The organism is Neisseria sp. HMSC066H01 (genome assembly GCF_001837375.1).
GTDB lineage: Bacteria > Pseudomonadota > Gammaproteobacteria > Burkholderiales > Neisseriaceae > Neisseria.
This window is the reverse complement of the sequence record NZ_KV832195.1, coordinates 322,028-378,970: the sequence shown is the minus strand read 5'-3', so window position 1 is coordinate 378,970 and position 56,943 is coordinate 322,028. Positions and strand designations below refer to the sequence as shown.

The following is a 56,943-nucleotide window of genomic DNA, read 5'->3' as shown; positions in this document are numbered from 1 at the left end:
GCATGGGATTTGGTGTTGCACCTGCCGCTGCGTTATGAGGATGAGACGCACATCATGCCGATTAAGGATGCGCCGATCGGCGTGCCGTGTCAGGTCGAGGGCGAGGTCATCCATCAGGAAGTAACGTTCAAACCGCGCAAGCAGCTGATTGTCCAAATCGCCGACGGTTCCGGCAGCGTCCTTTTTCTGCGCTTCATCCACTTTTACGCCAGCAACCAGAAACAGATGGCGGTCGGCAAACGCATCCGCGCCGTGGGCGAAATCAAGCACGGGTTTCACGGCGACGAGATGATTCATCCCAAAATCCGCGATGCCGAGGGCAGCGGTTTGGCAGAAAGCCTCACGCCGATTTATCCGACCGTAAACGGTTTAAATCAACCCACTTTGCGCCGCATCATTCAGACGGCGTTGGACGTTACGCCGCTGCACGACACGCTGCCCGATGATTTATTGGATCGTCTGAAACTGCCGCACCTCGCCGAAAGCCTGCGCCTTTTGCATTCGCCGCCGCCGAGTTTCACCATCCACCAGCTTTCCGACGGCGCGCTGCCCGCATGGCAGCGGCTCAAATTCGACGAACTTTTGGCACAACAGCTTTCCATGCGGCTGGCGCGGCAGAAGCGTGTCAGCGGCACGGCGGCGGCATTGGGCGGCGACGGCACGCTGACCCAAGCCCTGAGCCACGCCCTGCCGTTTGCCCTGACCGATGCACAAGAAAGAGTCGTGTCCGAAATCCGCCGCGATATGGCGCAAACCCATCCTATGCACCGCCTGCTGCAAGGCGATGTCGGCAGCGGCAAAACCATCGTCGCCGCCTTGTCTGCGCTGACCGCCATCGAATCCGGCGCGCAGGCGGCCGTGATGGCGCCGACCGAAATCCTTGCCGAACAGCATTTCATCAAGTTCAAACAATGGCTCGAACCTTTAGGACTCGAAGTCGTCTGGCTCTCCGGCAGCCAGCGCAAAAAAGCCAAAGACGAAGCCAAAGCCAAACTCGCCGACGGTACCGTCAAAATCGCCGTCGGCACGCACGCCCTGTTTTCAGACGACGTCGAGTTCCAAAATTTGGGCTTGGTGATTGTGGACGAACAACACCGCTTCGGCGTCGCCCAACGCCTCGCCCTCAAAAACAAAGGGCGCGACGTCCACCAGCTGATGATGTCCGCCACCCCTATCCCGCGCACGCTCGCCATGAGTTTCTTCGCCGATTTGGACGTGTCCGTCATCGACGAATTGCCGCCCGGACGCACCCCGATTAAAACCCGCCTCGTCAACAACGTCCGCCGCGCCGAAGTCGAAGGCTTCGTCCTCAACATCTGCCGCAAAGGGCAGCAGGCATACTGGGTCTGCCCGCTGATTGAAGAAAGCGAAACCCTGCAACTGCAAACCGCCACCGAAACCCTAGCCCAGCTTCAGGCAGCCTTGCCCGAACTCAACATCGGCTTGGTACACGGGCGCATGAAAGCTGCCGAAAAAGCCGAAGTCATGGCAGAGTTTGCCGCAGGCCGTCTGAACGTCTTGGTCGCCACCACCGTCATCGAAGTCGGCGTAGATGTACCCAACGCCGCCCTGATGGTGATCGAACACGCCGAGCGCATGGGCTTGGCGCAGCTGCACCAATTACGCGGACGGGTAGGGCGCGGCGCGGCAGAAAGCGTGTGCGTCCTCCTGTTTGCCGAACCCTTGAGCGAACTTGCCAAAGCGCGGCTGAAAGTCATCTACGAACACACCGACGGCTTTGAAATCGCCCGCCAAGACCTCAACATCCGCGGCCCCGGCGAATTTCTCGGCGCGCGCCAAAGCGGCATCCCCATGCTGCGTTTCGCCAATCTTGAAGAAGACCTGCACCTCTTGGAACAAGCGCGCGAAATCGCGCCCATGTTAATCGAGCAAAACCCTGAAATCGTTGAAGCGCATTTGGCAAGATGGCTTTCCAGCAGGGAAGGTTATTTGGGCGTATAAAATTTGCATGAAAAGAAAAAGGCCGTCTGAAAACAGACGGCCTTTGGTTTGGCTGGATAGAGGTTTAGAAACCTTGTGCCAACATAGCATCGGCTACTTTGACAAAACCGGCAATGTTCGCACCGTTGACATAGTTTACTTTGTCGCCGACTTTGCCGTATTTCAGGCAGGATTCGTGGATGTTGTGCATGATGTCGAACAGGCGTTGGTCGACTTCTTCACGGGTCCAAGACAGGCGGATGGCGTTTTGGCTCATTTCCAAACCTGAAGTTGCTACGCCGCCGGCGTTGGAGGCTTTGCCCGGAGCGTAGAGGATGCCGGCTTTGATAAATTGTTCGACCGCGCCTAAAGTTGACGGCATGTTCGCACCTTCGGCAACCACATAGCAACCGTTTGCCAGCAGGATTTTGGCAGCGTCTGCGTCCAATTCGTTTTGGGTGGCGCAAGGCAGGGCGACTTCGGCCGCGATGTTCCACGGTTTTTGGTTTTCAAAGTATTGCAGACCTTGTTCTTTGGCGTAAGTGGCCACGCGTTCGCGGCGTACTTCTTTCAGCTCGATCAAAGCAGCCAGTTGTGCTTCGGTCATACCGCTGTCAGGGAAGAGGACAAAGCCGTTGGAGTCGGAAACGGTCAATACTTTTGCACCCAGTTGGATGGCTTTTTCGGCAGCGTATTGCGCCACGTTGCCGGAGCCGGAAATCAATACGCGTTTGCCTTCAATGCTGTCGTTGCGGGTTTCCAACATGGCTTGGGCAAAATACACGCAGCCGTAGCCGGTGGCTTCAGGGCGAATCAGGCTGCCGCCCCATTCGAGGCCTTTGCCGGTCAGGACGGAAGCAAATTCGTTGCGGATTTTTTTGTATTGGCCAAACAGATAGCCGATTTCGCGGCCGCCTACGCCGATGTCGCCGGCAGGAACGTCGGTATCGGCACCGATGTGGCGGTAGAGTTCGGTCATAAAGGCTTGGCAGAAGCGCATTACTTCGGCATCGGATTTGCCTTTAGGGTCAAAGTCGGAACCGCCTTTGCCGCCGCCCATAGGCAGGGTGGTCAGCGCGTTTTTGAACACTTGTTCAAAGGCGAGGAATTTCAACACGCCCAAATCGACGGTCGGGTGGAAACGCAAACCGCCTTTGTAAGGACCGATGGCGGAACTCATTTGAATGCGGTAGCCGCGGTTGACTTGAACTTGGCCTTTGTCGTCCATCCAAGTGACGCGGAACATAATCACGCGTTCAGGTTCAACAATACGCTCAAGCAGACTTTGTTGGGTGTATTTCGGGTTTTTCGCCAAAAACGGATCCAAACTCATGAACACTTCTTCAACGGCTTGGTGGAAGGGTTCTTGGTTGGGGTTGCGTTGTTTAAGATTGGTAAACAGGGTGTTCAGGTCAGTCATTTTTCAACTCCTATCGAGTGAGATGTTTCAATATTTATGTTTCGAAATATAACTGTAAAAAATTTACTTGCCAAGAAAAAATTTAGCCAGATTGTTGACATTATTTTTTTACCAATTTGTAAAATTAGAATTATATTTTTAGTTTGATTAAAAATTATGGTTTATATTTTACATATTAAAAATAATAAGCTATAAAATTTCAAGTAATTAAACTAGAAAATTTCAAAATTTTTTTGTAAAAATTTTATTTGGCTCAAATTTTCGTGTAAATAAATGCTAAATTGTCAACATTATTAACGAATATACGCTAAGCCTAGAGGAAGGGTTGGCCCATTGCAGACAGAGAGGCAGGCCGTCTGAAAATTCGGTACAATACGCATCAAATTCCCACAACACATACATTAAGGAAACCCATGAAAGCCTATCACGACCTTATGCGCCATGTCCTCGACAATGGTATCGACAAATCCGACCGTACCGGCACCGGCACGCGTTCCGTGTTCGGTTACCAAATGCGTTTTGATTTGAGTGAAGGCTTTCCGCTGTTGACCACCAAAAAACTGCATCTTCGCTCAATTATTCATGAGCTGCTTTGGTTTCTCAAAGGCGATACCAACATCAAATACCTGAAAGACAACAACGTTTCCATTTGGGACGAATGGGCGGATGAAAACGGCGATTTAGGCCCGGTTTACGGCTACCAATGGCGCAGCTGGCCCGCACCCGACGGCCGTCATATCGACCAAATTGCCAATGTGGTGGAACAAATCAAGAAAAATCCCGACTCGCGCCGCCTGATTGTGTCCGCATGGAATCCGGCTTTAGTCGACGAAATGGCTTTACCGCCTTGCCACGCGCTGTTTCAGTTTTACGTTGCCAACGGCAAACTGTCCTGCCAGCTTTACCAGCGCAGCGCCGATATCTTCCTTGGCGTACCGTTCAACATCGCCAGCTACGCATTGTTGACCATGATGATGGCGCAAGTGTGCGGCCTGGAAGCCGGTGAGTTTATCCATACGTTTGGCGATGCCCATTTGTACAGCAACCATATCGAGCAGGCTCAACTGCAATTAAGCCGCGATTTCCGAAGCCTGCCGACCATGAAAATCAACCCTGAAGTCAAAGACTTGTTTGCCTTCAAATTTGAAGACTTCGAGTTGGAAGGCTATGATCCGCATCCGCACATCAAAGCCGCCGTGTCGGTGTAATCCAAGCTAAAAAACAAAAGGCCGTCTGAAACTTCAGACGGCCTTTTTATTTGATTTGAATCGTCAGATTTTCTCTCAACGGATCAGCGTATTTCCGTTAAAATACGCCTTCTTTTCCGATTCGAAACATTGCCATGCGCCTGACCCACATCAAACTCTCCGGCTTTAAATCTTTTACCGACCCGACCACGATTCATGTGCCGGGGCAGCTTGTTGCGGTTATCGGGCCGAACGGTTGCGGCAAGTCGAATGTGATTGACGCGGTGCGCTGGGTGTTGGGCGAGGCTTCGGCGAAGCAGCTTCGTGGCGAGAGTATGCAGGACGTGATTTTTAACGGTGCGGCAACGCGCCGTCCTGCGCCGAGGGCTTCGGTGGAGCTGGTGTTTGACAATAGTGACCACAGTTTGCAGGGGGCGTGGGGGCAGTATGCCGAGGTGAGTATCAAGCGGCAGCTGACGCGTCAGGGCGAATCGACTTATTTCATCAACAATCAGATCGTGCGCCGCCGCGACATTACCGATTTGTTCTTGGGTACGGGCGTGGGCGCGCGCGGTTATGCCGTTATCGAGCAGGGGATGATTTCGCGCATCATCGAAGCGCGGCCGGAGGAGTTGCGCGCCTATATCGAGGAGGCGGCGGGCGTGTCCAAATATAAGGAACGCCGCAAGGAAACGGAAGGCCGTCTGAAAGACACACGCGAGCATTTGCAGCGTTTGGGCGATTTGCAGAACGAATTGGCGCGTCAGGTGGAAAAGCTGGAGAAACAGGCGGAAACCGCCGAACGCTACAAATCCCTGACTGCGCAGTTGAACCAACAACAGGATTTGCTTGATTACGCCCAATGGCAGCAATCGCTTGCCGCCGCAGATAAGGCAACCGCGCAGCATCAATCTTTGCAGGCGCAGCAGGACGAAACCGCCGCGCAGGTTCAGGCGTTAAACGACGAAGTACACGCCTTGCAGACTGCCGAACAGTCGCAGCAACAGGCGGTACATGAACTGAGCAACAAACGCGGCGTGTTGCGCGAGCAGATTGCCCGTTTGGAAGAACAAATCCGCCATCAGCAAAACCTGCATCAACGCATCGAACGCGACAAGCAGGCGGCGCAGGCGCAGATGCAGCGCATCCATCAGGAGCAGCAGCAAATCCGTGTGCAGCTTGAAGAAAACGAGTTGCAGGCGGAAGAAAAGCAAACCGAATTGGCGGAATGGGCGATGCAGGTTGCCGAACACGAAGAGCGTCTGCCCGAATTGGAAGAAGCCCAAGCCACGCTTAACGCCGCCTTCCAAACCCAGCAGGACGAGGCAAACCGCATCCGCCGCGAACTGGCGTTGAAGCAGCAGCAGCTTGCCCATGCCGAACAAACCGTTGCCAAGCACGAAGAGCGCAAAGGTCGTCTGAAACAGGAAAACCAAACCCTGAACCTGCCCGACGAAGCCGAAACCGCCGCCGCGCAGGAAGCCGCCGTCTTGTTGCAAAGCCAGCAAGAGCATTACGAAGAACAAATCATTGCCGCCGAAGAAGCCTTGCACGCCGCCCGCGAGGCGTTTCAGACGACCTCGAGCCGCTTCCAAAGCCTGAAGCAGCAACACATCACCTTGCAGGCGCAGCAGCAGGCGTTGTCGCAAATCCTGTCGCAACAGCAGGAAGCCGCCGACTTCTGGCAGGCAACAGACCACGCCGCCGCGCCGCAACTGTGGCAACACATCACCGCGCCCGCCGAGTGGCAGCACGCCTTGTCCGTCATCCTTGCCGAACGCCTGCACGCCCGTAGCGTACCGTCTGGCTTCGTGCCGCCCGCGCCGTTGCCGCAGGGGCAGGCGGCATGGCTTTCAGACGACCTCTCCGGCGGCATCAAAAAATCCCTGCCCGTACAGGCATTGCTGAACCAAATCCAAGCGCAGCCGCCGTTTCAGACGGCATTGCACCACTGGCTCGACGGCGTATTGTGCGCGCCCGATTTGGGCTACGCCCTCGCGCATCAAAACGATTTGGGCGCACACCAAATCTGGCTCACGCCCGAAGGCCATCAGGTCGATAAGGTCAGCGTCCTGCTCTATGCCAAACCCGCGCAGGAAAGCCTGATTGCCCAAAAAGCGCGCCTCGACGGCATTGCGTCCGAACTGGAAAACCTCGCCCCCGAACTCTCCGCCGCCGAAGCCGCGTTCAAACAGGCGGAAGCCGCCGTGCGCTCGTCTGAAGTGCAACATAAAAACCTGATGCAGCAGCAACAGCAGCACACGCGCCAATACAGCCAAGCGCAGCAACGCGCCGCCGAACTTCTGGCGCGCACCAACCAAGGGCAAATCCGCCGCGAACACATCGAGCGAGAACTGGCGCAGTTGGCGGAAGAGCAGACCGTGTTGCAACATACTTCAGACGGCCTCGCAGACGACATCGCTACTTTGCAGGAAGCTGCCGCCGAACTCGAACACCAACAGCAAACCACCGCACACAGCCGCCAAGAGCAGCAAGGCCGTCTGAAACAGGCGCAGCTTGCCCTGTTGGAAGCCAACCGCCAATACGGGCTGGCCGAAGTCGCCGTCCACAAACTCAACCAGCAAAAACAAAACTACCAGCAGCAAATCGCCCGGCTCGAACAGCAAACCCTGGACTGGCAGGAACGCCAGCAAGAGCTTGCCCTCGCCTATGAAACCGAGTTCCAAAACGACGAGCAGCACATCAAGCTCGACGAGCTGACCGAAGCCGTACACACGCTGGACGAAGAATACATCGCCGTGCAGGAAAAACTTGCGCAGATTCAGGAGCAGGGCAGGGAGCAATACGCCCGCGTACAAACCCTGCAAACCAAGCTGCCGCAGCTTCAGGCCGCCACCCAAACCGCCCTGTTGCAGCAGCAGGAAGCCCTGATCAACGCCAAACGCTACCATCAAAACCTGACCGAACGCGCCGCCGATTTGGACGCGCTCGAAGCGTTGGCGAAAGAATCGCCGAAAGTATTGAACAGCAGCATCAGCAGCCTCACCCAGCAAATCGAAGCCCTCGGCGCCGTCAACCTCGCCGCCCTGCAAGAACTCGAAGAAGCACGCGAACGCGACGGCTACTACCGCAGCCAGAGCGAAGACGTGCTGGCTGCCATCACCCTTTTGGAAGAAGCCATTGCCCAAATCGACGACAAAACCAAAGAGCGTTTCAAAGAAACCTTCGACGCCGTCAACGGCAAAGTCCAAACCTTCTTCCCGACCCTGTTCGGCGGCGGCGAAGCCACCCTCAAAATGATAGGCGACGACCTCCTGACCGCCGGCGTGTCCATCATGGCGCGCCCGCCCGGCAAGAAAAACAGCACCATCCACCTCCTCTCCGGCGGCGAAAAAGCCCTAACCGCCATGAGCCTCGTGTTCGCCCTGTTCAGCCTCAACCCCGCCCCCTTCTGCCTTCTGGACGAAGTCGACGCCCCGCTGGACGATGCCAACACCTCGCGTTTCTGCAACCTGGTCAAAGAAATGTCGGCGCAAACCCAGTTCCTCTACATCTCCCACAACCGCTTGACCATGGAAATGGCAGAGCAGCTGGTCGGCGTAACCATGCAGGAAAAAGGCGTATCACGCGTCGTCGCCGTGGACATTAAACAGGCGTTGGAAATGGCCGAACCGAATTGAGGTAAGAATAAAGGTTGCAGATTAAGAAATTCTGATGGTTGGTTATAAAATTAAGTGGATCTGAATGGGGGGACTTTAATCTTTCCTTGAAGCAATAAAAAGGTCGTCTGAAAACTATATCCAAAGTTTTCAGACGACCTTTTATTCGCTTTCACTTTAAAACTGTTTGGAAATGTCGATAAACAAGCGATGCTGGTTTTGACGGTAGTAGAAATGATTGCTGTGGACATGTGTCCAACTCCAGTTCAGGCGTGGAGTGAAGCCTTTCCAGGACAACTTTTTATGGCCTGCTGACAAATGGACGTAGGTTTCACGGTCATTTCGTTTGATATTGAAAATATCTTCTGCCTGATAACGACGGTACTGCACGGTAGTATTGAGAGAAGTGACAAGTTTGCCTGACTTACCCCATGCTTTTGTCCAGCCAGCACGCAGATTTTCGTATTTATAGGCATCAGAGCGGTCACGCGCACTGTTGTATCCTTTGCCTACGCCAAATACGAAATATTCACCACCTCGACGATAATAGAGGGCTGATATAGAGGCAATATGGTTTGCACCGTTTAAGAATTTTCTTTCCTTATGTTTACGGTAGCCGGATTGCCATGCACCAAATATTTGCCATTTGGGTGATAACACACGTGAATAGCGCAAAATACCGCCTGATGTATTGGAGTAGGGCTCTGTACCATACCAGCGCCTCTCATAAAATGGCGATAAGGAGATTTCCTGAGCATGATTACGCCAGCCGGCACCGGTTTCAGCGCGCGCAGTCAAATCATCATAATCGTGTGCATCCCAATAAAATTTACCGCCAGCAGAAAGGTTGTTTTTCCAGACCCAATGACCATTGAGCGGAGTATTCTTTTGTGCAGAAACATCGTAGGCAATACCGTTTGCTGTACGAGGCGCTTCAAACTCAAAACCTCCGTATACACGTTCGCGCGGTGTTCGGGCAATATTATTGTCGCGAACGTAGGAAATATTACCGTCAAAATTCCAAGATTTATCTTTCTTTAGAAATTTATCAAATTCATTCAAGTATTGCAGTGTTGGTTCAGGTAGGTCGGGAGTTTTGCGGACTTCCTGTAACTCTTTTGCTGCGTCACGCATTTTTCCGTCTTGTGAAAGGGTTAATGCTAATTGTAGGCGTACAGGAGAGTAGTCAGGATGATTGGCAAGGATATTCCGCAAATCCTGTTCTGCTGCTTTGTACTTTCCATCTGCACGGGAAAGAATAGCACCTGCATAGGAAGCCATGGTTTCGTCGTGTCCGGTCATGCGACGATAGAGTGGCAATAGGAAACGGATGTTGTCAATATTTTGGCGAGCAAGGGCGGTATCCATTGCATCGGTTAAGATTTCAGGTTGTTGGAGCAATTCTTCTGATGACATGGAAATTGATTGTTGCTCAACCTGATTGTCTTCTTGCAGAGTTTGTTTTTCAGCCTGGCGGATTTGATTATGGTTTAGATCGGGCTGAATTTCATCGTGTGGTGTGGGCGCAGCTGAGGCATAGTGTACCGCAGCGCATAAAATTAAAGCCAAAGTTGGATAGCGCATATTTTTTATTTCGTTTTGGGGCGTTTGAACATGGTAAAAATTCTTTCAGACGGCCTCTTGGTAAAACAAACCGTCCGGCGACGCCGGACGGTTGAAAACGGCAGATTATTGTTTTTTCGCGCCGAAAGAGCCTTGGTAAACACCACCATCATGCTCTGCACTAAAGACACCACCTAGTTCTGCAGCTTTAGGGCCAAAGAAATTCCCCTTCATACGGATACCGTCTTGCTCGCCGCTGAAGGATGAGCCGGAAATTTTACCGGAAACAGGAATATCATTTACATAACCAATCAGGCCTGAGATGGTTTTACGACCGAAATCAACATTAAATTTAGATGTGCTTGTTGTATAAGCTGCACCTTGAAGCAGAATAGCATCACCGACATAAGATGCTTTACCAGAAGTTGGCATAGCATCTGCACCACTAGTTGGCGTAATATTACCAATAGCAAAAGAATCATGATGAAGTGTTGGTTGATAAGTAGGGCTAATAATGCCGACAGTTTGTGCACCGAATTGAACATGGCTGTATTTACGTCCGCTCAAGACAGTTTGACGGGTAGACATTTTATCTTCGGTAGGAGCAGTTTCTCTATAGAAGATAAATGCTGCATTGGCTTTTGATAAATCAATTTTACGGCCGTCAATGGTAACACTAGCATTCATCTTGCCTTGAGGAGTAACGTATTTTGCAGTGTTATAGGATGCATTTGTTGAAGTCATTGCATTACCGCCAACAGCTGTGCTAGGTGTTGGTTGAGACGGAGTGGTCGGTTTAGCCGGAGTTGTAGGAGTGGTCGGTTTAGCCGGAGTTTCAGGAGTAGTCGGTTTAGCTGGAGTTTCAGGAGTAGTTGGTTGAGCTGGAGTCGTAGGAGTAGTCGGTTTAGTTGGAGTAGTCGGTTTAGTTGGAGTAATTGGATTAGTTGGGTTGATATCTGGACCGCTCTCACCATTGCTACTACATGCAGTTACTGCGAACAAAGCGGCACAAACCAAAGCTGTCGTTTTGATTTTTGTGTTCATAAGTTTGAATCCTTAAATATTTGAATATCGGTTAAATCTAGTTAATGACTTTTACGGTCGAAAAAAATTTTACAACAAATACATACACAAACAAACAGATAAGATAGAAAGTGTAGGGGGAAACTATTAGGAAGATAATGATATTTAAATATTTATTTTATGAAATTAAGATGTTATGCATTTTGATATTTTTAAATATTTTTTTGATGTTGTAGGAAAGATACAATATATAAAACAGAATGTTATCAAAAATTAAGAGGAATTGAGTCAGGGTAATATGTATAGTCTTACGTAATAGAGTGTCAAATGCTTTTATTTAATAAACTGTTTAGAGTGCGCTTCAAGTTTGTTTATATTTTTTAAGAGATACATTAAGTCTTTGAAAATATACTTTTAAATTTGGCAGGACTATATTTTCTAATATTCAAATTGGGTATATTTAATTGCATCAATAAATCTATTTTATTGACGATTAAATGGGGTATTTGAGTAGTTTGGATTCATTTTATACATGGTGCTTATTTCTATCTGGATGGATAGCGTCAGAGAAGCATGTTTTGAACATGGCAAATTGAAGTGTTTTTATTTGTAATGAAAAACTGCCATCGTGCATTAAATATGCAGGAGGCAGTTTTTTTAAAGTTGGCTTGCTATATTTGAAATTTTGATAAAAAAGCTTTGATATAAAAGGCTTTTAATCTGATATAAATATTATTATTCTTTCGACGTATTATCTTTGGCTCGTTGAGGCTGCCCCGAGCGTTGGTTGCTGCGGTTGACGGCATCGCGCCATGCTTTGCGTTCGGCTTCGATTTTGGCGGCTACTTCGTGAACCATGGTTTCTTGTTTTTTGACGGCCGGCTCTTTGGGTGTATTGTCGGAAAAGTGGAGTCCGTACCACAAGGCGGCGAAAATGCTGCAGACGAAGATCACGGCAATCAGGCCGACGATGGCTTGTTTGCCAGCGAGGGGTTTTTCGGGGGGAGGGACGAGGACATCGAAGCAGTCGGCGCAATCGAGGGCGAAGCAGACATTTTCAGCTTCTTTGCGGCCGCGCCGGCCTTCTGTGATGTTGAAGGAGATATGTTGCCCTTCGGCCGGAAGGCGGGTAAGGGTAGTGAAGGCGGCAAGGGCAAGAAAGATTTCTTGGCCTGTGTCTTCTATGGTAGCGGCGCCGAAGCCGCGCTTGCTGTTCCAGCGAGTAATCGTTCCGTAATAGCGCATAATGTATGTGGGGATATTATTATAGGTAACAGTTTTTCTTTTGACTGATTTTAAATCAAAAAGTTTAGTTATTGTCTTAATTTTACACTAGATTTGGCTTGTTGGAAGAAGGCGGGCCGTCTGAAGGATTTCAGACGGCCTGCATGGTTTATGCCTATTTATTAAGCACTTTTTGGAAGGTGTCGATCAGGTGTTGCGCTATGGCTCGGCTGCCGAATTGTTGCAGGCAATCTTGGCGCAAACGGACGGGATCGTAGTGTGCATGGTTTTCGTAGAGGGTGAGCAATGCTTTGGTTAGTTCTGGTATGTTTTCGATTGGCACCAGCAGGCCGTTGTCGGAAGTGACGATGGATTCGGGGCCGCCGCAGCGTGTGGCGATAACGGGCAAACCTTGCGACAGTGCTTCGATATAGACGACGCCGAAAGTCTCGGTACGGCTGGCGAGGACGAATGCGTTGCTGTGGCGCATGAGGTCTAGGGTTTGGTCGGTGGTCAATGCGCCGGTAAAGGTAACGGCGTGGTTGATGCACAAGTCGCTTGCCAGTTGTTTCAGACGGCCTTCTTCTGCGCCGCCGCCGCCGATTTTGAGTTTGAGTTGCGGATAGGTTTTGAGTGCTTCGGCAAAAGCAGGCAGGAGCAGGTCGTGGCCTTTGAGGTGGCGCAGGTGGGAGACGCTGCAGAAGGTGAAGTCTTGATGGTTTTTTTCGGGGAATTCGAAATCCTGTTCAAAATTGCCGCCCAGCATATTGGGCAGGTATTGCCAGTCTGTACCGGCGTAGGTTTTTTCGAGAATGCGGCAGAAATCACGGCTGACGGCGAACCGTGCCGCGCTGTGGCGCACGGCTTCGTGCATGGACGGCCATTGGTTTTTGCGGACAAGGCCGCGTGAGATGGCGCTGCTGTGTTCGGTAATCACATAGGGAATGCCGTATTTTTTGAAGATGGCGCAGGCCAAAATGGCGGCGTAGTTGACGCAATGGGCGTGAATTACGTCGGGTTTGCCGTTGTCGGCGATGTAGGCTTCAAAAGCTTTCATGCCTGCGTTGACCCAGCGGATGCGGTCGATGTCGACAACCGGGCAGCGCGGGAAGAAATACATGCTGTCGTAGGCGTAAGTGTTGAGTCCGCCTTGCTGATGGCGGCGCAGGCCGTAGAAGCGCGAGAAGATGGTTTTCGGCTGGCTTCTCAAGTAGCGGAACATGGGAACGACCATGCCGATTTTCATACCTTCGCGTTGCAGGGCTTGGGCTTGGAGGCGGAAAAAGATTCCGTCCACGTCGGTTTCGGAAGAGGGGTACCAAGAGGGGATGACGACAATATGCATGATGTGTTTTTTATAGAAGTAGATAACGGCGAGGCCGTCTGAAAAGAAAAGATATCTTTCAGACGGCCTTTTGTATATTTAGTTCAATCAGTTGCCGGCAACCGTCATTTTGGAAACCAAGACGGAGCCGATTTGGTTGGACGAACGGCGTAATGCGTCGTCTGCCACGCCGATAATGTCGCGGTACATATCCTTCAAACGTCCGGCAATGGTGATTTCCTGAACCGGATAGGCAATGACGCCGTTTTCCACCCAAAATCCGGCCGCGCCGCGCGAGTAGTCGCCAGTAATGGTGTTGACGCCTTGTCCCATCAATTCGGTAACCAGCAAACCTGTCCCCATTTCTTTCAACAGGTCGGCCTGCGTGGCGTGGGTGTGGTTCAGATACAGATTGTGCGCGCCGCCGGCGTTGCCCGTTGTCTTCATGCCGAGTTTTTTCGCGCTGTAACTGCTGAGGAAATAGCCTTCGACGACGCCGTCTTTCACCACAAAACGCGGCTGCGTAGCCACGCCTTCGGCATCGAAATAAGTGCTGCGGAACGAGCGCAGGATATGCGGTTCTTCACGAAGGCTGAGAAACTCGGGCAGCACCTGTTTGCCGATGCTGTCAATCAGGAAGCTGCTTTGGCGGTAGAGCGCGCCGCCGCTGAGTGCGCCGATAAGGTGGCCGATTAAGCCGACGGCAACAGTGGTGTCGAACAGTACGGGATAGCTGCCGGTCGGAACGCTGCGGCTGTTCAGACGGCGTAAAGTCCGTTCGGCCGCAGTTTTACCGATGAGTTCGGGCGCATCCATGTCTTCGTGACGGCAGGAAGAATCGTACCAATAGTCGCGCTGCATGCCGTGTTCGTCGCTGGCGACTACGCTGCAAGAAATGCTGTGGTGCGTGCTTTGCTGGTGTGCGGCAAAGCCGTGGGTGTTGCCGTAAACGTATTGGTAATGGCCGGTATGAACCGATGCGCCTTCCGAATTTTCAATGCGTTTGTCCGTTGACAGCGCGGCCTGTTCGCATTGCTTGGCCAAATCAATGGCGGATTCGGTACTCAAATCCCATTCGTGGTAGCGGTCGAGGTCGCCGATATGGGTTGCCATCAAGGCAGCGTCGGCAAGGCCGGCGCAATCGTCTTCGGCGGTATAGCGCGCAATATCGATGGCGGCCTTGACCGTATCTTGCAGGGCGCGTTCGGAGAAGTCGGCAGTGCTGGCGCGGCCTTTGCGTTGGCCGACATAGACCGTAATGTCTAAAGATTTGTCTTGTTGGAACTCGATTTGTTCGATTTCGCCCAGGCGCACGCTGACGCTTTGGCCGAGCGACTCGCTGAAATCGGCTTCGGCCGAGGTGGCGCCGGATTGTTTGGCCAAATCCAGCGTGTGTCCGCACAAGCGCAACAGCTCGTCCGGTGTGTGATTAAACAGCATAAAAAGGTTTCCTGACAGGGTTTTGCGGCATTTTAACCGTTTCAGACGGCCACTGCAAAAATCGCACGGAAAGGCCGTCTGAAAACTGATAAAATAGGCAGATTCAGAAAATCAGGTAAACACAATGTTTGAACAAGAAGACGAATGGGTCAGCAAAACCCAAATGAAAAAGCAGATGAACGATTTGCAGGCTTTGGGTATGGAATTGACCAAGCTCTCCAGCGATACGCTGAAAAAAATCGGCTTGGACGAAGACTTGTTTGAAGCCATCGCCACCTATAAAAAAATCACGTCCAACAGCGCGCTCAAACGCCAAGCCCAATTTATCGGCCGCCTGATGCGCGATACCGACCCCGCACCCATCGAAGCCTATTTGGCGAAACTGCGCGGTGACAATACGGCGCACAATGCCTTTTTGCAACGCGTCGAGCAGGCACGTACCCGACTGTTGGCAGACGATGGCGCGATTACCCAATTTATGGCCGATTTTCCGCAAGCCGACGCCGGTAAATTGCGCACTTTAATCCGCAACACCAAAAAAGAGCAGGAACAAAACAAACCGCCGAAAAACTTCCGCGCGCTGTTCCAAGAAATTAAAGCGGTGATGGAGGCCGGTCAATCCGATGCTTCAGAAGAAGGGCAGGATTGGGAGGAATAAACCTTAAGGCCGTCTGAAAACGGATTGCGGTTTTCAGACGGCCTGTATCGTAATACCGAAGGAGGATGACCATGAAATTTCGCCGCTTTGTACCCGCTTTGTTAATCAGTGTACTAACCCTGAATGGTTGTACTGCCTTTCTTTGGGGAGGGAATAACCCGTTCCATAAAACGACAACCGAAAAAACCGTTGCCAAAGACAATATTCAAGCATTTGGCGTGGTTGCCAAAGACAATACGCAATTGGAAACAGGTAGCTTGGTCATGATGGGCAAAAAATATTGGTTTGTCGTTAATCCTAAAGATTCGGCCAAGTTGAAGGCGGTCTTGGATGTTAAATTGGACAAACAGTTTCAAATGGTTCAGCAAAACCCAAGATATGCGTATAAGGCTTTGCCGGTCGAATTGAAATCCCCTGAAGCGCAAACTTTCCGCTCGAATTTCTGCCTGCGTTACGATACTCAAAAAGTTGCCGAGATTGCCAAGTTGAAACAGCTGGCGTTCAAGCCGGTCGAACTCGATGACGAAACTGTCTACACACGGTGTATTTCTACCGAAGGTCATTATTACGCAACGCCGAAAAATGTTGCTGAAGACCGCCGTTTTGATACTGCCGTCCCGGTCAGAATTTATTATACGGAAACCAAAAAAAGCACAGACGTTCAGAAGTTGACGGAGAATATCCTGCAAACACCATTTACATTGGCTTTGGACGCAGTCGGCGCAGTGATAGCAGTCCCCTATGTCGTAGTCAGTGAAATTATCGATGCTTCACGCAAATAATATCCAAGGCTGTCATCCCTGCAGGGGATAGAAAAAAGGCACATCCCATGCTTTTATAAGCGTGAATTAGAATCACCTTGAAATTAAATATTTTGAGATACATTATGAAATGTTGATAGAGATTTTTCTTATGACCAATATATGACCAATAATAGTAAAATTCGAATGACAAACAAAAATAGAAGTCTTTATAAAGGATTAATTATGCAATTAAGAAACTTAGCAGTATTACCAATTGTTATGTCACTTGTGTTTTTATCAGCTTGCGAAGTAAGTAACCATGAAAAACATTCTGAAATCCAACAATCAACCTCAAAAGGAAAAAGCAAAATGCAACCCCAAAGTCCTATGCTGAAAGAAATTTTTGCCAGTGAAAAGTACATCGAACCCGGTCAGTCCAAAGATGTAAGCCATATTGTTGCTAAATATCTCCCGATTGGTTCTTCTAAAAAGGAGGTAATTGAAAAATTGACCGAGATGAATCAACACTACAGCGATAAAGGACATATTATCTACGCAGGCTATGGCAAACAGATTCACCCGATGATTCCTAATCCAGAGGTAATGATTGAATTAAAATTTAACGCTTCTGGCTATCTGGAAAATATCGATAGTGAATTCTATTATGCTCAATAACAATAGGAGAATATAAATGGCAAACGAAAAAATTGAAGTCGGCTATCGGCATATCGGCACATTTGCGAATGTAGATTATCACCACAAATTTCTACTCTATACTGATAAAACGGGACAACAATATACTATCAGTGGATGGGTGGGTAAAGAAATTTCCCCACAACTTCCTTTGGGAAAAATCCATATTGAAACCGGCTTACCAAAGAATATTGGTTTACCATATAATGCCCAAAATCCGGATAATTTCAATAATAGGAAAACTGCTTGGTATAAAAGTTTAGATAAAGAACCTATTTCTCCACAAAAGCAATACCGCGAGCTAATCGCTGAAGCTCCTGATTTATCAGCCAAATGGGCTGAAATGGTACGCAATGCTCAAAGCAAGAACAATATCTATCCTTATGATTACTTAAGGCAAAATTCCAATACCCTTGCCGATACCTTATTGCGTGAAGCAGGCTTTCCTGAGCCTGAAAAAGATGGAATATTCCAACATCTTGCCCCAGGTTCGGGAAATAAGCTGAATAAGAGTCTTGTGCCGAAAGATCCTGAGGATCCGCATATCTCCGACATCAAAGATTTGAGTTATCTTGATGAAGAGAAACTCAGAGGAAATCCTCAGTACACCATGCAAATTCAAGAAGAAACATCTCACCATGTCGAAACAGCGGCAACAACCGACAATCCCAAGCCTCAATCCAAATACGAAGAAACTATGGCGATGCTGCAAGGATTATTGAATGATACCGACGGTTCGTATGCAAAAAAACTTTTGGCTGATAATCCTGACAAAGTGGCCAGTTTCAATGAAAGAGTCCAACAGACTTTAGAAGAAGAGTGGCAACAACAGCTTGTTGCTCAAGAAAACCAAAATATTCAACAAGAAAAACAACGAGGCTTCTCTCGTTCTGTCTGAAGCAAACATTACTCTGACTAATGTAGCTTGAGGGGTCGTCTGAAAAACGGTTTTCAGATGACTTCATCCTTTTACAATATCCCTTTCAAATATACAAAACTATCCTTGATTTCCACATCATGTCCGTCAAAATCCAAACACGTTCCATTAATCCGACTGTTTTCAACGACTTGCTCACTGCCGGTACCGATCCTTTGATTGCGCGGCTGTGTGCTGCGCGTGATGTGCAAAGTCCGGCCGAGTTGGATGACAAGCTTGCTGCGCTTTTGCCGTATCAAACGCTGACAAATTGCGAAGCCGCCGCCGGCCGTTTGGCAGATGCGGTTGAGCGTCAGGAAAAAATCCTGATTGTCGCCGACTACGATGCCGACGGAGCGACGGCGTGTGCCGTCGGTATGAGCGGTTTGGCGGCGATGGGGGCGAAAGTGGATTTTCTTGTGCCCAACCGCTTTGAACACGGCTACGGCTTAACGCCCGAGTTGGCCGAAATCGCGGCAGAGCAGGGTGTGGATTTATTGGTGACGGTAGATAACGGTATCGCCAGCATTGCAGGCGTGGCGCGTGCGCAGGAGTTGGGTTTGGATGTGATTGTGACCGACCACCATCTGCCTGCCGAGACCATACCCGACTGCATCATCGTCAATCCAAACCAAAAAGGCTGCGGTTTCCAAAGCAAAAGCTTGGCGGGCGTGGGCGTGATTTTTTATGTATTAATGGCTTTGCGTGCCGAACTGCGCCGCCGCAATTATTTTTCAGACGGCCTAAAAGAGCCGAATCTGGGCGACCTTTTGGATTTGGTCGCACTCGGTACCGTCGCCGATGTCGTCTCCCTCGACCACAACAACCGTATCCTTGTGTCGCAAGGTTTGAAACGGATGCGTTCGGGCAAAATGCGCCCGGGCATCCGCGCCTTGTTTGAAGTGGCGCGACGGGATTGGCGCAAGGCTCAGCCGTTTGATATGGGCTTTGCGTTGGGACCGCGCATCAATGCGGCCGGACGGCTGGACGATATGTCGGTCGGCATTGCCTGTTTGTTGGCGCGAGATGATGCCGAAGCGCAGGAACTGGCGGCCCAGTTAAACAACCTCAATATCGAACGTCGCGAAATCGAGCAGTCTATGCTGCAAGACGCGCTGAATGATTTTCCCGAAACCCTGCCTCCAGGGCAGACGACTTTGGTGGCGTATCGCGACGACTTCCATCAAGGCGTGGTCGGCATTGTTGCCAGCCGCCTCAAAGACCGTTTTTATCGTCCGACCATCGTGTTTGCGCCTGCCGACAATGGCGAAGTGCGCGGTTCGGGGCGTTCCATTCCCAATTTGCACCTGCGCGACGCTTTGGATTTGGTATCCAAACGCCACCCCGATTTGATTTTGAAATTCGGCGGACACGCGATGGCAGCGGGTTTGAGCATACTCGAACACAATATTCCCGCATTTCAGACGGCCTTTGAAGAAGCCGTGCGCGAGATGGTGTGCGAAGACGATTTGTCGCAAACCTATATTACCGACGGCAGCCTGCCTGCCCGCGATATTACGCTGGAACAGGCGCAGAACCTTGCCCGCCACGTTTGGGGGCAGGGCTTCGCGCCGCCGAGTTTTACCGACGAATTTCACGTTGTCCGCCAGCAGCCTCTAGGCGCGGAAGGCAAACATAAAAAAGTCTGGCTGCAAAAAGACGGCTACGAATTTGAAGCCATGTTCTGGCGTTGCAGTGAAGACATTCCCGAATACATCCGCACGGTGTACCGCCCCGTTGCCAACGAATGGCGGAATAATCTCGAATTGCAGCTTTATATCGACTACTGGGAAGCCGCGTAAACAAAGGCCGTCTGAATCATGAAGAAACAAAAAACTTGGCTCGGCTTTTCTTTGGCGCTGCTTGCCACCATGACTTGGGGTTCGCTGCCGGTAGCGGCGCAACAGGCCTTAAAAGCCGTTGATGCGCCCACGTTGGTGTGGATACGCTTTTTAGTGGCTTCGCTGGTGTTGTTTGCGTTGTTGGGACTGACCGGCCAGCTGCCGCGGCCGTCTGAATTTTCCAAGCAAACCTTATTTTTATTGGTACTGGGTATTATCGGTATTTCCGCCAACTTTGTGCTCGTTGCCATGGGTTTGCACTATATTTCGCCGACAACCACGCAGGTGTTGTGGCAACTCTCGCCCTTTACCATGATTTTGGTCGGCGTAGGCGTGTTTAAAGAAGCCTTTACGCGCTGGCAAAAAATCGGCTTGATGCTTTTGCTAACGGGTTTGGTCATGTTTTTCAACGACAAATTCGGCGAACTTCTCAGCTTGGGCAGCTACGCGGTCGGGGTAATCATGGCGGCTTCGGGTAGCATGATTTGGGTGTGCTACGGCGTGGCGCAAAAACTTTTGTCCAAACATTTCAATTCGCAACAAATCCTGCTCATGATTTATTTTTACAGCAGCTTTGTTTTCCTGCCGTTTGCCGAACCATCACAAATCGCCCATATCGGCAATCCGTTTTTATGGGGCTGCTTTATCTATTGCTGCTTGAACACGCTGATCGGCTACGGTTCATTCGGCGAAGCGCTCAACCATTGGGACGCTTCAAAAGTCAGTATTGTTACCACGCTGATACCCGTATTTACCATGATATTTTCCACCATCGGTCATTACCTTTCCCCTGATTATTTTGCCGCTTCGGATATGAATATCGTCAGCTATGTGGGTGCCATGGTGGTTGTGGCAGGAGCCTTGCTGGCTGTGGCCGGAGAGAAAGTGATGGGGCTTTTTTTGAGAAAGATATAAAGCATTTATTGCGAAACAGAATAAACAAGGCCGTCTGAAACAGGTTTCAGACGGCCTCTATATTTTCTAAATCAGATTACTGTGAATCACCGAATCAATAGAAGCCTTCGCGTTCTTCACGGGTGCTGATGTAGATATTTTTCACTTGAGTGTAGGCGGCGAGCATCATTTTGTGGGTTTCGCGGCCGATACCTGAAGTTTTGTAGCCGCCAAACGGCGCGCCGGCAGGCAGGCGGTTGTAGCAGTTTACCCAAACGCGGCCGGTTTCCAATGCGTTGGAAACACGCAGGCAGCGGTTGATGCCGGTACTCCACACTGCGCCGCCCAAGCCGTATTCGCTGTCGTTGGCCATTTTGATGACTTCTTCTTCGGTTTTGAATTTAATCACGGTGGCAACCGGGCCGAAGATTTCTTCTTGGGCAACGCGGGCTTCGTTGCTGCTGGCCTCAATCAAAGTAGGCTCGACAAATTCGCCTTTGCCCAATTCGCCTTCGATTTTTTTACCGCCGGTAATGATGCGGCAGCCTTCTTGTTCGCCGATTTTGACGTATTTCAAAATGGTCTCGAGTTGGCCGGCATTGACTTGCGAACCCATTTGGGTATCGTCTTCCCAAGGCAGGCCGACTTTGATTTTTTTGAATTCTTCAGCCAAAGCATTGACGAATTTGTCGTAAATGCCTTCTTGTACAAAAATGCGCGAACCGGCGCAGCACACTTGGCCTTGGTTGAACAAAATACCTTTTTGCGCGCCTTCGAGGGCTTTGTCGAAAGGCATATCGTCGAAGAAGATGTTGGCGGATTTACCGCCCAATTCCAAAGTGGACGGAATCAGCAATTCGGCGGCGGCGATGCCGACGCGGCGGCCGACTTCGGTTGAGCCGGTAAAGGCCAGTTTGTTGAAGCCTTTGTGGTGCAACATGTATTCGCCGGATTTGGAACCGCGGCCGGTAATCACGTTCAACACGCCTTTAGGCAGCAAGTGGTTGATTTTTTGAACGAAGGACAACAGGCTCAATGAAGTGCTGGAAGAAGGGTGGATGACGATGGTACAACCTGCGGCCAATGCCGGAGCGATTTTCCATGCGGCCATCAAGAATGGGAAGTTCCAAGGAATGATTTGGCCGACAACGCCGATCGGTTCGCGCAAAACGATGGATAGGTCTTCGGCGTCAAGCTGGGTTGCCGTGCCTTCTTCGCCGCGGATGACGCTGGCGAAATAGCGGAAATGGTCGGAAGCCAAAGGTACGTCGGCGGCGCGGGTTTCGCGGATGGGTTTGCCGTTGTCCAAGGTTTCTTGCAGGGCGAACAATTCGGCGTTTTCGTCAATTACATCGGCGATTTTGTTCAAAATGGCCGCGCGTTCGGCAGTCGTGGTTTTACGCCATGTTTTGAACGCTTCTTGCGCAGCGGCCACGGCAGCATCGACATCGGCGTCGGTTGCGTCTGTGAACTTGGCCAATTCATCGCCATTGGCAGGGTTGTAAGAGGATAAAAGTTTGCCTTCGCTACCTTTCGTCCATTCGCCGTTGATTAAAAGACCATATTCTTTATCAAACACATTTAAATCTTTTGCCATAATGCTCTCTCCTTAATGAATGGGAAGGCGTGTTTCTGCGCCATAAAAACAGCTTATGCTTTTTTCTTTTTAGGTTCAAGTACTAAAAATGAGAATGTTCTCAAAATTTACATTTTCAATGTTGTTTCATGTAGCAGGCCGTCTGAAAAATAAAGGATTTGATTGAAATGAAAGTGTATTTGTTAATATATTTAAAGATTTATACGACTTAAATGAATTTTGTTATGGTATAACATCATAAATCATTGTTTTAAAAAAGATTATGGGTTGACGGCTGAGGATATGGGGAGTATTCTCATTCATAGCTAAACAGTTTTTCGACACTCTAGGAGACGCTCCATGAAAATGCATGCTGTGGTAGTAAACAAAGATGTAGCAGGTGATGTAGAAGTTGTTGAACGCGAACTGCGTCCGCTGGAATACGGCGAGGCGTTGGTGGAAGTTGAGTATTGCGGCGTGTGCCACACCGACTTGCACGTTGCGGCAGGCGATTACGGCGACAAACCGGGTCGCGTGTTGGGACACGAAGGCATCGGTTTGGTTAAAGAGGTTGCCGACGGCGTGAAAAATCTGAAAGTCGGCGACCGTGTCAGCATCGCATGGCTATTCCAAAGCTGCGGTTCTTGCGAATACTGCAATACCGGCCGCGAAACCTTGTGCCGCTCTGTATTGAACGCAGGCTATACTGCCGACGGCGGCATGGCGACCCACTGTATCGTCGATGCGGACTACGCCGTTAAAGTACCCGACGGTCTTGACCCTGCGCAAGCTTCGAGCATTACTTGTGCCGGTGTGACCACTTATAAAGCGATTAAAGTTTCCGGTGTCCGTCCGGGTCAATGGATTGCGATTTACGGCGCAGGTGGTTTGGGTAACTTGGCAGTTCAATACGCGAAAAAAGTATTCGGCGCACACGTTGTCGCCATCGACATCAACGATGAAAAACTGGCATTCGCTAAAGAAAGCGGCGCTGATTTAGTCATCAACGCCGCCAAAGAAGACGCTGCCAAAGTGATCCAAGAAAAAACCGGCGGCGCACACGCAGCCGTTGTTACCGCCGTATCCGCCGCCGCGTTCAACTCCGCTGTGGACTGCGTCCGTGCAGGCGGCCGCGTCGTTGCCATTGGTCTGCCGCCCGAATCTATGGACCTGTCCATCCCGCGTCTGGTCTTGGACGGCATCGAAGTGGTCGGCTCTCTGGTCGGTACCCGTAAAGATTTGGAAGAAGCATTCCAATTCGGCGCAGAAGGCTTGGTTGTGCCTAAAGTCGAGTTGCGTGCTTTGGATGAAGCGCCTGCCATCTTCCAAGAAATGCGCGAAGGTAAAATTACCGGCCGCATGGTGATTGATATGAACAAAGAGTGCAGCTGCATTCATCACTAATCAAATGATTCTGTGATAAAAAGGCCGTCTGAAAAATTTCAGACGGCCTTTTTTATTGGATTGGATAACTTACAGCGTAAAGCCGCTTTCAAATACGCGGATTTCTCCGCTGACAGGATCGGTAAACTCTATTCTTTTGGCCAGAAGTTTTAAAGGTTTGTCGTAGTCTTCATCACCGGCCGCCAATGGGGTAGGGTAAAGCGCATCGTTCATCAGAGGCATATTCAAACTCATCATATGCACGCGGAGCTGGTGTTTCTTTCCGGTATGCGGCGTGAGGCGGTAGAGGCTGAATGCGCCGCGGTTTTCGATAAGTTCGATGGTCGTGTGGGCGTTGGGTTCGCCTTCCGTTTCCCGTGTGAGAAAGAATTTTTCGCCGCGTTCCATTCGTGACGAAATATCCAGCGGATAGTTCAAATCCGTCCGCGTCGGCGCCACCGCTTCATAGGTTTTTCGGACGGTTTTTTCTTGGAACATGGTCTGATAATCGCGACGCGTAGCAGGGTTGAGCGAAAGCAGAATAACACCTGCCGTATCTTTATCCAAGCGATGAATCGGCGTAATGTCTTCAACATTCAAATGCTGTAATTCCGGCCGCAAACGCAGGCGCGTGAGCAAGGTTTCCCGCAAAAACCTGCCGCTGGGGATGACGGGCAGAAAATGCGGTTTGTCCACCACAATCAGGTGCTCATCAATATGCAAAATCTTTTCTTCAAACGGAATACGCGGCTCGCTCTCACGGCTGGTTTCACGGTAATAAAACATCGTCTTGCCGGGTTCGAACAAAGTATTCTCATCAAACGGCACGCCATCCGAACCCACCACAAAACCGCTGTTCAGCCGCCGCCGCCAGTTTTCTTCGCCGACAAAGGGAAAATGAGCGCATAAAAAATGTAGCAGCGGCAAGCCGTAAAACTGCTTTTCATGCGGCAAAACCAAGTAGCTGGGTTTGACACCGTCTAAAAGAGGTAGGGGATTGGTACGTTTTTTCATGCGGCGGATTGTACTCGGTTTCGGGAAGTTTTTCAGATGGTTTTTCGGATTGAGGAAGTGCGGCAGGTTGTCATTTATGTCTGATGTTTATATGGTTTATCGAACATAAGAGCCTGTACAATGTGGAAAATTACCGTTTGTATGTCAGTAAGTTCGCCTATACATAACTTCCGCTATAATTAAGGTCGTCTGAAAACCTTGTATTTGGTTTTCAGATGACCTTTTGACAGTCCAAGAAGGGAAAATCGATGAACGCATTAATAACCGCCGCCGTATTTTCAGTCTTCAGCCTGAATGCCTGCGGCGGTTCGGAGAAAAGCATGAGTGTTCAGGAACAAACCGAAGCAAGATTTCAGTTGAATCCCCATCCCAAACAGGCATACCGCCTTAAAATCAAAATCAACGACGCGCCCGGGCCGTTGGTGTCGATGAATGATACCTATATCCGCTATATGGCACGGGATTGCTCGTATGTTATCAATCATATCGAAGGCGTAACGTCTCACCCTAGGAAATACGTCGATATTCCGCTTCGTCAAGTCGGTAAAGATGAATATGAAGCCTCTTTCTATTTTGATGCCGTACAGGATGAAGATTACTTTGGCGAAGGTGTCTGCCATTGGAAACCTGACGGCTTCGGTGGAACGTTCAAGGCAACGGGAAAAGAAGAGGAAACAGGGTTTACCATCAGTGATGTAATGAGAAACCTGTTGGAGAAAAAAACATTGACTAAGTATTATTGGAAATGGTCATATCCTTATTTTACACGGGAAGATGGTTCCATTTCTCCGGATTTTGTCAATTTCGGTATTACCTCTCCTGAACTGTATAGTGCCGAAGAACATAAAGAAATGTTTACCATAACTGTAACTCTTGAGGAAATCAAACCATGAGTAATATCACTAGACAGCAGCAAGCCGATTTGGCCAAAGATGCCTACGAGACTCGGATGGTAACCAAACCCGGCGAGTCCATCACTATCGGAGGCAACGATTACAAAGTCTTGGCCGTCCGCAACAACCCTGTAACAGATTACCAAGGCACGGTGTACCAAGATGTCCGAACCAATGAAATTATCGTTACCCACCGAGGAACGGCCAGCGTTACGGATGGTATCATCGACCTTGCGATGGTGATCAACAGTGTCAACTATCAGGCTGCTGAATCGAAAAAACAATGTCTATATTGTGAAGAATAGTTATGAAATATTTTAAAAATCTGTCAACTAAAAAGTTGTTATCTTTTTTCTCATTATTTGTGCTTTCCAGTTGCACCCCTTCTTCCGTAATCAGTGATGAGGATTGGAAAAAAGCTGAAAACACTCCCCTGCCGTTTTCTTATATTGCACCTAATGCACACTACATATGTATCCAAAGTTCATACCAACCTTATGAGGATTTTATTTCTTCAAACCATCTGCCACATATTCCCGAAAAAGAGTTTTCCATGCTGACACAGGACGGACAGGAAATTTGGTGGTTGTTTTCGACTGACGGAAAAGTACAGGAAAAACGGTTTAATGGAGGGAAATATCCTAAAATTTCTCAAAATCAAAGTTTTTGTGCCAATTTACAAAATGCTTGCCTGTTTGTTGACAAAAGGTCGTCTGAAAAGCGGTATGAAATTCATTCGTGTATTAATTTGAAAAAGGAAAAAATTTGATGAGTGCTGAATATGCTTATGAAAAAAGCCATAGTCCTGTTAATGATTTTTTTACAGGGCATGTGGCAAGTGCTGCTATTAATGAAAGTGTAGGTTCTCATTTGCCTGGCCGCAGTGATGGACCTGCTGATGCGTATCGACATGTTTTGCTTTCTGCCGAGTTGACTCGTCGTTATGGAGAAAATTATGCACGGTTTATTTTATCTGCACATGAATTTACAGGAAATATGCAGGATCAGACTAAAGAAGCCAATGAGATGGATGTGCATAATAATGAACTAGGTATCAAAATTGGAAACAGATTACGCCAGCAAAGAGGAGGCAGTTCTTGGGAGGACGTGGTAATAGAAGCAAGAAAAACCATTGTTCCTAATGATCCAAATGGAAATAACGCTCGGTGGCTGCCACAAGACAAGTGGAAAGTAAATCCCAAATTGGATGGTAAAGAGCTTCCTGTCGGGCATAAGGATGTTAATTGGCCTGTAAATTGGAAACCAGGGGCATATTCCAAATATCCCATTCCACATTTAGAAGATTATGATACTCATCATGATCAACATTCTTCACTATCGCCTTTAGAAATGGAAATTCTAGGACAGTATTATCCTAACCTTGTTGCTTCGGGCGGTTATATAAAAAACACCTTTTATCAGTATGATAATGAGAATGAATGGGTCGATATTACTAAACCCTTAGCCAAAAACGCCTCTGCCGACGAATTCCGCGAATACGGTTTTGCAGCCTTGCTGTCGGATGACGACGACAAAATGCACGCTGCCTTGGACAGCCTGCTGGATTCCGATGTCGGGCGCGGTTTGCGGCAGAATGCAGACAAGGTTTATGCCGCACAGGAACGCGAGCAAGAAATGGCGCGCTTGGCGGAAGAGCAGGCGCGGCAGGTTGATGCGCCTGTGATGCGGATGGGCCGCGGTTAGGAGGAAGGATGGAATTGGAACAGAAAATCGACAGCTTGGCAGATAATGTCATTGCTTTGGCGGGACAAACGGAAAAGCGTGCGAAAAATGCAGAACAGCTGGCGGTGCAGGCACAGCGGGTATTGGATTCTTCGTCAAACCGTTTGGATGGTTCTGCCGAAAGAATCAGGCAGGAAGCGGTAGAAGCGGTTCGGTCGGGCTTGGAGCAGTCGGTCGGGAAATTCACGGAGCGGCTGGAAACGACGGGGCGTTGGCTGCTGGAAACCGTCCGCGAAGTGGAAGGCAGGCAGCAGAAATCGGCAAAGGATTTGAGAAAGTTGGTTTGGGCGTCGGTCGCAGTCTTTGCGCTGACCGGATTGCTGTGTTTCGGTACGGTGATTTATCTGATTCAAGCTGTAAGAACAGAAAATAAACAGATAGAGTGGATGGCTGATATTAATAAAGCGGTGCAAGATGGTAAATTAGTCCAATGCAGTGAGGATGGTGGAGTTTGTGTGAAGATTGGTAAGAAAACAGTTAGATTGGATAGATAAGAGCGTTTAATTGATTACAGGCCGTCTGAAACTTTCAGACGGCCTTTTGATTTGTTCCCAACCTCACAAACCCTTAAAAATCAGCTATAATGCCCAACTATTTGATTTTCGCTTATCCCATATTGAAATGGCACAAAAAATTCAATCTGTAAAAGGTATGAACGACCTTTTACCTGTCGAACAAAAAGATTTTAAACTGACGGCTGCGTTTTGGCAGGCGTTTGAAGATACGGTTGGTCGCTGGACACGCGCTTACGGCTATCAGCAAATCCGTACGCCGATTGTCGAGCAAACCGGTTTGTTTGTCCGCTCCATCGGCGAGGAGACCGATGTGGTCGGCAAGGAAATGTACACCTTCTCCGATTCAAACGATTCTTTGAGTTTGAGCCTGCGTCCCGAAGGTACGGCTTCTTGTCTGCGTGCGGTGGTTGAACACAACCTTCTGTACAACAGCCCGCAAAAGCTGTGGTATATGGGGCCGATGTTCCGCCGTGAACGTCCGCAAAAAGGCCGTTATCGTCAGTTCCATCAGGTCGGTATCGAGGCTTTGGGTTTTGAAGGGCCGGATATTGATGCGGAAATCATCGCGATGTCTGCCGACTTATGGGAAAAATTGGGTATTCGCGAATACCTGACTTTGGAAATCAACAGCTTGGGCAACCGTGAGGAACGCGCGGCACACCGTGCGGCATTGGTTGAATATTTGACCCACTATGAGGCGCAACTGGATGAAGACAGCAAACGCCGTCTGAAAACCAATCCTTTGCGCGTTTTGGATACGAAAAACCCTGATTTGCAGGAAATCTGCAATGCGGCGCCGCGTCTGGTAGATTACTTGGGCGAGGCTTCGCAAAACCACTATGCACGCTTCAAGGCGATGTTGGACGGTTTGGGTATTCAATATGTTGAAAATCCGCGCTTGGTACGCGGTTTGGATTACTACAATCAGACGGTTTTTGAGTGGACGACCGACAAACTCGGCGCGCAGGCGACTGTGTGCGGTGGCGGCCGTTACGATGGTTTGATTGAAGAACTTGGCGGTAAGCCTGCGCCGTCTATCGGCTTTGCGATGGGTATTGAGCGCCTGCTGCTTTTGGTGAGCGAATACGGCTCGTTGGAAGTGAACGCTGCGCCTGATGTCTATGCAATGCACCAAGGCGAAGGTGCGGACTTGCAGGTAATGAAATACGCGCAAGCCTTGCGCGCACAAGGTTTCAATGTGATGCAGCATTCCGGCTATCAAAGCTTGAAAGCGCAAATGAAAAAAGCAGACAACAGTGGCGCACGCTTTGCCCTGATTGTGGCTCAGGATGAGCTGGCAAACGGTACGGTTACCCTGAAAGATATGCAGGGCAAACACGAACAGAAAACCGTTGCCGCCGCTGATTTGACAGACACTTTACAACAATGGAAGAACGCATAAATGGCAGCCCATTTGGAAGAACAACAAGAGTTAGACAACTTTAAATATTTTTGGAAACGCACCGGCCGTTGGATCTTTGCCTTGTTGATCGTGGCGGCTTTGGGGTATTTGGGTTACACCATTTACCAAGGCCAAAAAGCTTCAAAAGATCAGGAAGCCGCCGCCGTATTGGCGCAAATGGTTGAAAAGGCGCAGCAAAAAACCGACCCCAAAGCCATCAACGCCGATTTGGCCGAATTGCAAAAAAACTATCCTGATTCCATTTCGACAGCCCAAGCTACGTTGATGGTAGCGGCGACCGAGTTTGATGCCGGCCGTTATGATGTGGCGGAAGGTCATTTGAATTGGGTGCTGAAAAACCAAAACGCACCGCTGGTTCAAGCTTTGGCAGCCCAGCGTTTGGGCGTTGTCCTGTTGCAGCAGAAAAAATACGATGCCGCCATCAATGCCCTGAATACTCAGGTTGAGGCTGACTTCGAGCCTTTGATGCTGGAAACCAAAGGCGATGTTTACGTTGCCCAAAATAAAACCAAAGAAGCCGTACAAAGTTACGAAGCTGCTTTGAGCAAATTGCCGCAAACCGCAGTAGGCCGCGAATTGCTGCAAATGAAAATCGACAGCTTGAAATAAGTTTGTTTGAAATCAAGGCCGTCTGAAGTTGCCATGACTTTTCAGACGGCCTACACTTATCCTTATCAACCGTGTTTTTAAAACACCTGCTTGTGTTCCGCTCCCGTTTTTAGGCGGCACTTGACACAGAAAGACTCCATCATGAAACCAACCATCGCGCTTGTCGGCCGCCCCAATGTCGGCAAATCTACCTTATTCAACCGTTTGACGCGCACCAAAGACGCGCTCGTGCATGACTTGCCCGGCCTGACGCGTGACCGCCATTACGGTCATGGCAAAGTCGGCAGCAAACCTTATTTGGTCATTGATACCGGCGGTTTTGAGCCGATTGTGGACAGCGGCATTTTGCACGAAATGGCAAAACAAACCTTGCAGGCTGTCGATGAAGCCGATGCGGTTGTGTTTTTGGTGGACGGCCGTACCGGTTTGACGCCGCAAGATAAAATCATTGCCGACCGTTTGCGCCAAAGTCCGCGTCCTGTTTATTTGGCTGTGAATAAAGGCGAGGGCGGCAATAGGGCCGTGCTTGCCGCCGAGTTCTACGAACTTGCCTTGGGCGACCCTTATGTGATTTCAGGTGCGCACGGCGATGGCGTGTATTATCTGATTGAAGATATTTTGGAAACCTTCCCAGAGCCTGAAAAGGAAGAGGAAGAAGCGAAACATCCTGTTTTTGCTGTAATCGGCCGTCCAAATGTCGGTAAATCGACCTTGGTAAACGCCATTCTCGGCGAGGAACGCGTGATTGCCTTCGATATGGCAGGCACGACGCGCGACAGTATCCATATTGATTTTGAACGTGAAGGCAAACCGTTTACCATCATCGATACCGCAGGTGTGCGCCGTCGCGGCAAAGTGGATGAAGCAGTAGAAAAGTTCTCTGTTATCAAAGCCATGCAGGCGGTTGAAGCGGCAAATGTTGCCGTCTTGGTGTTGGATGCGCAACAAGATATCGCCGACCAAGATGCGACGATTGCAGGTTTTGCTTTGGAAGCAGGCCGTGCCTTGGTGGTGGCGGTCAACAAATGGGACGGCATCAGCGAAGAGCGCCGCGAGCAAGTGAAACGTGATATCAACCGCAAATTGTATTTCCTTGATTTTGCTAAGTTCCACTTTATTTCTGCGTTGAAAGAGCGCGGTATAGACGGTTTGTTTGACAGCATTCAGGCTGCCTACAACGCGGCGATGATTAAGATGCCGACGCCGAAAATCACGCGCGTATTGCAAAGCGCGATTGAGCGGCAACAACCGCCGCGTGCTGGCTTGGTGCGCCCGAAAATGCGTTATGCCCACCAAGGCGGCATGAATCCGCCGGTGATTGTGGTACACGGTAATTCGCTGCATGCTATTTCAGACAGCTACACACGCTATTTGACCCAAACATTCCGCAAAGCCTTCAATCTGCAAGGTACTCCGCTCAGAATTCAATACAATGTTTCGGAAAACCCGTATGAAAATGCGGAAGACAAACCGAAGAAAAAACCGTTGCGCCGTGTCAGCTTGAGCAACCGTATTGAGAAACGCGAAGGCCGCAAGGAAGAGAAAAACCGCTTCAAGAAGAAAACCAAAGTCAGCGTGAAAAAACAATTCAGTAAATAAACACAAAGGCCGTCTGAACCATTTCAGACGGCCTTTTTATAATGAAAAACAGCTTATTAGAGCTCCATGGTATATTTTCGATAGAGTTTGCCGAATTTAAAAAAAACATTCAATTTGAATTGGGAATTGTTGTGAATATGGAAATGAAACAGTCGGTTTGACGGGAAGTTCCCTCATTGCTGGATTCCTAAACGGTGTGATAGAAAAAAATAGTTGGTAATTTATCCTATTCGGGGCTACAATCCCATCAAACGCCGATTTTGGCGTCTTTACAATCATAATAATGGAGCTCAAGAATATGACAGCTAAAGGACAAATGTTACAAGATCCTTTTTTGAATGCGTTGCGTAAAGAGCACGTTCCGGTTTCAATCTACTTGGTAAACGGCATCAAGCTGCAAGGTCAAGTGGAATCATTCGACCAGTACGTTGTTCTGCTGCGTAATACTTCCGTCACTCAAATGGTTTACAAACACGCTATCTCAACAATCGTTCCTGCACGCGCAGTCAGCCTGCAACACGAAAACAAACAACCTCAAGCCGCTGCCGCAGCTGCTCCGGTTCAAGTTGAGACTGTGCAACAACCTGCCGAATAAATGATGTAACGCATTCCTGTTTTTCAATACCTTACCGCTTTTGCGGTAGGGTATTTTTATTTTCAGACGACCTTTATCATGCTGCTTGAAAACATTCTTCCCTTTGCCCACTCCCTGTTACGACAAGCCTTAAAAGCAGGCGGCCGCGCTTTGGATGCGACGGCCGGAAACGGACATGATACTTTGCTGTTGGCGCAATTGGTTGGCGAAACGGGTAAGGTGTGGGCTTTTGATGTGCAATCTAAAGCACTGACGCAGACTCAAGGCCGTCTGAAAGAAAACGGCGTAGATGGCCGGGTAGCCCTGATACATGATGGCCATGAAAACCTTTCATCTTATATCGACGAGCCTTTAGATGCCGCAGTATTTAATTTCGGTTGGCTGCCGGGCGGCGATAAAAGCTGTACGACTGAGGCGGCAAGCAGCATCCGTGCGCTGACGGATACTTTGGGTTTGCTGAAAGAGGGCGGCCTTGCTGTGGCGGTATTGTATCCGGGACATGAAACCGGCCGAATAGAAGCTGAGGCGATTGTACAATGGGCGGAGGCTTTGCCGCAGGAAGCCTTTGCCGTGTTGCGCTATGGCTTTGTCAACCGCCGCAATGCGCCGCCCTATCTGCTGGCGGTTGAAAAGTTGCGTCAGAAATAGATGTTTGCGGTAAAATAGCCGCTTTAATTCCCTCTACCGACAAGAAACTGTTATGCAATACCTGTTCGTCAAATACAGCCACCAGATTTTTGTAACCATTACCATTTTGCTGTTTAACATCCGCTTTTTCATGCTTTGGCGTCATCCTGAAAAACCGTTGGCAGGCATTTGGAAAGCCATGCCGCATTTGAACGACACCATGTTGCTGTTTACCGGCTTGTGGCTGATGAAGATTACCCATTTTTCGCCGTTCAATGCGCCGTGGCTCGGCATGAAAATCCTGTTGTTGCTGGTTTATATTGTATTGGGCATGATTATGATGCGTTCGCGTCCGCGTTCGCCGAAATTTTATATCGTCTACATTTTGGCCATGTCGTGTGTTGCCACGATTGTTTTCCTTGCCAAAACCAAAACACTGCCGTTTTAAAAGAGGCCGTCTGAAATGTATCCGCATTTTGCCGTTATTGCTTTGGGCAGTAATCTTGCTAATCCTGCCGAACAGGTTCGCGCAGCTTTGGCCGAATTGGCCGCGCATCCGCATATCCGGCTCGAAAAGGCTTCTTCCCTGTATCTGACTGCGCCGGTCGGCTATGACAATCAGCCCGATTTTGTGAACGCCGTTTGTACCGTGAAAACTTCATTGGACGGCGTAGCGCTGTTGGCAGAGTTAAACCGCATCGAGGCCAAATTTGGGCGCGAACGTAGCTTCCGTAATGCGCCGCGCACCTTGGATTTGGATATCATCGATTTTGACGGTATCCGCAGCGATGACCCGCATCTGACCTTGCCGCATCCGCGCGCGCATGAGCGCAGTTTCGTTATGTTGCCGCTGGCAGAAATTCTTCCGGATTTCGAGTTGGGCGAGCATGGCCGTGCGGCTGATTTGGCTCAAACTTTGGGCGGGCAGGGGATTCGCCTGTTAAAAGAATAAAGGCCGTCTGAAAAACAGGCTGAAACAAGAAAGGGCGTGTTGGACACGCCTTTTTTGCTATAAAATATTGTTGGGAAACACATTACAAAGAGTTACTATGAATCCTCGTTATATTGTTGTCGAAGGCGCCATCGGTAGCGGCAAGACCGCTTTGAGCCGCCGCTTGGCAGAGCATTTCAGCGCGTTGCTGTTGTCGGAGAATCCGGATCACAATCCGTTTCTTATGAAGTTTTACAGCAATGTTTCCAATAATGGCTTGGCTGCCGAGCTTTTCTTCCTAACGCGCCGCGCTGAAAGCGTGAATATTATTGAAGACCATTGTGCGCAAGGTGGAATGGTTGTGGCTGATTTTCTGCCGGAAAAAGACCGCATTTTTACGCCCATCGTTTTGAATGATGACGAGCGGCAGCTTTTTGCCGATATAAAGCAACGCATTTTGCCGCAATACGCGGAACCCGATGTGGTAATTTATCTGCAAACCGCCGTCGAAAACAACCGCAAACGTCTGCAAAAACGTCAAGAGGGTATCATCAGCTTGTTTCCCGAAGGCTATTTGGGACGGGTGCATGACGAATACAGTCATTTCTTCCATTTGTATCAAAGCGCGCCTTTGCTGACCGTCAATGCCGATGAGTTGGATTTGGCTGGCAATGACGACCACTTCCAGCTTTTGTTGCGCGCATTGGAAGATTTTCAAGGTACGCGCAGTTATTTGAATTTAAGCGAAAAATAAACGCAGGCTAGGTTTAGGCCGTCTGAAAGGAACAATATGTCAAAATATCAATTCACACTCCCATCTTCTTCCGGCAGCGATTTTAACTCCGATGAACATTTACCGTTGGTTGTCTATTTTTATCCTAAAGACAGCACGCCCGGCTGTACCACTGAAGGCTTGGATTTCAATGCCCGATTGGAACAATTCAAAGCATTGGGCTATACCGTTGTCGGCATTTCGCGCGACGGCGTCAAATCGCATCAAAATTTCTGCGCCAAACAAGGCTTCCAGTTTGAATTGTTGAGCGATAAAGAAGAAACCGTCTGCAAACTGTTTGATGTGATCAAGCTGAAAAAGCTTTACGGCAAAGAATCCCTCGGCATTGAGCGCAGCACGTTTGTGCTGGACGAAAACGGCGAAATCACCCATGAGTGGCGCAAAGTTAAAGTGGCCGGACACGCGCAGGAAGTGTTGGATACAATCTCTCAAGCCTCTTAAATAGGGCTTTGAAAACCTAAGGCCGTCTGAACGGATGTAAAGTCATGCCGTTCAGACGGCCTTTCAATCAGTTTGATGAATATGGACGATTTAATAGACAAGTTGCTTGAATCTCTTTGGCTGCAAGACCGGCTCAGCCACAATACGCTGCAAAGTTACCGCCGTGATTTGGTCAAAATCGCTGCGCGTTTGTCTGAGGTTGGACAGGATTGGTTGAGTGCCGATGAGTTTGCCCTGTCTGATGCCGTGTATGCGGAGGGGGAAAAAAACACGTCCCAAGCGCGGGCATTGTCGGCTTGCAAGCGCATGTACGGCTGGTTGGAAGAAACGGGCCAAAGGGCAGACAATCCCACCCGTTTTCTCAAAGCACCGAAATCGGAACGCAAATTGCCCACATTGATTACCGAAGCCCAAATCGACGCGCTGCTGGCTGCGCCGGATGTGGAAACGCCGCACGGACTGCGCGACAAAGCTTTGCTTGAAGTCATGTATGCAACAGGTTTGCGCGTGACCGAGGCCGTCAAATTGACGCTCAGCGATATCGATTTGCATCGCGGCAGTATCCGCACCATAGGCAAGGGCGACAAATTGCGTCTGGTTCCGCTGGGGCAGGAAGCGGCGTATTGGGTGGAACGATATTGCAACGAATCTCGCCCGTTGTTGCTGAAAAACAAAATCTGCGACGAAGTGTTTGTCAGCCAGAAACGCAGCGGCATCAGCCGTCAGCTTGCATGGATGATAGTCAAAGAATATGCCGAAGCAGCCGGTATTGCTTCGCTCAGTCCGCACGGTTTGCGCCATGCTTTTGCCACGCATTTGGTCAATCACGGCGTCGATTTGCGCTCGGTCCAGATGATGTTGGGACATTCCGACATCAATACTACGCAGATTTATACCCATGTGGCCAATATCCGTTTGAAAAACATGGTTGACGAACACCATTCCCGTTCATGAACAAGGCGGCATCTCGAAGATGCCGCCTTTTGTTATCGTGGCCGTCTGAACGGTTATAAAGTTTACTATTTATAAAATAACAATCAAAATACAAATTTACATAGAAAAATTTCAAAACAAAAGGACAGTGCCAATATTGCAATGCAAACCGTTTTTATTTATATTTACGTTCAAGAATAAATCCTACTCTCAATTACAGAGGGTAACAAAATTATTGGAGCACATCATGTTTGTCTGCATCTGCAATGCCATTACTGACCACGACATCAAAGAGACCATCGCCGCCGGTGCAACCACCATGAGCGATTTGCAGGCTCAATTGGGCGTGGCGACTTGTTGCGGTTGCTGCGGCGAATTGGCTGCATCGTTTTTGACTGCAAGCAGTGCCCAAAATACCGTGACTGCCGGTATTAACGTTCAGTCTTAATTCAGAATACACACAAAGGCCGTCTGAAGGCGTTATCTCGCGCCTGTTCAGACGGCCTTTGTCATGCTTGTATGGTTTGGCGGCATTTTGCTATACAATGGCCGCTTTTGTCCCTCCGAGAGTAACCGCGATGAAACTGACCTTGATGTTTCGGGAATATTGCAGCCTGTGCCACAAAATGCGCGAACAATTAAAGCCTTATCAGGAGCAGTTTGGATTTGGGCTGGATATTGTCGATGTTGATGAAGATCCGGTTTTAGAAGAAAAGTACAATGAGCTGGTGCCTGTTTTGTTGGATGGCGATACCGAAATCTGCCATTGGTTCTTGGACGAAGAAAAACTGAAAGCGCATTTAAGCGCGTAACAAACCATTGACCATATTGCCTTTCAGACGGCCTTCGGCTGTTTATGCCGTCTGAACCTTGATTTTATTATGACTGAAAAACTTTCTCCCGATGCGCTGATTGAAGCGGCGCTGTTGACGCAAGTCGAACCCTTAAACGAAAAAGCCATGCGCGAATTGTGTGTGCCGCCGTTGTCGCAAGACAAGCTGATTGACGTGTTGGCGCAATTGAAGGCTCGCTGGCAGGGCAGGGCTTTGCAATTGGTGCATACCCATGAGGGCTGGCGTTTTCAAATCGCCCAAGCCGCATTTGAACTGCTGGGCAGCCTGCAAGAGCAGCGCGCGCCGCGTTATTCCCGTGCCGTGATGGAAACGCTGGCGATTATTGCCTATCAGCAACCGGTAACGCGTGGCGATATTGAAGGCATACGCGGCGTGGCGGTGTCGCAAAATGTAATGCAAACCTTGCAGGATAGGGGCTGGATTGAAGTCATCGGCCACCGTGATTCTGTCGGCCGTCCAGCATTGTGGGCGACCACGGCAACATTCTTAAGCGATTTGCGTTTGGAAAGTTTGGAAGAATTGCCACCGTTGACTGAATTGGGCGAGCTGGTGTTGCCTGATTTAATGGAAACGCCGCCGACAGGCGATGAGGAAGCTGAAGAAGCAGTAGAGCCTGAAAGCAGGCTGATTAATTGATTTAAATGTAAAGGCCGTCTGAAACAATCGTGTTTCAGACGGCCTTTGTGTTGGTTATTCTAGCGTTTTATGGCATTAAATGAACGCTCTATATCATTGAATACGTCAGCCGGGGTAACAATATAGCGTGGTGTATTGGGTAGTTTCTTAAAAAATAATTTGTTTAAAATAAATATCTTAGATAAGTCATAAGAAAAATCTGATTCAAACTACAAAAAATCTTAGTTATAATCAGCATATCTAAAGCTATTCCGCATAAGTGCGGGTAATTTACTAAGGAATACTGCAATGCTGTTGGCACTTTCTTTGCGTGATTTTGTCATTGTTGAAAACCTGAATCTTGATTTTCAAAACGGCTTTACCGTATTAACGGGCGAGACCGGTGCAGGCAAATCGATTACTCTGGATGCGATTGGCCTGTTGTTGGGCGATAAAGCCGATTACAGCCAAGTGCGCAGCGGCGCCAAAGAAGCACAGTTGTCGGCTTTGTTCGACATCAGCGGTTTGCCTGAACTGAAAGCGCAGCTGCAGGAGCAAGGCCTTTTGGAAGAAGATGCGGAAGAACTCAGCATCCGCCGTATTATCGATGCCAAGGGTAAAAGCCGCAGTTATATCAATAATCAGGTTGCAACATTGGCGCAGCTGAAAGCCATTGGCGAGCAGTTAATCGATATTCACGGCCAAAATGCCCATCATTCGCTGAATCAAGAGTCTGCGCAACGCGAGTTGTTGGATGCGTTTGCCGGCAGCAAAGAGCAGGCAGAAACAGTCAAACAGCTTTATCAAAATTGGGTCAATGCGAAAAAGGCACTGCAAGAGGCGCAAGAGCAGGCAGAAACCATGGCCATCGAACGCGAGCGTTTGGAATGGCAGTTTAATGAATTGAACCAATTGGAGCTCAAACCGAATGAATGGGAAACCTTAAGCCAAAGTCACGACAGCCTGGCGCATTCGGCCGAGTTGCTGCAAACCGCCGAACAAGTGGGTGACAGTATAGACGGGGACAACGGCATCCAACGTCAAATCTACCAATGCCAAAAACTGCTTGGCAATCTGCAAAATATTGAGCCACGCTTTGCCGAGAGCCTGAATATGTTGGCAAGTATTGAAGCTGAGTTGGGGGAAATCAGTGCCAATATGCGCGATGTGGCCGGTCGCAGCGATATCGATCCTAATGAATTGGCCGCACAAGAAAGCCGCATGGGTGAATTGATGAGTATGGCGCGCAAATACCGCATTGAGCCGGAAGAGTTGCCGCAAAAGTTGGTAGAAATTGACGAGCGCCTGCAAAACCTGCAAGCGGCTGCCGATTTGGAAGCCTTGGAAAATACAGTCGCACGCAATCTTGCAGAATACCACGAAGCCGCGCATATTCTCTCCGCCATGCGTCATCAGGCAGCCGGCCGTTTGGGCGAAGAGACCACCGAGCATATGCAACATTTGGCCATGAAAGGCGCACGTTTTGACATCGTCTTGTTGCCGTCTTCGCCGACCGCACATGGGCTGGAACAGGTGCAATTCCAAGTGGCGGCGAATAAAGGCAATCCGTCACGTCCTTTGAACAAAGTGGCTTCCGGCGGCGAATTGGCGCGTATCAGTTTGGCTTTGCAAGTGGTTGCCAGCCAATACACGCAAGTACCGACATTGATTTTCGACGAAGTGGATACCGGTATTGGTGGCGGCGTCGCTGAAATGGTCGGTAAAGCTTTGCGTGCCTTAGGTAAAAAACATCAAGTCTTGGCGGTAACCCATCTTCCTCAAGTCGCCTCTTGCGGTGAAAACCATTGGCAGGTGCGCAAGCATAGCGAAGGCGAACAAACCGTCAGCGAAATCAGCGTCTTGAACCATCATCAGCGCATTGAGGAAATCGCGCGTATGCTGGGTGGCGAAATCATTACCGATACCACACGCAGCCATGCTGCCGAACTCTTGCATTTGGCAGCCGCCTAAAAGCCTCAAGGCCGTCTGAAAATAGAATTCAGACGGCCTTTTCTATATTCTGCCACCTTTTCAGGCAGGCAGAATACGAGGTATGATTATATCGTCTGTTTACAAGGAAATTTTGATGAAAGTCCTGTTTATCGCCGATCCGATGGCAAGTTTTAAAACCTATAAAGACACTACTTACGCCATGATGCGTGAAATGGCAAAGCGCGGTTGGCAGCTTTTTCATACTTTGAGCGGAGAATTGTCCGTCCGTGAAGGCTTAGTGGTGGCTCAGGCAGCGGCATTTGAGTTTGTCGGCGCGAAGAGTGATGACGATCATGAATGGTTTAAAGCAGAGGCAAAAGTTCAGACGGCCTTAAAAGATTTTGATGCGGTCATTATGCGCACTGATCCGCCGTTTGATATGCAATATCTGTATGCGACCCAGTTTTTGACGTTGGCACAGCAGCAGGGCGCAAAAGTATTTAACAGCGGACAAGCAATGCGCGATTTCAATGAGAAATTGGCGATTTTGAACTTCAGCCAGTTTACCGCGCCCACTTTGGTTACAACACGTTCCGCCGATGTCCGTGCCTTTTTGAAAGAACACGGCGACATCATCATCAAACCTTTGGACGGCATGGGCGGTATGGGCATTTTCCGCCTGACCGAATCCGACCCCAATATCGGCAGTATTTTGGAAACCCTGATGCAGCTTGATTCACGCACCATCATGGCGCAACGTTATATTCCTGAAATCGTACATGGCGACAAGCGCATTCTGATTATCGGCGGGGAAGTTGTTCCGTATGCTTTGGCGCGTATTCCGCAAAACGGCGAAACGCGCGGCAACTTGGCTGCCGGCGGCCGCGGCGTGGCGCAGGAGTTGAGCGAGCGCGACCGTGAGATTGCAGAAACCCTTGCGCCGGAATTGAAGCGCCGCGGTATTTTGCTTGCCGGTTTGGATGTCATCGGCAGCAATCTGACCGAAGTTAACGTAACCAGCCCGACCGGCTTCCAAGAAATTATGAAGCAAAAAGATTTCAACGTTGCCGCCATGTTCGCAGATGCCGTGGCATCTTGGGCAAAACAATAAACCCAAAGGCCGTCTGAAAATTGACCTGACTGTTTCTTTTCAGACGGCCTTTTTATGTTGAGCATATGATGAAACCATCTTCCTACGCATCTGAAAAAAAAGGAAAAAACGGTATCAAGCGCATCATTAATGCGTTTGGTTACTCCAAAGATGGACTGGCTGCCGCGTATCGTTATGAAAGCGCATTTCGCCAAGTTTTTTGGTTGAACCTGATTTTAATTGTCTTGGCTTTGTTCCTTGATTTCGGCTCGGCTACCAAAATGGTGCTTGTTGTCGCATCGTTTATTTCACTGATTACCGAATTGTTTAATACCGCCATCGAAGCAGCTGTTGACCATACCTCTACTGAAAAACACGAACTGGCCAAGCGTGCCAAAGATGCCGGCTCGGCCGCGCAACTGATGGCTTTGTTAATGTTATTTATTGTTTGGATTGTTGCATTAACTGCTTAGAAATGTGGTAATATGGTAACTCATTAGGATTAGATAGTATTAGTTAATCTATATCAAAGTTTTCAGACGGCCTTTGGTTGTAAGATGAAGGCCGTATATCCCAGCCATTTGGCAAACATAAGGAGCAAAAGATGAAAAAATTAATGGCAACCCTGATTCTGGCAGGCTTGGCAACTTCCATATCTGCAGCCGGTATCCATATTGAAGACGGTTGGGCACGTTCTACCGTTGAAGGTATGAAAATGGGTGGCGCATTCATGAAAATCCAAAACGATGAAGCCAAACAAGACTTCTTGGTAGGCGGCAGCAGCCCTGTTGCAGAACGCGTTGAAGTACATACCCATATTAACGACAATGGCGTTATGCGTATGCGCGAAGTTAAAGGCGGCGTGCCTTTGGCGGCAAAAAGCGTAACCGAGCTGAAACCAGGTAGCTACCACGTTATGTTCATGGGTCTGAAACAACAATTGAAAGAAGGCGAAAAAGTGCCTGTAACCCTGAAATTCAAAAACGCCAAACCTCAAACTGTCGAGCTGGAAGTGAAAACTGCGCCTAAAGCCGAAATGCAGCACGACCACGGCGCACACGGTGGCGCGCATCAGCACTAATTGCTTGAATTTGCATATAAAGGCCGTCTGAAAGTCATTGGGCTTTCAGACGGCCTTTTCTGTTGTTAAATCAAAATGTGCTAAAATCACGCTTTAAAAAATGTATTTAAAACCCACATTCCCCTTATGAATACTACCAACACACCAACAAACATCATCGTCGGCCTTTCCGGCGGCGTCGATTCATCCGTTACCGCGGCCCTGCTCAAACAGCAAGGCCATCAAATCAGCGGCGTGTTCATGCAGAACTGGGAAGATGACGACAACGACGAATATTGCAGCATCAAACAAGACTCTTTTGATGCCATTGCCGTTGCCGATATCATCGGAATCGATATCGACATCGTCAATTTTGCCGCGCAATATAAAGACAATGTATTTGCCTATTTCCTCAAAGAATACAGCGCAGGCCGCACGCCAAACCCGGACGTCTTGTGCAATGCCGAAATCAAATTCAAATGCTTTTTGGACTATGCCATAGAGCAGGGCGCCGATACCATTGCCACCGGACACTATGCCCGCAAAGAAGTTCGCAACGGCGTGCATTACCTGCTCAAAGGCTTGGATCAAAACAAAGACCAAAGCTATTTCCTGTACCGTCTCAAGCCTTTCCAACTTGAGCGCGCGATTTTCCCATTGGGCGAGTTGGAAAAGCCTGAAGTCCGCCGTCTTGCCGAAGAATTCAAATTACCGACTGCAACCAAAAAAGACAGTACCGGTATTTGCTTTATCGGCGAACGCCCATTCCGCGAATTTCTGCAAAAATACCTGCCGACCAATAATGGCAAAATGGTTACCCCTGAAGGCAAAGTGGTTGGCGAACACGTCGGCTTGATGTTTTACACGCTGGGCCAACGCAAAGGCTTGGGTATCGGTGGCGCAGGCGAACCATGGTTTGTCGCGGCCAAGGATTTGACCAAAAACGAACTGATTGTCGTACAAGGCCATGACCATCCTTTGCTTTATACGCAAAGCCTGATTATGAACGATTTGAGCTTCACATTGCCCGAACGTCCGAAAGAAGGCCGCTATACCTGCAAAACGCGCTACCGCATGGCTGACGCGCCTTGTACGTTGCGTTACTTGGATAATGAAACCATCGAGCTTGACTTTGACGAGCCGCAATGGGCAGTAACCCCCGGACAATCTGCGGTACTGTACGACGGCGATGTGTGCTTGGGCGGCGGTATCATCATGTCTACCGACAAGCCTGTCATTATTACTGCTTAATAAAAGGGCCGTCTGAAAACGAAGCGGCAGATTGAATAAAGCCTTCAGACGGCCTTGATTCCAAAAAACGACTCAATAAAAGACTGATCAATATGGAAAAACTCTGGCTCAAAAGCTACGAACAAGGCGTAAGCCCTGAAATCGATATCTCTCAATACAGCTCCATCAGCGACGTATTCCGTCAAAGTGTCGAAAAATTTGCGGATAAACCTGCTTTTCAAAATATGGGCAAAACGCTGACTTATGCCGAAGTAGGCAAGTTGGCGACCGATTTTGCGTCTTACCTGCAAAACGTATTGAAACTGCCGCGCGGTGAGCGCGTGGCGATTATGATGCCGAACGTTTTGCAATATCCGATTGCTCTTTTCGGTATTCTGCAGGCAGGTTTGGTGGCAGTGAATACCAATCCGCTTTATACGCCGCGCGAGTTGGAACATCAGTTGAAAGACAGCGGCGCGACAACGATTGTCGTGTTGGAGAACTTTGCCAATACGTTGGAGTTGGTGTTGCCGCGTACGCAAATCAAACATGTGATTGTCGCGTCGGTTGGCGAGATGTTCGGCATGATTAAGGGCGCGTTGATGAACTTCGTCATCCGCAAAGTGAAAAAAATGGTGCCGGAATACCGCATTCCCAATACCGTGACTTTTCAGACGGCCTTGAAGCAAGGTGCGGCCAATACGTTCAAACCAGTCGAGTTGACACGCGACGATACTGCCTTGCTGCAATATACAGGTGGCACGACCGGTTTGGCGAAAGGCGCCGTCCTCACTCACGGCAATATCTGCGCCAATATGTTGCAGGCAAAAGAATGGATTAAAAACAGCCTGCACGAAGGCAAAGAAACGGTTATTGCCGCGTTGCCGCTTTATCATATCTTTGCCTTGACGGTAAACCTGATGATTTTCGCCAATACCGGTTCTAAAATCATCTTGATTACCAATCCGCGTGACATGAAAGGATTTATCGGTGAATTGAAAAAAGAGCCGATTAGCGTGTTTATTGGTGTGAATACTCTGTTTAATGCGATGGTTAACCGTCCAGATTTTGCCGAAGTCGATTTTTCCCGTTTGAAGCTGACTTTGGGCGGCGGTATGGCAACACAAAAAGCCGTGGCGGAAAAATGGAAACAAATTACCGGTACGCCGATTGTGGAAGCTTACGGTTTGACCGAGGCCAGTCCGGGCGTGTGCTGTAATCCTTTGAATATCGAAGCATATAGCGGCGGTATTGGTCTTCCTGTTTCTTCAACCGAGGTCGAATTGCGTGATGCGGACGGTAAGGAAGTACCGATCGGACAACCGGGCGAATTGTGGGTGCGCGGCCCGCAAGTGATGAAAGGCTATTGGAACCGTCCGGAAGAAACCGCCAAAGCAATCGATGCACGCGGCTTTTTGGAGACCGGCGATATTGCCGTGATGGATGAAAAAGGTTGGCTGAAGCTGGTGGACCGCAAAAAAGATTTGATTGTGGTATCCGGTTTCAATGTATATCCGAACGAAATCGAAGAAGTGGTGGCCAGCAACGACAAAGTCTTGGAAGTCGCCTGTATCGGCGTGGCAAGCGAGAAAACCGGCGAAGCGATTAAGGTCTTCGTCGTACGCAAAGACCCGTCTTTGACTAAGGAAGAACTGATCGATTTCTGCCGCAAAGAATTGACTGCTTACAAAGTGCCGAAAGACATCGAATTCCGCGACGAGTTGCCAAAATCCAACGTCGGCAAAATCCTGCGCCGCGAGCTGCGCTGATATACAGAATCAGCATGATAAGGCCGTCTGAAAACGCTGTTTTCAGACGGCCTGAAGCTTTTGCTGTTTGCCAGGATATGCTGCTTCAAGTTAAAATCACACATTCCAACATGGGTATCACATCATGACTAAATTTATTTTCGTAACCGGCGGCGTTGTATCTTCTTTGGGTAAAGGTATCGCCGCCGCTTCTATTGCTACCATTCTCGAGTCACGCGGTTTGAACGTGACCATGCTTAAACTCGACCCGTATATCAACGTTGACCCGGGTACCATGAGTCCGTTTCAACACGGCGAAGTATTCGTGACCGATGACGGCGCGGAAACCGACCTTGACCTCGGCCATTACGAACGTTTCATCAACGCCACCATGACCCGCCGCAACAGCTTCAGTACCGGCCAAGTCTATGAAAACGTGATTGCCAAAGAGCGTCGCGGCGACTATTTGGGCGGTACCGTACAAGTGATTCCGCACATTACCGATGAAATCAAACGTCGTATCCACGAAGGCGCGGCCGGTTATGATGTGGCGATTGTCGAAATCGGCGGTACAGTCGGCGATATCGAATCGTTGCCTTTCTTGGAAGCCATCCGCCAAATGCGCAGCCAGCTCGGCCGTAACAATACATTGTTTGCCCACCTGAGCTATGTTCCTTACATTGCCGCCGCCGGCGAAATCAAAACCAAGCCGACCCAGCATACCGTTAAAGAAATGTTGAGCATCGGTTTGCAACCGGACATTCTGATCTGCCGTATGGACAGAGAAATGCCTGCGGACGAGCGCCGTAAGATTGCCCTGTTCTGTAACGTTGAAGAACGCGCCATCGTGGGCAGCTACGATGTGGACAGCATTTACGAATGTCCAGAAATGCTGCACAACCAAGGTATCGACAGCATCATTACCGAGCAGCTCCAATTGAATGTCAAACAAGCCGATTTGACCGAATGGAAGAAAATCGTTCACGCGATTCAAAATCCGAAACACACCGTCAAAATCGCAATGGTCGGCAAATACGTTGATTTGACCGAGTCCTACAAATCGCTGATCGAAGCCCTGAAACACGCCGGTATTCATACTGAAACCGATGTACAAATTACCTTTGTCGACAGCGAAAGCATCGAGAAGAGCAATGGCGACGTTTCCATGCTCAAAGACATGGATGCGATTTTGGTGCCGGGCGGCTTCGGTTCACGCGGCGTAGAAGGCAAAATTGCCGCCGTACGCTATGCGCGTGAAAACAACGTACCATACTTGGGCATCTGCCTGGGCATGCAAATCGCCCTGATTGAGTACGCCCGCGACGTGGCAGGCTTGAAGGGTGCGAACTCTACCGAGTTTGACTTGAAATGCGCCGCGCCGGTCGTTGCCCTGATTGACGAATGGCAAACTGCCGACGGCAGCGTTGAAACCCGTGATGAGTCTGCCGACTTGGGCGGCACCATGCGTTTGGGCGCGCAAGAAGTTGACCTCAAACCGGGCAGCCTTGCCGCAAAAATCTACGGCAGCGAACACATCCGCGAACGCCATCGCCACCGCTACGAGGTCAACAACAACTATGTTCCTCAGTTGGAAAAGGCCGGTTTGGTCATCGGCGGCGTATCCGCAGGCCGCGAGCGTTTGGTTGAAACCATCGAATTGCCGAATCATCCTTGGTTCTTCGCGTGTCAGTTCCATCCGGAATTTACTTCCAATCCGCGCAAAGGCCATCCTTTGTTCAGCGCGTTTGTGAAAGCCGCGTTGGGTAACAAAAAAGCCTGATTGATGTGATTGAAAAAGCACCCGTTATCCGGGTGCTTTTTTGTTTTCAGACGGCCTTAGAAGTTATTTGTCTTCATTGACTTCACGGTCGTTCAAAGGTTGTACGGGACGGTTGTTTTCGCCCCCTATGATGTCGCGCATGGCTTTGAACTGCGCCGCATCTGCCTGAACCGGAGTTTTTAAGACAACCCAAGTCACGTTTTCGCTGCAAGGCGGCGTTGTCAGCGAGCCTTTCAGCTGGAAGGACTTGCTATCTTTAGGCAGCAGGGCTTGGATATTCAAGTTTTTCAACGTTACGGATTCGCCTGCTTTCAGTTTTTTGGCAGTAAGCGCGGACAAGGCAGGGTTGTTTTTGCCCGGTTTAAATACAGAGCCGATGACCGCCAAAGTACCGTCTTCGGCTTGATGGACGAAATGCGCTTCCATCGGGAAATGTTTGCCTTTGAAAGTATGTTCGCTCGGCGTATGGAAGTGGAATTGCTTGAAGGTATAGGTTTTACCGTTAATCACGATGGTTTGGGCCTTGCCTTGCGGCGTGGCTTGAAGGGTATGGCCGTTATTTTCTACTTTGTAGTCGGCGACGTTGTAACGGTATGCCGGTTGTTTGCCTTTTACTGCTTTTGTTGCGGAGAAGTCCACTGGAGATTGCTGTTTGCCTGTTTTGCAGACGGCAAAGTCTTCACTCAAGTCGCCCCAGTGTGCAGCATCGTTTTCACCTGTGTAAGACCAATGTGCATGATGGGTTTCGGCGGATACCGTTGCAGCGGAGACAGCCATTAGCAAAGATAAAAAGAGATGTTTTTTCAACATAAGGGCTCCTGTTTATTTATATTAGGTAAAAGGAAAAATTCATACCAAATAAATTATTGATATAAAAAAACTTCTTCATAAGAAGAAAGTTAATGATAGTGGCAATCGGAGAATGTTGGGTTGATATATGGCAAACATTTATCAAGCAATCATTTTTGATTAAATGATTGCAATAAGAGGGTTGATTGTCTTTGTTGTCACTTTGAATAGGAGAGGCCGTCTGAAATTTCTTTCAGACGGCCTGTTTTATTTGATTATGTTGTAAAAAGTCTAAACTCTAATGAATAAAAGTGTTTCTCAAGATGAAAGTAGTTGTTTGTAGCGTTGGAAAACATTAATATTGCTAAACGTGTTTTCACGAGATTTTAACTTTGTTTTGGAGAGAATAATGAAAAAATCGATTATCGCTTTGGTTATTGCCGGTTTGCCGCTGGCTGCATCTGCAGAAGTGATTCTGTATGGTCAAATCAAAAGCAGCGTGACCGTCGGTCAGGTAAAAATCAAAGGTGATGCAGGTTCGGAAATCAGCTCTACCGCAACCAGCATCAATGACAATACCTCCCGCATCGGTTTCAAAGGCAGCGAGAACTTAGGCGGCGATTTAAAAGCCATTTGGCAAGTTGAACAAAAAACGGCCATTACTGGCGGTTCCCAAGGTTTTGCCACTCGTGACTCCTTCATCGGCCTGCAAGGTAACTTCGGTAAGATTCGCGCTGGTAAACTCAGCAATATGTTGAACGAAATGGACACCATCGATCCATGGATGTACAAAACCAATGCCGCAGGCTTGGGCATCTTTACCCGTACCGGCAATCGTAACGCCGCCGTACGCTACGACAGCCCGGATTTCGGCGGATTCAAATTCAACGTGTCTTACGCACCGCGCGACAACCGCAATCTTTCAGACAAATACACGCACACCAAACCGGCCAAAGACCAATACACCGGCGGCGTGAGCTTCTCTAAAAACGGCTTTACCGCCAATGCGGCTTACGGCCACTACAACGGCGCGTACACTGACAAATCAGGCAAAGTCAAAGCGGCGCAAATTGCCAAAGTCGAAACTTATTACGATAAAGACAATCTCTTTGTCGGTGGCGGCGTACACTATGCCAAAGGCCATGAGACAGGCAACGAATATTTAGGTTATTTCACCGATGGTTTTAATCAGTACAAGGGTAGTGACATTACTGCCGACTCAGGCAAATCTGAAGCTGTGAAAGTGGTTGATGCAGCGGTAACTGTCGGCTACAAATTGGGCAACGTGACCCCACGCATTACTTACGCGCACGGCTGGCCTGCCAAGGGCGTGAACAGTGGCGAAAAATTGGTGGATAAATTCGACCAAGTCGTTGTCGGCGGCCAATACACCTTCAGCAAACGCACCGGCGTAGTCGCCCAACTGGCGTATCTGAAAGTCGGCAACAAAACCCGTCTGACTGCAGCCAACAAAGGCGGTATTGAACAAAAAGCCGCTTCTGTAGGCCTGTATCACAAATTCTAAGCCGTCTAGAAAGACAAGGCCGTCTGAAAAATTTCAGACGGCCTTTTTGTTGATTAAAGCAGTTTATTTGTCGTGGTTGGTCAGCGTTGTACCGTGACGGCCGCCACGTTCTTTCAAACGTTGTACCAAACCTTCGACCGTTGTCGGCATGCCGTCGATACAGAATGCCTGATACAGCGCAGTGTGCAGGGCGTCGTTGCGGCTGAACGCATTGCCGATCAGCTTCCAATCGCCTTTGCGCGGCTCAATCCAGCGGCGGTTTACTGTATCGCCGTAAGCGAATATTTTATAAGACGAACGCTTGTCGTTGCTGTAAGTAAAGGATGTGCGGGCGCAATAGAGGCCTTCGACGGAGAGGTTGTCGTAGCCTTTGTCGGAGCGCACGTTCAAGACGTAGCGGATGCTGTTGTCCGGCGCAGGCATGATTTGCAGGCTGCTGAGCAGGATTTTGGGCTGCTTGCCGTAGGTTTCGTTGACATAGAGGTCGAACCAATCCCCCGATTGGGTATCGGGCAGGGGCGGCAACTCGGCTTTGTGTTCTTTAAATTCGCGTGCGGCAACTTCTTCAGGGCTTTCCTGATAACGCGTGTTGGTCAGCGTATCCTTTTGGCTGAAACCCAAAGCAAATGCTTGAGTCGCGGCAAGGCTGAGAGCGAGAAGGGCAAAACGGCGCATAGACAGCTCCAAAGTGAAAAACGGCTTTATTTTATGGGCTTGCAGGGTGGGGTGCAAGTAAGTGCGGTATAATTGACGTTAATTCTGATTAATATGACGAGTTTTCATCATGAATACACAAACTCTGGATGTCATCGGTTTGAAATGCCCGCTGCCGATTTTGCGTGCCAAAAAAGCTTTGGCGCAAATGCAGGAGGGCGAAGTGCTGACCGTATTGGCCACCGATGGCGGCGCGCCCGGTGATTTTGAAGCGTTTTGCCGTCAGACCGGACATGTTTTGTTGGAATCGAGCGAGGCTGACGGCGTGTTCAAGCTGGTGTTGAAACACAAATAAAGGCCGTCTGAAATGTCTAAAGCCGTCGCGTTGTCTGCCGTCGTATTGGCTGTTTGCCTGAGTGCATGCGGCAATGAAGGCGTTTCACCGCAGAACGCTGCCGATTATGCTCAAAATGTGACCGACTTGTTCCGCCAAAGCTGCGTGGCCGCAGACGGCGATGCCGTCCTTGTCGGCGAGTTTGCCAATGCCAACAAACTGGTTTTATTGTCGAAAAAAGAGATTGCTGATTTGCCTGCCGGAATGATGGATTTGGAGGCATTAAGCATTTGGAAGAAAACGGTAAACGGCGCAGATTATTATTTGAGCCTGACCGAAGACAGTTGCAGCGTGCGTACGGCCAAAGCCAACGACCATCTGATTTTTAAACAATTTTTGGCTTTGGCAGAAAATCCGCCGCAGGGTTTGAACGCTGAGTTGCGTGCCGATAATTTGTCGGAGGCCCCGTTGCCTATGCGTCAGATTTCCTACGCATGGCGCGCGCCCGGCAGTCCGAAAGAAACCTTGCTGACCGTCAAAACAACGTCGTCCGAGCATTTTCCGGTACAGGCTGTTTTTTATTTGACCCATCATTCTTACGACAATAAGGCTGCCGTTTTGCCTTAGGCCGGTTGACGATTGGAATATCAAATTAATAGCAACCGTTACTGCCGAATAAAGGCCGTCTGAAACATTATCAAACCAAACCACTCGAAAGTAAGCTATGCAAACCCTGACCATCATCCGCCCCGACGATATGCACTTACACCTGCGCGACGGCGACGCGCTCAAAGCTGTTGCCCCGTACACCGCCCGACAAATGGGCCGCGCGGTTATCATGCCCAACCTCAAACCGCCCGTCGTCAGCGTTGCCGATGCCCAAGCCTACAAAGCGCGCATTATGGCCGCCCTGCCTGAAGGCAGCACCTTCCAGCCGTTGATGACGCTTTATTTGACCGACAACGCCACGCCCGAACTCGTGCGCGAAGCCAAAGCTGCCGGTATTGTGGCTTTCAAACTCTATCCAGCAGGTGCGACCACCAATTCCGATTCCGGCGTGACCGACTTGTTCAAACTGATTCCTGTGTTGGAAGAAATGGCGAAACAGGGCATTTTGTTCTTGGTTCACGGCGAAGTCACCGATCCTGAAATCGATATTTTCGACCGCGAAGCCGCCTTTATCGAGCGCGTGATGAAGCCGGTTTTGGCGCAAGTGCCGAATCTTAAAGTCGTGTTCGAACACATCACCACTGCCGAGGCCGCCCGACTGGTATTGGAAGCCGGCGATAATGTGGCCGCGTCCGTGACACCGCAACACTTGCTGCTCAACCGCAACGACCTTTTGGTCGGCGGCGTGCGCCCCCATCATTTCTGCCTGCCCGTACTCAAACGCGAAACCCACCGTCAGGCTTTGGTTGCCGCCGTTACCGGCGATAAGGCGCACAAATTCTTCCTCGGCACGGATTCTGCGCCACATGCTAAAACTGCCAAAGAAAATGCTTGTGGTTGCGCTGGTATGTTCAGCGCGATGACCGCTATCGAGCTTTATGCCGAAGTGTTTGAGAAAGCAGGCGCGTTGGACAAACTGGAAGCCTTTGCTTCTAAAAACGGCCCGCGTTTCTACGGCCTGCCTGAAAATTCCGATACCATCACCTTGGTCAAACAAACGCAAACCGTGCCTGCCAGCGTGCCTTACGGCGATGGCGAACTTGTACCGATGAGGGCCGGCGGTGAGATTGAATGGACGGTGCAATATTAAATTGGCCGTCAATGAGGCATAAAAAGAAACAACCTGCTTGAAAGGGCAGGTTGTTTTTTATGGTCATTCAGACGGCCTGTTATGGGGAGGAAAGACAGACGAGGCCGTCTGAAAAACTGGATTATATTGTGTGTTTATTCGGTCAACATGGGTTTCAGCGCTTCCCAAGCCTGCGGCAGTTGGGTAAAGCCGTCCGAAGCCATCAAATGGCCGCCTTCGGGAATATGGGTAACAGGGCTTTTGAGTTTGGCCGCCATGTCCAAAGTCAGTTCGGGCGGAACATGGGTGTCGTTGTCGGAAACCAGGCAGTGTTTGGGCATGTCGATTTTGCGCAGGATGTCGAAATTTGGGGACGCTGCTTTAATGTAGGCGTTGAGTGCGGGCAGGGGCGGCAGCGTATCGGCAAAACCGGCGGCAAGCAACAGGCCGCCGATTTTTTGCGGTTGTTGGCGGCTGAGGAAGTGAAGGAGGGTAATGCAGCCGAGGCTGTGGCCGACTAGGAAGGTATGGGCATCGGGCTTGCCGATGTGCTGGTCAAGGGTAAACTGCCACGCGGTCGTGCTTGGTTTGTCGGGATTGGGCATGGCGAGGGAGATTGCTTGTGCGCCGGTGCTTTTGACTTGGGCGCAAAGCCAGTCAAACCAGTTGCCGTGCGGATTACCTTCAAAGCCATGTACGATATAAACGCGTCGATTCATGTTTTTCCTCCTTCAGACGGCCTGAGATTTTTGTCTAAATCTCTGCCTGTAAGCGTTCATTATACCATGTTTGTTTATGTTTTATTGTTTGTTGCTTTGTCAGGATGATTGATTAAGCTTTTGTTGTTAAATGATATTTGCAAGAATAATAAAGCAAACAACACGGCAGTGGCGGATGGCTTTGCCGTGTTGTTCGGGTTTGAAATATATATGGGCCGTCTGAAAAAACAGTTTAGAAATAGCCTTGCTTTTTGCGCTCTTCCATTGCCGCTTCCGATACGCGGTCATCCATGCGTGTGGCGCTGCGTTCGGAAATGGTTGCGGCGGCGGTTTCGGCAATGATGTCTTCGGGGGTGGCGGCGGTGCTGGCAACCGGGCAGGTGCAGGAAATATCGCCGACGGTACGGAAGCGGACATCGCGGATTTGGGTAACTTCGCCTTCGCGTTTGGGGGTCAACGGGGTAACGGGAACGAGCAGGCCGTTGCGTTCGACAACTTCGCGCTTATGGGTGTAATAAATCGGCGGCAGGGCGAGTTTTTCGCGTGCGATGTATTGCCAGATGTCCAATTCCGTCCAGTTGGAAATCGGGAACACGCGCATGTTTTCGCCTTGGAACAGGCGTGTGTTGTAGAGCGACCATAATTCAGGACGTTGGTTTTTGGGATCCCATTGGCCGAACTCGTCGCGGAAAGAGAAGATGCGTTCTTTGGCGCGCGCTTTTTCTTCATCGCGGCGCGCGCCGCCCATCAGTGCATCAAAGCCTTGTTCTTCGATGGTTTCAACCAGCGTAACGGCTTGGGCGGCGTTGCGTGAATCGGTTTCGCGGCGCAAGACGACGCTGCCTTTGCGGATGGATTCTTCTACGCTGCCGACCACAAGTTGTACGCCGGTACGGGCAACGGTATCGTCGCGGAACTGAATGACTTCGGGGTAATTGTGGCCGGTATCGACGTGTAGGAGTTTGAACGGCAGCTTCAGCGGACGGCCTTCGATTTGGAAGGCTTTGACGGCAAGCGCCAGTAATACGACGGAGTCTTTGCCGCCGGAGAATAGCAAGGCCGGATTTTGGGCATTGGCAATGACTTCGCGGATGATGTAGATAGACTCGGCTTCGAGCCAGTCGAGGTGGTGGTTTTGGATAGACATTTTTTCTCTCTTTGCAACCTTGGCGACAGTCGATACTTTAGTAAGGTCGTCTGAAAAAGGGAAAGAATGGTTTGTTTGTTGCAAAGATGTTTTTGTTATATTGCAAGGCCGTGCTTTTCAGACGGCCTTTGTGCTTTAACTTATTTTTAACCCGATTTCTCTGACGAAGCGCCTGTCTTAGCGTACACTTTGGTTTTTTATAAATGAGAATGGTTTATGTATCACGGCGAGAGATTTAATGCGTACAGCCATTTGGCCGGTTTCTTGTTGGCAGTGGCGGCGTTAGTGCTGATGCTGGTGAAAGCGGTTGAATCAGCGGACGGCTATCGGATTGCCGGTGCACTGACTTACGGAGTCTGCCTGCTGCTCCTGTATTTGGGTTCAACCTTATACCACAGTATTCCGCAGCCGAAAGCCAAGGCGATTTTGCAAAAGGTCGATCATTGCATGATTTATCTTCTGATTGCAGGCAGCTATACGCCGTTTACGCTGATTACCCTGCAGGGTGGTTGGGGCTGGTCGCTTTTTGGTGTGTCGTGGGGGCTGGCTTTGCTGGGCATTGTTCAGGAGTTGACGATCGGACGCAAAAGCGAGAAGCGGCTGCTGTCGATGGTGATTTATGTGTTGATGGGCTGGCTGATTGTGGTGGCGGTATGGCCGCTGATACAGTCGCTTTCGGCCGGTGGATTATTTTGGCTGGTGTTGGGCGGCGTATTGTATAGCGCGGGGATTTATTGGTTTATCAACGATACGAAAATCCGCCACGGCCACGGTATCTGGCACTTGTTTGTCTTGGCCGGCAGTTTGACGCAATTTATCAGCATTTATTTTTATGTGTTGTAGATTCAGACGGCCTGAAATAAAAAACCTCTCAGTTTGACTGAGAGGTTTTTGTTTGTCGTTAACCTGGGTTTTTGTCGTGAAATTCGTGGAATTCATAGTTGTAGGTCAGCTCTTTGCCGGCTTTGGTTTGCGCCAGATAATCGTCGTAAACCGCACGGATTTCCTTACGCAGCAGGAAGAGGGCAATTAAGTTCGGCAAGACCATAAAGCCGTTGAACATATCGGACATGCTCCAAACCAAATCCACTTTGCCCAAGGTACCCAATACGATGGCCACTAAAACCAGTGCGCGGTAGATGCCTAAGTGTTTGCCGCGGAACAGGAAGCGGATATTGGATTCGCCGAAGTAGTACCAGCCGATGATGGTGGTAAAGGCGAAGAAGGTCAGACAGACGGCGAGCAGTTGCGAACCGAAACCCGGGAAGGCTTTGTTAAAAGCCAGTTGGGTAACCGCAGCGCCGGTTTCACCGGACAGGTTGGCGTCGGTCAGCAGGATAATCAGCGCGGTTGCCGTGCAGACCATCAGCGTATCGATAAAGATACCGATAAACGCGGCCATACCTTGTTGCACAGGGTGTTTGACGTTGGCGGTCGCATGAGCGTGCGGGGTTGAACCCATACCGGCTTCATTGGAAAACAGGCCGCGTGCCACACCGAAGCGGACTGCCTCGCGCATACCGATACCGGCTGCACCGCCCAATACCGCTTCAGGATTGAAGGCAGCGACAAAGATACTGTGGAACATCGGAATGATGTGGTCGGAAAATTTGAACAAAATAATCACGGCACACAAAATGTAAATCACCGCCATAAACGGCACGACAAATTGCGCGATACCGGCAATGCGGTTGATGCCGCCGATGATGATCAGGCCGGCGAATACCGCCAAAGCAATGCCGACAGCCATCGGGGGAATATCGAAAGCCAAATTCATGGCTGAGGCGATGGAGTTGGATTGGGTCGCGTTACCGATGAAGCCCAGCGCGATAATCAAGGCGATAGAGAAAAAGCCGGACAGGAAACGCGCCGCGCCACGGCCGATTTTCGGAGTCAGGCCGTGTGTGATGTAAAACGCAGGGCCACCGATGTATTTGCCGTGGCTGACCACGCGGTATTTTTGCGCCAAAACGGCTTCTGCAAAAATGGTAGACATGCCCAAAATGGCAGACAGCCACATCCAAAAAATGGCACCCGGGCCGCCGGCAGTAATCGCAGTGGCGACACCGGCAACGTTACCGGTACCGATTTGCGCGGAAATCGCCACGGCAAGTGCTTGAAATTGAGACAGGGATTTGCCTTCGTGGTCTTTGTCTTTTTTGCTGAACAAGCCGCCGAAAACGGATTTGAAACCCGTCCCCAATTTGGTTATTTGCGGCGCGCCCAAGTACAGGGTAAAGAACAGGCCGATACCGATTAAGGCATAAATCAGCAGGTAGTCCCAAAGAACCTGATTGACTGCACCCACCAGAGCAGACAATATTTCTTCCATAATAAAACCTTTAATAAAAACAATAAAAATAAAATGATACGGGTAACTACTCCCACTCATTTTTCATGGTTGGCAACATCGGCGAGCAGGTCGTTTTGCCATTTGATACCGGTTAAGTTGTTAACAATTTTGACCGATTTTGTCATCATACCGTAAACCTTCGTGAATTAAAACGAAAAAACTGACAAAGGTTTGCCGCCAATGTGCTTCTTTATTTAAAAAAGTTTCTTTGTTTTCAGACGGCCTGTTTTTGCAAATATTCGGGCCGTCTGAATATTTTGGCTAAAGGCAACTTATGATAAAATGCACGCCTTACAAATGAAGCACATTCCGCCTCAACGCGTGAAAAAACGAAAGGAATCAATATGGCAGGCCATAGTAAGTGGGCAAATATCCAACACAAAAAAGCCCGACAAGATGCCAAACGCGGCAAAATCTTCACCCGTCTGATTAAAGAAATTACCGTTGCTGCCCGTATGGGCGGCGGCGACCCCGGCGCAAATCCGCGCCTGCGCCTGGCTTTGGAAAAAGCTGCTGAAAACAATATGCCTAAAGACAACGTGCAACGTGCTATCGACAAAGGTACGGGCAATCTGGAAGGCGTGGAATACATCGAGTTGCGTTACGAAGGCTACGGCATCGGCGGCGCGGCTTTGATGGTGGATTGCCTGACCGACAACAAGACCCGTACCGTTGCCGATGTGCGCCATGCGTTCACTAAAAATGGCGGTAATTTGGGTACCGACGGTTGCGTAGCGTTCAACTTCGTGCATCAAGGCTATTTGGTGTTTGAACCGGGCGTTGACGAAGATGCGCTGATGGAAGCGGCTTTGGAAGCCGGTGCGGAAGACGTCATCACCAACGACGACGGTTCCATCGAAGTGATTACCGCGCCGAACGACTGGGCAGGCGTGAAAGCGGCTTTGGAAGCCGCAGGCTACAAATCTGTTGACGGCGACGTTACCATGCGCGCCCAAAACGAAACCGAGTTGAGCGGCGAAGATGCGGTTAAAATGCAAAAACTGATTGATGCATTGGAAGATTTGGACGACGTACAAGACGTTTACACTTCTGCCGTGTTGAATCTGGACTAATGGTTTAAAGAATAAAAGGCCGTCTGAAATTTCAGACGGCCTTTTTATATTGAAACCAATCAGATTTTTCTGGTTTTCAACCAAGCCCAAAGCAGTAGCAATACGACGAAGCTGAAATACAAAATACTCCACACCGGCAGGGCGACGCCGAATAGATGGTCTGGCTCGGCGCAGTTGCCAAAGCCGCGGACGATGGGTTCAAACCAATCAAACAAAGGCCAGTCGCGTAGGCGGAAGGTCCAAGGTGCGCCGCAAGAAGGGGCGGTACCGGGGGGCAGGTTTTGCAGCCAAATTTGATAGGCGGCGACACCGGCGCCGTAAACGGCCGGGGCGGTAATCAACAATGCCGAGAGCGAGCGGGCAAATTTGGAAGATTGCGAGCTGAACGCCGTAATAATGGCCAACAGCCCGACACCCAATACGCACAAGCGTTGCAGGATGCACAATACGCACGGGTTCATGCCCAAAACGTATTGGGAAATAAAGGAGCCGCAGGCGGCAAATATGGAGAGGACGACTAAAAATAAAACAGTCTTGCGGAAAAAGTTCATAACATAAAACCTTTCAGACGGCCTAGATGCAAAACAGCCGATAAATAATGTTCACTTTAACACAAAACGCATATGCTTTTTTTGGTTTGACGGTTTTTTGCGTATGTTTGTTGATGTTGCGTAACCATAAATATGGAAACAAAAATGTGTTCCATATCGAAAAGGCCGTCTGAAATATTCAGACGGCCT

General features: G+C 49.5%; 55 protein-coding genes (1 of these 55 running past the window's edge). 41 read left to right on the top strand and 14 right to left on the bottom strand.

Going from position 1 to position 56,943, the window contains the following annotated elements:
* Window positions 1-1,962, top strand: the 3' portion of a protein-coding gene (gene recG / locus HMPREF2551_RS08635) for an ATP-dependent DNA helicase RecG (RefSeq protein WP_070838684.1). Its footprint begins 78 nt before the window's first position; 1,962 of the gene's 2,040 nt are visible here — the last part of the coding sequence; the start codon falls outside the window, past its left edge; the stop codon is at window positions 1,960-1,962.
* A gap of 64 nt (window positions 1,963-2,026) precedes the next feature.
* Here recG and gdhA read toward each other — a convergent pair whose 3' ends face one another.
* Complete coding sequence (gene gdhA / locus HMPREF2551_RS08630) at window positions 2,027-3,361, bottom strand: NADP-specific glutamate dehydrogenase (protein WP_003745850.1); 1,335 nt, start codon at window positions 3,359-3,361, stop codon at window positions 2,027-2,029.
* A gap of 413 nt (window positions 3,362-3,774) precedes the next feature.
* Here gdhA and HMPREF2551_RS08625 point away from each other — a divergent pair, with 413 nt between their 5' ends.
* Window positions 3,775-4,569 carry a thymidylate synthase gene (locus HMPREF2551_RS08625; protein WP_049348902.1) on the top strand — a complete coding sequence of 265 codons (795 nt, stop codon included), beginning with the start codon at window positions 3,775-3,777 and terminating at the stop codon, window positions 4,567-4,569.
* 134 nt (window positions 4,570-4,703) lie between these two features.
* Entirely contained in the window at window positions 4,704-8,189 is a 3,486-nt protein-coding gene (gene smc, locus HMPREF2551_RS08620; protein WP_070838473.1) for a chromosome segregation protein SMC, read from the top strand.
* A 156-nt stretch (window positions 8,190-8,345) separates the two neighbouring features.
* On the opposite strand, the gene HMPREF2551_RS08615 is transcribed toward smc, so the two are convergent.
* The 5 genes from HMPREF2551_RS08615 to pmbA form a co-directional block, all read right to left on the bottom strand.
* Entirely contained in the window at window positions 8,346-9,752 is a 1,407-nt protein-coding gene (locus HMPREF2551_RS08615) for a porin family protein (RefSeq protein ID WP_070838471.1), read from the bottom strand.
* Window positions 9,753-9,857: 105 nt separating this feature from the next.
* Window positions 9,858-10,775, bottom strand: a complete 918-nt coding sequence (locus HMPREF2551_RS08610) for a transferrin-binding protein-like solute binding protein (protein WP_168167198.1) — start codon at window positions 10,773-10,775, stop codon at window positions 9,858-9,860.
* 714 nt (window positions 10,776-11,489) lie between these two features.
* On the bottom strand, window positions 11,490-11,999 hold the full coding sequence (locus HMPREF2551_RS08605) for a cold-shock protein (protein WP_070838467.1): 510 nt from the start codon (window positions 11,997-11,999) through the stop codon (window positions 11,490-11,492).
* Window positions 12,000-12,153: 154 nt separating this feature from the next.
* Window positions 12,154-13,323 (bottom strand): glycosyltransferase, encoded by a 1,170-nt coding sequence (locus HMPREF2551_RS08600; RefSeq protein ID WP_070838465.1) that lies wholly within the window; start codon window positions 13,321-13,323, stop codon window positions 12,154-12,156.
* A gap of 87 nt (window positions 13,324-13,410) precedes the next feature.
* A complete protein-coding gene (gene pmbA / locus HMPREF2551_RS08595) occupies window positions 13,411-14,742 on the bottom strand; it encodes a metalloprotease PmbA (RefSeq protein WP_070838463.1) in 1,332 nt (443 codons plus the stop codon).
* Between the two features lie 124 nt (window positions 14,743-14,866).
* Here pmbA and yjgA point away from each other — a divergent pair, with 124 nt between their 5' ends.
* The 6 genes from yjgA to HMPREF2551_RS08565 all read left to right on the top strand — a co-directional run bounded on the left by yjgA (window position 14,867) and on the right by HMPREF2551_RS08565 (window position 20,508).
* The gene (gene yjgA, locus HMPREF2551_RS08590; RefSeq protein WP_070838461.1) at window positions 14,867-15,400 is read left to right on the top strand and encodes a ribosome biogenesis factor YjgA; all 534 of its coding nucleotides are present in this window, start codon (window positions 14,867-14,869) and stop codon (window positions 15,398-15,400) included.
* 71 nt (window positions 15,401-15,471) lie between these two features.
* Window positions 15,472-16,182 (top strand): hypothetical protein, encoded by a 711-nt coding sequence (locus tag HMPREF2551_RS08585; protein ID WP_070838459.1) that lies wholly within the window; start codon window positions 15,472-15,474, stop codon window positions 16,180-16,182.
* A gap of 141 nt (window positions 16,183-16,323) precedes the next feature.
* Complete coding sequence (locus tag HMPREF2551_RS08580; RefSeq protein ID WP_283122421.1) at window positions 16,324-16,818, top strand: hypothetical protein; 495 nt, start codon at window positions 16,324-16,326, stop codon at window positions 16,816-16,818.
* A 16-nt stretch (window positions 16,819-16,834) separates the two neighbouring features.
* Window positions 16,835-17,734 (top strand): hypothetical protein, encoded by a 900-nt coding sequence (locus tag HMPREF2551_RS08575; protein ID WP_070838457.1) that lies wholly within the window; start codon window positions 16,835-16,837, stop codon window positions 17,732-17,734.
* Between the two features lie 119 nt (window positions 17,735-17,853).
* Window positions 17,854-19,554 carry a single-stranded-DNA-specific exonuclease RecJ gene (recJ, locus tag HMPREF2551_RS08570; protein ID WP_070838455.1) on the top strand — a complete coding sequence of 567 codons (1,701 nt, stop codon included), beginning with the start codon at window positions 17,854-17,856 and terminating at the stop codon, window positions 19,552-19,554.
* 18 nt (window positions 19,555-19,572) lie between these two features.
* Window positions 19,573-20,508: a DMT family transporter gene (locus tag HMPREF2551_RS08565; protein WP_070838453.1), complete on the top strand. Its 936-nt coding sequence runs from the start codon at window positions 19,573-19,575 to the stop codon at window positions 20,506-20,508.
* Window positions 20,509-20,602: 94 nt separating this feature from the next.
* Here HMPREF2551_RS08565 and HMPREF2551_RS08560 read toward each other — a convergent pair whose 3' ends face one another.
* The gene (locus tag HMPREF2551_RS08560) at window positions 20,603-22,084 is read right to left on the bottom strand and encodes an aldehyde dehydrogenase family protein (RefSeq protein WP_070838451.1); all 1,482 of its coding nucleotides are present in this window, start codon (window positions 22,082-22,084) and stop codon (window positions 20,603-20,605) included.
* Window positions 22,085-22,423: 339 nt separating this feature from the next.
* Between HMPREF2551_RS08560 and adhP the strand changes: the two genes are divergently transcribed.
* Window positions 22,424-23,467, top strand: a complete 1,044-nt coding sequence (gene adhP, locus HMPREF2551_RS08555; protein WP_083323129.1) for an alcohol dehydrogenase AdhP — start codon at window positions 22,424-22,426, stop codon at window positions 23,465-23,467.
* Window positions 23,468-23,536: 69 nt separating this feature from the next.
* On the opposite strand, the gene HMPREF2551_RS08550 is transcribed toward adhP, so the two are convergent.
* The gene (locus HMPREF2551_RS08550) at window positions 23,537-24,460 is read right to left on the bottom strand and encodes an RluA family pseudouridine synthase (RefSeq protein WP_070838449.1); all 924 of its coding nucleotides are present in this window, start codon (window positions 24,458-24,460) and stop codon (window positions 23,537-23,539) included.
* A 248-nt stretch (window positions 24,461-24,708) separates the two neighbouring features.
* Between HMPREF2551_RS08550 and HMPREF2551_RS08545 the strand changes: the two genes are divergently transcribed.
* From HMPREF2551_RS08545 to HMPREF2551_RS08425, 25 genes are all read left to right on the top strand, one after another.
* Entirely contained in the window at window positions 24,709-25,353 is a 645-nt protein-coding gene (locus HMPREF2551_RS08545; RefSeq protein WP_083323128.1) for a hypothetical protein, read from the top strand.
* Window positions 25,350-25,658 (top strand): alpha/beta hydrolase family protein, encoded by a 309-nt coding sequence (locus HMPREF2551_RS08540; RefSeq protein WP_070838447.1) that lies wholly within the window; start codon window positions 25,350-25,352, stop codon window positions 25,656-25,658. Before HMPREF2551_RS08545 ends, HMPREF2551_RS08540 begins: the two co-directional genes overlap by 4 nt.
* Before the next feature lie 2 nt (window positions 25,659-25,660).
* On the top strand, window positions 25,661-26,122 hold the full coding sequence (locus tag HMPREF2551_RS10540) for a hypothetical protein (protein WP_143128525.1): 462 nt from the start codon (window positions 25,661-25,663) through the stop codon (window positions 26,120-26,122).
* Complete coding sequence (locus HMPREF2551_RS10755; protein ID WP_070838443.1) at window positions 26,122-27,057, top strand: DUF6973 domain-containing protein; 936 nt, start codon at window positions 26,122-26,124, stop codon at window positions 27,055-27,057. Before HMPREF2551_RS10540 ends, HMPREF2551_RS10755 begins: the two co-directional genes overlap by 1 nt.
* Window positions 27,058-27,065: 8 nt before the next feature.
* Window positions 27,066-27,590 (top strand): hypothetical protein, encoded by a 525-nt coding sequence (locus HMPREF2551_RS08525; RefSeq protein ID WP_070838441.1) that lies wholly within the window; start codon window positions 27,066-27,068, stop codon window positions 27,588-27,590.
* Between the two features lie 127 nt (window positions 27,591-27,717).
* The gene (gene hisS / locus HMPREF2551_RS08520; protein WP_070838678.1) at window positions 27,718-29,013 is read left to right on the top strand and encodes a histidine--tRNA ligase; all 1,296 of its coding nucleotides are present in this window, start codon (window positions 27,718-27,720) and stop codon (window positions 29,011-29,013) included.
* Window positions 29,014-29,643 (top strand): YfgM family protein, encoded by a 630-nt coding sequence (locus HMPREF2551_RS08515; RefSeq protein ID WP_049322720.1) that lies wholly within the window; start codon window positions 29,014-29,016, stop codon window positions 29,641-29,643.
* Between the two features lie 141 nt (window positions 29,644-29,784).
* Window positions 29,785-31,242 (top strand): ribosome biogenesis GTPase Der, encoded by a 1,458-nt coding sequence (gene der / locus HMPREF2551_RS08510; RefSeq protein WP_070838440.1) that lies wholly within the window; start codon window positions 29,785-29,787, stop codon window positions 31,240-31,242.
* Between the two features lie 298 nt (window positions 31,243-31,540).
* Window positions 31,541-31,837 carry an RNA chaperone Hfq gene (gene hfq, locus HMPREF2551_RS08505; protein WP_036493792.1) on the top strand — a complete coding sequence of 99 codons (297 nt, stop codon included), beginning with the start codon at window positions 31,541-31,543 and terminating at the stop codon, window positions 31,835-31,837.
* Window positions 31,838-31,915: 78 nt separating this feature from the next.
* Window positions 31,916-32,485, top strand: a complete 570-nt coding sequence (locus tag HMPREF2551_RS08500) for a tRNA 5-(aminomethyl)-2-thiouridylate-methyltransferase MnmM (protein ID WP_070838438.1) — start codon at window positions 31,916-31,918, stop codon at window positions 32,483-32,485.
* A gap of 52 nt (window positions 32,486-32,537) precedes the next feature.
* Entirely contained in the window at window positions 32,538-32,912 is a 375-nt protein-coding gene (locus HMPREF2551_RS08495; protein ID WP_036491806.1) for a SirB2 family protein, read from the top strand.
* Window positions 32,913-32,927: 15 nt separating this feature from the next.
* Window positions 32,928-33,416, top strand: a complete 489-nt coding sequence (gene folK, locus HMPREF2551_RS08490; RefSeq protein WP_070838436.1) for a 2-amino-4-hydroxy-6-hydroxymethyldihydropteridine diphosphokinase — start codon at window positions 32,928-32,930, stop codon at window positions 33,414-33,416.
* A 97-nt stretch (window positions 33,417-33,513) separates the two neighbouring features.
* Window positions 33,514-34,149 (top strand): deoxynucleoside kinase, encoded by a 636-nt coding sequence (locus tag HMPREF2551_RS08485; RefSeq protein ID WP_070838434.1) that lies wholly within the window; start codon window positions 33,514-33,516, stop codon window positions 34,147-34,149.
* 36 nt (window positions 34,150-34,185) lie between these two features.
* Entirely contained in the window at window positions 34,186-34,629 is a 444-nt protein-coding gene (locus HMPREF2551_RS08480) for a peroxiredoxin (protein WP_070838432.1), read from the top strand.
* A gap of 81 nt (window positions 34,630-34,710) precedes the next feature.
* Window positions 34,711-35,583: a site-specific tyrosine recombinase XerD gene (gene xerD, locus HMPREF2551_RS08475; RefSeq protein ID WP_070838430.1), complete on the top strand. Its 873-nt coding sequence runs from the start codon at window positions 34,711-34,713 to the stop codon at window positions 35,581-35,583.
* A 226-nt stretch (window positions 35,584-35,809) separates the two neighbouring features.
* Window positions 35,810-36,010, top strand: a complete 201-nt coding sequence (locus tag HMPREF2551_RS08470; protein WP_003681978.1) for a (2Fe-2S)-binding protein — start codon at window positions 35,810-35,812, stop codon at window positions 36,008-36,010.
* Window positions 36,011-36,140: 130 nt separating this feature from the next.
* The gene (locus HMPREF2551_RS08465; RefSeq protein WP_049331356.1) at window positions 36,141-36,374 is read left to right on the top strand and encodes a glutaredoxin family protein; all 234 of its coding nucleotides are present in this window, start codon (window positions 36,141-36,143) and stop codon (window positions 36,372-36,374) included.
* 69 nt (window positions 36,375-36,443) lie between these two features.
* On the top strand, window positions 36,444-37,052 hold the full coding sequence (locus HMPREF2551_RS08460) for an SMC-Scp complex subunit ScpB (protein ID WP_070838428.1): 609 nt from the start codon (window positions 36,444-36,446) through the stop codon (window positions 37,050-37,052).
* 288 nt (window positions 37,053-37,340) lie between these two features.
* Entirely contained in the window at window positions 37,341-39,002 is a 1,662-nt protein-coding gene (gene recN, locus HMPREF2551_RS08455; protein WP_070838425.1) for a DNA repair protein RecN, read from the top strand.
* A 115-nt stretch (window positions 39,003-39,117) separates the two neighbouring features.
* A complete protein-coding gene (gene gshB / locus HMPREF2551_RS08450) occupies window positions 39,118-40,074 on the top strand; it encodes a glutathione synthase (protein ID WP_070838423.1) in 957 nt (318 codons plus the stop codon).
* A 68-nt stretch (window positions 40,075-40,142) separates the two neighbouring features.
* Window positions 40,143-40,526, top strand: a complete 384-nt coding sequence (locus HMPREF2551_RS08445; RefSeq protein WP_070838421.1) for a diacylglycerol kinase — start codon at window positions 40,143-40,145, stop codon at window positions 40,524-40,526.
* A 131-nt stretch (window positions 40,527-40,657) separates the two neighbouring features.
* Window positions 40,658-41,134, top strand: coding sequence for a copper chaperone PCu(A)C (locus HMPREF2551_RS08440; RefSeq protein WP_070838419.1), 477 nt, complete (start codon window positions 40,658-40,660; stop codon window positions 41,132-41,134).
* Between the two features lie 126 nt (window positions 41,135-41,260).
* Window positions 41,261-42,364, top strand: a complete 1,104-nt coding sequence (mnmA, locus tag HMPREF2551_RS08435; RefSeq protein ID WP_070838417.1) for a tRNA 2-thiouridine(34) synthase MnmA — start codon at window positions 41,261-41,263, stop codon at window positions 42,362-42,364.
* Window positions 42,365-42,456: 92 nt separating this feature from the next.
* Window positions 42,457-44,112 carry an AMP-binding protein gene (locus HMPREF2551_RS08430; protein WP_070838415.1) on the top strand — a complete coding sequence of 552 codons (1,656 nt, stop codon included), beginning with the start codon at window positions 42,457-42,459 and terminating at the stop codon, window positions 44,110-44,112.
* Between the two features lie 124 nt (window positions 44,113-44,236).
* On the top strand, window positions 44,237-45,871 hold the full coding sequence (locus tag HMPREF2551_RS08425) for a CTP synthase (RefSeq protein ID WP_049348005.1): 1,635 nt from the start codon (window positions 44,237-44,239) through the stop codon (window positions 45,869-45,871).
* A 63-nt stretch (window positions 45,872-45,934) separates the two neighbouring features.
* On the opposite strand, the gene HMPREF2551_RS08420 is transcribed toward HMPREF2551_RS08425, so the two are convergent.
* Complete coding sequence (locus tag HMPREF2551_RS08420) at window positions 45,935-46,681, bottom strand: carbonic anhydrase (protein WP_070838413.1); 747 nt, start codon at window positions 46,679-46,681, stop codon at window positions 45,935-45,937.
* Window positions 46,682-47,069: 388 nt separating this feature from the next.
* Between HMPREF2551_RS08420 and HMPREF2551_RS08415 the strand changes: the two genes are divergently transcribed.
* A complete protein-coding gene (locus tag HMPREF2551_RS08415; RefSeq protein WP_070838411.1) occupies window positions 47,070-48,185 on the top strand; it encodes a porin in 1,116 nt (371 codons plus the stop codon).
* A gap of 63 nt (window positions 48,186-48,248) precedes the next feature.
* Here HMPREF2551_RS08415 and HMPREF2551_RS08410 read toward each other — a convergent pair whose 3' ends face one another.
* Window positions 48,249-48,860, bottom strand: a complete 612-nt coding sequence (locus HMPREF2551_RS08410; protein ID WP_070838409.1) for a CNP1-like family protein — start codon at window positions 48,858-48,860, stop codon at window positions 48,249-48,251.
* A 109-nt stretch (window positions 48,861-48,969) separates the two neighbouring features.
* Here HMPREF2551_RS08410 and HMPREF2551_RS08405 point away from each other — a divergent pair, with 109 nt between their 5' ends.
* The 3 genes from HMPREF2551_RS08405 to pyrC all read left to right on the top strand — a co-directional run bounded on the left by HMPREF2551_RS08405 (window position 48,970) and on the right by pyrC (window position 50,932).
* A complete protein-coding gene (locus tag HMPREF2551_RS08405; protein WP_003681929.1) occupies window positions 48,970-49,194 on the top strand; it encodes a sulfurtransferase TusA family protein in 225 nt (74 codons plus the stop codon).
* 12 nt (window positions 49,195-49,206) lie between these two features.
* Window positions 49,207-49,800 (top strand): NMCC_0638 family (lipo)protein, encoded by a 594-nt coding sequence (locus HMPREF2551_RS08400; protein ID WP_070838407.1) that lies wholly within the window; start codon window positions 49,207-49,209, stop codon window positions 49,798-49,800.
* A 97-nt stretch (window positions 49,801-49,897) separates the two neighbouring features.
* A complete protein-coding gene (gene pyrC / locus HMPREF2551_RS08395; protein ID WP_036491856.1) occupies window positions 49,898-50,932 on the top strand; it encodes a dihydroorotase in 1,035 nt (344 codons plus the stop codon).
* A gap of 134 nt (window positions 50,933-51,066) precedes the next feature.
* Here pyrC and HMPREF2551_RS08390 read toward each other — a convergent pair whose 3' ends face one another.
* Entirely contained in the window at window positions 51,067-51,630 is a 564-nt protein-coding gene (locus HMPREF2551_RS08390) for an RBBP9/YdeN family alpha/beta hydrolase (RefSeq protein ID WP_070838405.1), read from the bottom strand.
* Window positions 51,631-51,862: 232 nt separating this feature from the next.
* Entirely contained in the window at window positions 51,863-52,777 is a 915-nt protein-coding gene (gene cysD / locus HMPREF2551_RS08385; RefSeq protein WP_070838403.1) for a sulfate adenylyltransferase subunit CysD, read from the bottom strand.
* Window positions 52,778-52,993: 216 nt separating this feature from the next.
* On the opposite strand from cysD, the gene HMPREF2551_RS08380 reads away from it, so the two are divergent.
* Window positions 52,994-53,620, top strand: coding sequence for a PAQR family membrane homeostasis protein TrhA (locus HMPREF2551_RS08380; RefSeq protein WP_049329915.1), 627 nt, complete (start codon window positions 52,994-52,996; stop codon window positions 53,618-53,620).
* A 58-nt stretch (window positions 53,621-53,678) separates the two neighbouring features.
* Here the strand turns inward: HMPREF2551_RS08380 and HMPREF2551_RS08375 are convergent, their stop codons facing one another.
* Window positions 53,679-55,109, bottom strand: a complete 1,431-nt coding sequence (locus tag HMPREF2551_RS08375) for an alanine/glycine:cation symporter family protein (protein WP_070838401.1) — start codon at window positions 55,107-55,109, stop codon at window positions 53,679-53,681.
* A gap of 365 nt (window positions 55,110-55,474) precedes the next feature.
* Between HMPREF2551_RS08375 and HMPREF2551_RS08370 the strand changes: the two genes are divergently transcribed.
* Complete coding sequence (locus HMPREF2551_RS08370) at window positions 55,475-56,203, top strand: YebC/PmpR family DNA-binding transcriptional regulator (protein WP_003745951.1); 729 nt, start codon at window positions 55,475-55,477, stop codon at window positions 56,201-56,203.
* A 59-nt stretch (window positions 56,204-56,262) separates the two neighbouring features.
* Here HMPREF2551_RS08370 and HMPREF2551_RS08365 read toward each other — a convergent pair whose 3' ends face one another.
* Entirely contained in the window at window positions 56,263-56,754 is a 492-nt protein-coding gene (locus tag HMPREF2551_RS08365) for a disulfide bond formation protein B (RefSeq protein ID WP_070838399.1), read from the bottom strand.
* Window positions 56,755-56,943: the final 189 nt, after the last annotated feature.

Excerpts from the sequence above, each read along its gene's own strand:
- recN (WP_070838425.1), top strand. The coding sequence starts at position 37,341 with ATGCTGTTGGCACTTTCTTTGCGTGATTTTGTCATTGTTGAAAACCTG.
- HMPREF2551_RS08410 (WP_070838409.1), bottom strand. The coding sequence starts at position 48,860 with ATGCGCCGTTTTGCCCTTCTCGCTCTCAGCCTTGCCGCGACTCAAGCA.
- gshB (WP_070838423.1), top strand. The coding sequence starts at position 39,118 with ATGAAAGTCCTGTTTATCGCCGATCCGATGGCAAGTTTTAAAACCTAT.
- HMPREF2551_RS08380 (WP_049329915.1), top strand. The coding sequence starts at position 52,994 with ATGTATCACGGCGAGAGATTTAATGCGTACAGCCATTTGGCCGGTTTC.
- HMPREF2551_RS08370 (WP_003745951.1), top strand. The coding sequence starts at position 55,475 with ATGGCAGGCCATAGTAAGTGGGCAAATATCCAACACAAAAAAGCCCGA.
- folK (WP_070838436.1), top strand. The coding sequence starts at position 32,928 with ATGTATCCGCATTTTGCCGTTATTGCTTTGGGCAGTAATCTTGCTAAT.
- HMPREF2551_RS08460 (WP_070838428.1), top strand. The coding sequence starts at position 36,444 with ATGACTGAAAAACTTTCTCCCGATGCGCTGATTGAAGCGGCGCTGTTG.
- HMPREF2551_RS08425 (WP_049348005.1), top strand. The coding sequence starts at position 44,237 with ATGACTAAATTTATTTTCGTAACCGGCGGCGTTGTATCTTCTTTGGGT.
- HMPREF2551_RS08575 (WP_070838457.1), top strand. The coding sequence starts at position 16,835 with ATGGCAAACGAAAAAATTGAAGTCGGCTATCGGCATATCGGCACATTT.
- HMPREF2551_RS08440 (WP_070838419.1), top strand. The coding sequence starts at position 40,658 with ATGAAAAAATTAATGGCAACCCTGATTCTGGCAGGCTTGGCAACTTCC.
- HMPREF2551_RS08610 (WP_168167198.1), bottom strand. The coding sequence starts at position 10,775 with ATGAACACAAAAATCAAAACGACAGCTTTGGTTTGTGCCGCTTTGTTC.
- HMPREF2551_RS08560 (WP_070838451.1), bottom strand. The coding sequence starts at position 22,084 with ATGGCAAAAGATTTAAATGTGTTTGATAAAGAATATGGTCTTTTAATC.
- pyrC (WP_036491856.1), top strand. The coding sequence starts at position 49,898 with ATGCAAACCCTGACCATCATCCGCCCCGACGATATGCACTTACACCTG.
- gdhA (WP_003745850.1), bottom strand. The coding sequence starts at position 3,361 with ATGACTGACCTGAACACCCTGTTTACCAATCTTAAACAACGCAACCCC.
- HMPREF2551_RS08405 (WP_003681929.1), top strand. The coding sequence starts at position 48,970 with ATGAATACACAAACTCTGGATGTCATCGGTTTGAAATGCCCGCTGCCG.
- HMPREF2551_RS08390 (WP_070838405.1), bottom strand. The coding sequence starts at position 51,630 with ATGAATCGACGCGTTTATATCGTACATGGCTTTGAAGGTAATCCGCAC.
- HMPREF2551_RS08545 (WP_083323128.1), top strand. The coding sequence starts at position 24,709 with ATGAACGCATTAATAACCGCCGCCGTATTTTCAGTCTTCAGCCTGAAT.
- smc (WP_070838473.1), top strand. The coding sequence starts at position 4,704 with ATGCGCCTGACCCACATCAAACTCTCCGGCTTTAAATCTTTTACCGAC.
- HMPREF2551_RS10540 (WP_143128525.1), top strand. The coding sequence starts at position 25,661 with ATGAAATATTTTAAAAATCTGTCAACTAAAAAGTTGTTATCTTTTTTC.
- HMPREF2551_RS08600 (WP_070838465.1), bottom strand. The coding sequence starts at position 13,323 with ATGCATATTGTCGTCATCCCCTCTTGGTACCCCTCTTCCGAAACCGAC.
- HMPREF2551_RS08480 (WP_070838432.1), top strand. The coding sequence starts at position 34,186 with ATGTCAAAATATCAATTCACACTCCCATCTTCTTCCGGCAGCGATTTT.
- HMPREF2551_RS08485 (WP_070838434.1), top strand. The coding sequence starts at position 33,514 with ATGAATCCTCGTTATATTGTTGTCGAAGGCGCCATCGGTAGCGGCAAG.
- recJ (WP_070838455.1), top strand. The coding sequence starts at position 17,854 with ATGTCCGTCAAAATCCAAACACGTTCCATTAATCCGACTGTTTTCAAC.
- HMPREF2551_RS08420 (WP_070838413.1), bottom strand. The coding sequence starts at position 46,681 with ATGTTGAAAAAACATCTCTTTTTATCTTTGCTAATGGCTGTCTCCGCT.
- HMPREF2551_RS08605 (WP_070838467.1), bottom strand. The coding sequence starts at position 11,999 with ATGCGCTATTACGGAACGATTACTCGCTGGAACAGCAAGCGCGGCTTC.
- der (WP_070838440.1), top strand. The coding sequence starts at position 29,785 with ATGAAACCAACCATCGCGCTTGTCGGCCGCCCCAATGTCGGCAAATCT.
- xerD (WP_070838430.1), top strand. The coding sequence starts at position 34,711 with ATGGACGATTTAATAGACAAGTTGCTTGAATCTCTTTGGCTGCAAGAC.
- HMPREF2551_RS08445 (WP_070838421.1), top strand. The coding sequence starts at position 40,143 with ATGAAACCATCTTCCTACGCATCTGAAAAAAAAGGAAAAAACGGTATC.
- HMPREF2551_RS08500 (WP_070838438.1), top strand. The coding sequence starts at position 31,916 with ATGCTGCTTGAAAACATTCTTCCCTTTGCCCACTCCCTGTTACGACAA.
- HMPREF2551_RS08550 (WP_070838449.1), bottom strand. The coding sequence starts at position 24,460 with ATGAAAAAACGTACCAATCCCCTACCTCTTTTAGACGGTGTCAAACCC.
- HMPREF2551_RS08470 (WP_003681978.1), top strand. The coding sequence starts at position 35,810 with ATGTTTGTCTGCATCTGCAATGCCATTACTGACCACGACATCAAAGAG.
- HMPREF2551_RS08375 (WP_070838401.1), bottom strand. The coding sequence starts at position 55,109 with ATGGAAGAAATATTGTCTGCTCTGGTGGGTGCAGTCAATCAGGTTCTT.
- HMPREF2551_RS08400 (WP_070838407.1), top strand. The coding sequence starts at position 49,207 with ATGTCTAAAGCCGTCGCGTTGTCTGCCGTCGTATTGGCTGTTTGCCTG.
- HMPREF2551_RS08525 (WP_070838441.1), top strand. The coding sequence starts at position 27,066 with ATGGAATTGGAACAGAAAATCGACAGCTTGGCAGATAATGTCATTGCT.
- HMPREF2551_RS08415 (WP_070838411.1), top strand. The coding sequence starts at position 47,070 with ATGAAAAAATCGATTATCGCTTTGGTTATTGCCGGTTTGCCGCTGGCT.
- HMPREF2551_RS08565 (WP_070838453.1), top strand. The coding sequence starts at position 19,573 with ATGAAGAAACAAAAAACTTGGCTCGGCTTTTCTTTGGCGCTGCTTGCC.
- pmbA (WP_070838463.1), bottom strand. The coding sequence starts at position 14,742 with ATGCTGTTTAATCACACACCGGACGAGCTGTTGCGCTTGTGCGGACAC.
- mnmA (WP_070838417.1), top strand. The coding sequence starts at position 41,261 with ATGAATACTACCAACACACCAACAAACATCATCGTCGGCCTTTCCGGC.
- HMPREF2551_RS08495 (WP_036491806.1), top strand. The coding sequence starts at position 32,538 with ATGCAATACCTGTTCGTCAAATACAGCCACCAGATTTTTGTAACCATT.
- HMPREF2551_RS08430 (WP_070838415.1), top strand. The coding sequence starts at position 42,457 with ATGGAAAAACTCTGGCTCAAAAGCTACGAACAAGGCGTAAGCCCTGAA.
- HMPREF2551_RS10755 (WP_070838443.1), top strand. The coding sequence starts at position 26,122 with ATGAGTGCTGAATATGCTTATGAAAAAAGCCATAGTCCTGTTAATGAT.
- hfq (WP_036493792.1), top strand. The coding sequence starts at position 31,541 with ATGACAGCTAAAGGACAAATGTTACAAGATCCTTTTTTGAATGCGTTG.
- HMPREF2551_RS08580 (WP_283122421.1), top strand. The coding sequence starts at position 16,324 with ATGACCAATAATAGTAAAATTCGAATGACAAACAAAAATAGAAGTCTT.
- adhP (WP_083323129.1), top strand. The coding sequence starts at position 22,424 with ATGAAAATGCATGCTGTGGTAGTAAACAAAGATGTAGCAGGTGATGTA.
- HMPREF2551_RS08465 (WP_049331356.1), top strand. The coding sequence starts at position 36,141 with ATGAAACTGACCTTGATGTTTCGGGAATATTGCAGCCTGTGCCACAAA.
- HMPREF2551_RS08615 (WP_070838471.1), bottom strand. The coding sequence starts at position 9,752 with ATGCGCTATCCAACTTTGGCTTTAATTTTATGCGCTGCGGTACACTAT.
- hisS (WP_070838678.1), top strand. The coding sequence starts at position 27,718 with ATGGCACAAAAAATTCAATCTGTAAAAGGTATGAACGACCTTTTACCT.
- HMPREF2551_RS08515 (WP_049322720.1), top strand. The coding sequence starts at position 29,014 with ATGGCAGCCCATTTGGAAGAACAACAAGAGTTAGACAACTTTAAATAT.
- HMPREF2551_RS08585 (WP_070838459.1), top strand. The coding sequence starts at position 15,472 with ATGAAATTTCGCCGCTTTGTACCCGCTTTGTTAATCAGTGTACTAACC.
- HMPREF2551_RS08625 (WP_049348902.1), top strand. The coding sequence starts at position 3,775 with ATGAAAGCCTATCACGACCTTATGCGCCATGTCCTCGACAATGGTATC.
- HMPREF2551_RS08365 (WP_070838399.1), bottom strand. The coding sequence starts at position 56,754 with ATGAACTTTTTCCGCAAGACTGTTTTATTTTTAGTCGTCCTCTCCATA.
- cysD (WP_070838403.1), bottom strand. The coding sequence starts at position 52,777 with ATGTCTATCCAAAACCACCACCTCGACTGGCTCGAAGCCGAGTCTATC.
- HMPREF2551_RS08540 (WP_070838447.1), top strand. The coding sequence starts at position 25,350 with ATGAGTAATATCACTAGACAGCAGCAAGCCGATTTGGCCAAAGATGCC.
- yjgA (WP_070838461.1), top strand. The coding sequence starts at position 14,867 with ATGTTTGAACAAGAAGACGAATGGGTCAGCAAAACCCAAATGAAAAAG.